This window comes from Simplicispira sp. GW247-4R2A, assembly GCF_059424465.1.
In genome coordinates this window covers 1-57,323 of record NZ_JBWKZM010000015.1, presented here as the reverse complement: position 1 = coordinate 57,323, position 57,323 = coordinate 1, and the positions used below count along the sequence as shown (strand labels likewise).

Below are 57,323 nucleotides of genomic sequence, written 5' to 3'. Positions count from 1 at the left end.
GTTTTCACGCTCAACCCGAACGACGAGACCGGTTGGGACCAGTCCAAGCTGAGCGAAAAGCTGTTCAAGCAGAACGGGTTCGATGTGGTGGGCCAGGAGGTTTACGAGCGCACGCTCAAGGACTTCCAGCCGATGTTCACCAAGATCATTGCCATCAAGCCCGAGCTGATCGACCTGGGCAGCACCTCGCCGGCGACGGCGGGCCTGATGATCCGCCAGGCCCGTGAGCTGGGCTACAAGGGCTTATTCATCAAGACCGGGGGCGCCGGTCCGAAGGACATCGTGGCCGGCGCGGGCAAGGAAGCGGCCGAGAACATGGTCAGCGTCCTGTACGCCGATCCGAAAAATGAAGGCTACCAGCGCATCGCAGCCGCCTACAAGAAGTCCGTCGGCCAGGACCCGAACGAGATCGTGGTCTCGTTCTACGACGCCACCCACGTGCTGCTGCAGGCCATTCAGAAGTCTGGCGACGCCAACGACACCACCAAGGTGGCAGCCTCCTTTGCCAAAGCCTTGCCGATGAAGTCTGCCCAGGGCGACATGATGCATCTGGGCGGCAAGGCCAGCATGGGTGTCGACCAGCAGATTATGAGCACCATGTATATCGGCGTCATGAAGAACGGCGAGCCAGTGGTCGTCGGCAAGGCGAAGTAGCCGCAACAGCGATGGCGCTGTGGCAGAGGTACGCTGCACGACCCGCTGCGCATGCCTCATCCGGACGGAATTGATCGGGCGACCGATCGCAAGAAACCAGTGCGCGACGAGGTTGTGCCGCGACGCAACCTCAGGGCAACTCTGCCTTCCATGATTGGCGCACGTGGTCAATTCCCGACCCCAGAAAATATACAGGAGCACCGTGATGTTCAGTACAAAGTCGTTCGAGCGCGCATCTGGCGCTCCGGTGACACACCAAGTCAATCGCCGATTCGCCCTCGGTGCCGCCGCCGCTTCGGCAGCTGCTGCCTTGATGCCCGCCGGCGTGAGTGCACAGGCTGCGTGGCCAAGCCGCCCCATCAAGATCGTCGATGTGTTCGCGCCCGGCGGCAGTACGGACACGATGGCGCGTGCGCTCGCCAACAAGATGTCGCCGAGGCTCGGACAGCCCGTCATGGTCGAGAACCGCAACGGCGCTGGCGGCGCCGTGGGGATCGACTTCGTCGCCAAGGCGCCGCCCGACGGCTACACCCTGCTTCAGACTGTGACGTCCAACGCGGTCCTCCAGGCAACTGCAACGGTCGGTCGCAAGCTGCCGTTCGACTTTCTCAAGGACTTGGCTCCGATTGGGGAGATCGCGGCCGCGCCTCTCGTCGTCGTGGTGCCGGCCGACTCTCCCATCAAGACGCTGCGCGACCTGGTCGACATCGCGCGCTCGAAGCCCGACGGTAACATTCGCTATGGGAGCAGCGGCGTCGGCAGCATCAGCCATATCGGCATGGAGCTGCTCGCATCGGTAGCCGACGTGCGTCTCATGCATATCCCCTACCGGGGCAACTCCTTGGCGGTAACCGACCTCCTGGGCGGACAACTGCAGGCCATGCTCAGCTCCGTCGCGACGAATGTCGGGTTGCTGGAAAGCGGAAAGCGGAAAGCTGCGCGCGATCGTGGTCACCAGTCCGAAGCGGTCACCGATCCTGCCGAACGTGCCCACGTCCGCCGAGGCTGGCCTGCCCGATTTTCAGATCGAGGTCTCTTGGGGCCTGATGGGCCCGGCTGGTCTGTCCCCGAACGTGGTGAAGCGGCTCAACAGCGAGATCGCCCTGTGCCTGACCCAACCCGAGCTGCGGGATTTGCTCTCGCAAGTAGCCGCCACGCCGCGCCCCGGCACGCCGGAGGACATGGGCAGGGTGAACGCATTCGAGGTCGCCCGTTGGTCGAAGCTGCTAAAGGACCGCCATATCAAGATCGATTGATCTGTCAACGCATCGCTCACGCCCTCGCGAGCGTGAACGCATGACTCGGGGCCACGTCGCTGGCCAAGCCTTCGACGCATGACTCTTTCATTCACAACATCGCGCCGGCTTTGACCGGCGCACCGGAGACAGACATGACACCTGCAACACTGGCCAAGGCCTTCATCGTCGCGCTCGGCCTGCAGCTCGGATGCCAGGCCGGCGCACGTGCCCAGACGCTGAAGATCGGCGTCATCGCGCCGCTGACCGGCGGCGGCGCACCCTGGGGCCTCGCGGCGGCCCATGCCGCCAAGATCGTCGCAGCGGAGACGAATGCCCGGGGCGGTCTCGAAGTTGCGGGAACGAAGTACCGGGTCGAGGTCGTCGCCTATGACGACCAGTACAAGGCTGCGGACTCGGTGGCCGCATACAACCGTCTCGTCAACCAGGACGGCGTGAAGTTCACGATCGTCTACACGTCCCCGGCCGCGCTGGCCCTGAAGCAGCGGGTGGAGAGCGACGACGTGGTGGCGCTGACGGCCGCCTATTCGGAGAAGGCGCTCGATGCAAACACGAAGCACATGTTCCGCATCTACAGCACCCCGGCCGACTACCTGCCCTCGCTCATCGCGTGGCTGAAGGACCACTACAAGGAGCGGCGCGTCGCCATCGTCAACGCGAACGACGAGACCGGCTGGAACCAGGACAAGCTAAGCGACGGGGCTTTCCGCAAGGGCGGCTACGAGGTTCTAGGGCGCGAGCTGTACGAACGCACGCAGAAGGACTTCCAGCCGTTGTTCACCAAGATCATCGCGCAGAAGCCCGAGATGATCGATCTCGGCTCGACGGCACCCGCGACGGCCGGATTGATGGTCCGGCAGTTGCGCGAGCTAGGCTACAAGGGGCTGATCGTCAAGACGGGCGGCGGTGCGGCGACGGAAGTCGTCGCCGCCGCCGGTAAGGAGGCGGCCGAAGGCATGGTCGGCATCCTGTATATCGACCCTGCGAACGACGGCTACAAGCGGATCTCCGCCGCGTACAAGGAGGCCGTCGGGCAGGAGCCCAACGAGATATTGCTGCCAACCTACGACAGCATCACGGTCCTGCTGCGCGCGATCCAGAAGGCGGGCAGCGTGCAGGACGCGGGCAAGGTCGCGGCGTCGTTCGCCAAGGCGCTGCCGATGAAGTCGGCGCTCGGCGACACGCTGACGCTCAGCGGCAAGGAGAGTTTCGGCGCCGACCAGCAGCTCATGACGACGTACTACGTCACGGTGGTCAAGAACGGTCGCGCCGTCGCGGTCGGCAAGGTGAAGTGACATGGTCGAGCAGATCGTCGTCAACGGGCTTCTCGCCAGCCTCATCTACGTGATCATGGCGCTGGGCTTTACGCTGATCTTCGGCATCATGCGCATTGTCAACTTTGCCCACGGTGAGTTCTACATGGTTGGCGCGATCGTGGTGCTGTTCCTCTTCGGCGCTCTGGGCTGGCCCTTCTATCTGGCCGTGTTGGCCGGAGGTGCCGTCAGCGCGGTGCTGGGCGTGGTGATCGAGCGCGTCCTGTTCCGGCCTCTGGTGGGGGACGAACTCTCGGGCATGATCATGTCGCTCGCGGTGGGGATCATCTTGCAGTCGGTTGCGCTGATTGCTTTCGGGCCGTCCGAGCAGGCGATGGAGCGCCCGTTCTCCGGCACCTGGAGCCTGTTCAGTGCCGTTGTACCCTGGGATCGCACTGTCGTTGCGATCTGTTCACTCGCCATCCTCGCGATCTTCTATGTGTTCCTGAAGTACTCCCGTCTGGGGCTGGCCATGCAGGCCGTGGCGCAGGATCCCCAGACATCGAGCCTGATGGGGATCGAGTCGGGTGCCGTCTATGCCGCGGCTTTCGGCATCGCCTGCCTGCTCGCCGGATTGGCGGGGGGACTGATGGCGCCCATCTACACCGTCGGGCCGTACATGGGCGAGCTGCCCATGCTCAAGGCCTTTGTGGTGGTGATCCTTGGCGGCCTGGGCAGCTTGCCCGGCGCCGTCATGGGCGGTCTGCTAATCGGTTTGAGCGAATCCGTGCTCACCACCGCCTTCAACTCAACGGTCGCACTGATCGCCTCGTTTGTCATCGTCTTGCTGGTGGTGATCACGCGCCCGACGGGCCTCATGGGGAGGAGCGCGCGATGAAACCTCTGCACATCTTTCTGGTGATCGCTGTCCTGGCGCTGGTGCCGTGGATGGTGGACAGCCAGTACGTCTTCCACATCGCCACCATGATCGCCATCATGATCCCGATGGCCCTCGGCATGAACATGATGCTGAAGATCGGCCAGCTGACCATGGCGATGCCCGCCTTCATGGGCATCGGTGCCTACGGCAGCGCGCTCCTGACGATCCATCTGGGGGTGCCACCCCTGCTGGCCATGTCGCTGGGCGCCTTGATGGCGGCCACCATTGCTGCTGCGGTCGGCCCTGTCTTCCTGCGCATCAAGGGTGTCTATTTCGTGCTGCTGACCTATGCCTTCGGACAGATCATCAACCTGGTCTTCCAGGAGTGGACCTCTCTCTTCGGTGGCAACAACGGTCTTTATGGCATCCCCAAGTTCTCGATCTTCGGCCTGCGCCTGACGTCCACGCCGCAGTACTACGTCATGGGGCTGATCCTGGCAGCCCTGGTCTACGTGGCGGTTCGTGCGATCGAGCGCTCCGACATCGGTGCGATCTTCCAGTCGCTGAACGAGAACGAGATGCTGAGCCGGTCGATCGGGTCTAACGCCATCGCCTGGCGCATCGCAGCGTTCACCTTCAGTGCGCTGGCCGCGGGATTCAGCGGCGGGGTCTATGCGTTCTACATCGGGTTCCTCTCGCCCGATGCCTTCGGCTTCCGCCTGTCGGTGGACCTGATCGTGATCAATGCCGTGGGTGGGGTGCACTCGGTTCTCGGCCCCTTGCTCGGTGCCATTCTCGTTGTTCCGCTGCCGGAATTGCTGCGCGACGCGCGCCAGTACCAGTTGCTGATCTATGGCGTTTGCCTGATGGTCTTTCTCATCTTCATCCGACAGGGCCTGGTGTCCCTGATCCAACGTCGACGGAGTGCTGCCTGATGGGACCCCTGCTGGATGTTCAGAACCTGACCCGCCGTTTCGGTGGCTTGACGGCCGTGTCCGATGTGTCCTTCTCGGTTGCAAAAGGCGAGATCTTCGGCATCATCGGGCCCAACGGCGCCGGCAAGACGACGCTGTTCAACGTGATCGCTGGCCACTTCCGGCCGAGTTCCGGCAAGGCAATCTTCGATGGTCACGATATTTCCGGTCACTCCAGCGACGAGATCGCGCGGCGCGGCATGGCCCGCACCTTTCAGGCCGTTCATGTGTTCGGTGAGCACACGGCCGGGGAAAACCTGCGGCGCGCCGACGTGATCGGCCATTGCCACAACCCCTTCGCCTATTTCTCCAGCCTGACCCGTGTCCGGGACGGTGGTGCCGACCTGCAGCAGGTTGCCCGCTTTGTCGGTCTGACAGAGCACCTGGTCAACCCGGCCGGCAGCTTGGCCTACGGGCTGCAGAAGATCCTCGGCATCGGGATGGCCATGATGGTGTCGCCCAAGCTGCTCCTGATGGACGAGCCCGCTGCGGGTCTCAACCCGTCGGAGAAGAAAGCGGCGGGTGTGCTGATCCGTCGCCTGCGAGATGAACTGGGCATCACGATCTTGCTGGTCGAGCACGACATGCCGTTGGTCATGGGCATCTGTGATCGCATCCTCGTGATCAACCGCGGCAAACCCATTGCACTCGGCACACCGTCCGATGTGAAGTCCGATAAATCTGTGATCGAGGCCTACCTCGGGGAGGATTACGAGTTTGCTTGAAACCACACACCTCTGTGTCGACTATGGCGGCGTTCATGCCCTGCGTGATGTCTCCGTCAGAGTGCCCGACAAAAGCGTTGTCTCGATCATCGGCGCCAACGGGGCCGGCAAGTCCACATTGCTCAAAACCATCGTGGGTCTCAACCGGCAGAGCAGTGGCTCGGTCTGGCTGGACGGGCAGGATATCTCCAGTCTGAAGCCCCACGAGCGGCTCGACCGCGGCATCGCGCTCTGTCCCGAAGGCAGGCGCTTGTTCCCGGACCTCACGGTCTACGAAAACATCCGCGTAGGTGCCTACCGGATGCGTGACAACAAGCTGTTCCGCCAGCGCCTGGAGTTCCTGCACGCGATCTTCCCGCGGGTGGCGGAGCGGGGCAAACAGATCGCCTCCAGTCTGTCTGGCGGCGAGCAACAGATGGTGGCCATCGCGCGCGCGCTCATCAGCCAGCCGCGCATTCTCATGCTCGATGAGCCGACCCTCGGTCTCGCGCCCAAGCTGATCCTGGAGGTGGCCCGGCTGGTCCAGACGCTGCATCGCGAGGGCATCACGGTCGTCATGGTGGAGCAAAACGCGAAGCTGGCGCTGAAGATCTCAGACCACGCCTTCGTGCTGGAAACGGGCACGGTCACCCTGGAAGGGCGAAGTGCCGATCTGCTCCAGAGCGACGAGGTGCAGAACGCCTACCTGGGCGGTGCCACCGTCTGAAACGCCCAGTCAAGGCGGCGGTCCGGGAAGAGCCAGAGCGCCCTGACTGACCAGGACACGAGGACAGCAGATGCCGTCCGCTTTGTTAACCAACGGAGGCCAGAATGTCCCTCAACCGCAGAAACCTTATGGTTGCATCATCTGCCTTGCTGGGTCTTGGCGGCCCTGCTTGGGCGCAGGAGACTTTTTCCAGCCGAACCATCCGGATCATCACGCCGTTTGCACAGGGCAGCTCGGACGTGATCGCCCGTCGTCTGGGCGAACACGTGAGCAAGACGTTGGGGCAGCCGGTGATCGTCGAGACCCGACCGGGTGCGCGGGGCACCATCGCATCCCGCGCCATGACCCGCGTCAAGAACGATGGCTATGTGCTGCTGCTGGGCACGAATTCGACCCACGCTGCCAGTCCCTACCTGTTCGAGGACCTGAGCTACGACCCGGTCAGGGACTTCACGCCGATCACCTGTTTCACCGTCAACCCCTTGCTGCTGGTGGTGTGCGCGGACATGCCGGTGAACACGGCGCAGGCTTTTATCCAGTACACCAAGGAACGCGCCGGCAAGCTGAACTACGGCGTCGGCAACACAGGCAGCCTGGTGGCCGCCCAGATGCTGAAGGCGCAGGCCGGCTTCGACGCCGTGGCCATCACTTACCCCGGCATTGCCCAGGCGGTCACCGAGTTCGTGGCGGGGAGGCTGGACTTCATGGTGACCGATCCGATGATCGTCAAGTCTTTCGTCGAGGCGGGCAAGCTGCGCATTCTGGGACTGATGTCGAAGCAGCGGCTGTCCAGTTTTCCGGGGGTGGCGCCGCTGGCCGAGCAAGGTCTGCCACAGTTCGATTACGTCTCGTGGATAGGCCTGTTCGCTCCAGCAGGTCTCGCACCCGACATCCCCGCCGCCTTCAAGAGGCCTATGCCAAGGCGCTGGTCGAGCCCGACATGGAGGCGTTCTTCGCCGGCATCGGCATGGTGGCGGCCGGCACGACACCGGCCGAATTCACGGCCTTTATGCGGGATCAGATCCGCCTCTGGGGCCGCCTGGCCAAAGACGCCGGCCTGACACCGCTCTGATCCAGCTGCACCGATCAAAGGGAGACGTTCCATGACAGAGAAACATCCATCCGACATGGCCTGGCTGGGTCTGGCGGGCTGCGTCTGCGTCGTGACCGGCGGGGGTAGTGGCATCGGAGCCGAGACGGCTCGCCGGCTGGCGCAGGCCGGTGCCGCCGTCGCCGTGCTGGACCGCCACGAGGCCGGCGCCTGCGGAGTGGCCAGCGAGATCATCAATGCCGGCGGACGGGCCATCGGTCTGGCCGCCGAGGTGACCCAGCCGGCGTCGGTGGCCGAAGCCGCCGCCCGCGTGCGGCAGACCCTCGGGGCCTGCCAGGTGCTGGTCAACAACGCCGGTGTGCTCAGCGGCGGTGCCCTTATGGACCTCGGCCTGGAGCCCTGGAACCAACTGCTCTCGGTCAATCTGACCGGTGCGCTGATTTGTGCCCAGGCCTTCGGCCGGCAGATGATCGAAGCCGGGCAGGGCGGAAGCATGGTCCATGTGTCGTCCATCGCCGGCCACTGCCCGATGCCCGATGGTGGCGCCTACAGCGTGAGCAAGGCGGGCGTGAAGATGCTGTCGCGCCAGTTGAGCGTCGAGCTGGCAGCGCATGGCATCCGCAGCAACGTGGTGTCGCCCGCGCTGGTGCGCACGCCCTTGAGCGAGTTCGCCTACCAGGACCCGGCGATCGCGCGCCAGCGCGCCCGCCTGGTGCCGGTCGGGCGGGTGTGTGAACCCGAAGAGCTGGCCGCCACCATCCTGTTCCTCGCCAGCGACCGGGCCAGCTACATCAGCGGCCAGGACCTCCTGGTCGACGGGGCCTTGAGCCAGACCTTGATGACCTTCATTCCCCGCCCCGGCTACGAAAGCCGGGATGCGGTCACGCTAGCCTAATTACCTGGACAGGCCCTTCTTCAACCACCCCTATTGCATGCCCAAATGACCCAGAAAAACACCTCCCCGAAGACCGGAGCCGTCCACACCGGACTGCTCATCAACAACCTCGACCGCACCGGCGAGGGCGACCTGCTTAGGGTGGTGAGCCCTGTCACCGAAGAACTGGTCGCCGAATTTCCGGGGGCATCCGTGGCGCAGGTGGACGAGGCCGTGACCTGCGCCCAAGCCGCCTTCGAGAGCGGTGTCTGGAAAGACGCGGCGTTCCGCAAGACCGTGCTACTGCGGTTCGCGGATCTGATCGAAGCGCACCGCGACCAGCTGATGGACGTGCTAATGGACGAGATTGGCTCGCCCGTGAACCTGAAGGCCAACCACACTGATACACCGGCCGCCTTCGTGCGCTGGTTCGCCGAAGCCGGCACCCGGGACCGCACCCGCCACCTGGGTTTCAACGCGACCAACACCGCCGTCAGCATGGTGACCTACCGACCCGTGGGCGTGGTGGCCGCGATCTCGGCTTTCAACTACCCCTTGCTGATCGGTGTGACCAAGATCGGCGCCGCCCTGGCCGCCGGCTGCACGACCGTGCTGCTGTCGTCGCCGCTGGCGCCGCTGGCCGTGCTGCTGCTGGGCGACCTCGTGCGCCGTGCGGGCTTTCCGCCCGGGGTCGTCAACATCCTGGCCGGAGGGGCTGATGTCGGCCGTGCGCTGACGGAACACCCGGGGGTGAACAAGGTGAGCTTCACGGGCTCGGTCAACGTCGGACGGCAGGTCATGCAGCAGGCGGCGGTGGGCTTGCGCAGCGTCGTGCTCGAACTCGGCGGCAAGTCGGCGGCGATCATGCTGCCGGGTGTGGACTTCAACAAGTACGCCCTTTGGCTGCATGCGCGCTACGCGCGCAATGCCGGCCAGGGCTGCGGATCGCCGACACGCATCCTGGTGGAAGCGTCCCGCTACGAAGAGTTCGCTGAGGCCAGCCGAAAAGCCTACCAACAGATCAAGGTCGGTGATCCGCGCGACCCCACCACCATCGTCGGGCCGGTGGTCAGTTCCGCCAACCGGGATCGCATCGAGGCCGGCGTGGCGCGGGCGGTCGAGGCGGGTGCGACCATCCTCGCGGGCGGCGGCCGACCGGACATTCACAAGGGCTGGTTTCTGAATCCGGTGCTCGTCGGCGGGCTGGACAACAAGTCCCGGCTGGCCCGCGAAGAGATCTTCGGTCCGGTTTCGGTGGTGTTGACCTACCGCACGGTGGAAGAGGCGATCCAGATCGCCAACGATTCGGACCTGGGGTTGAAAGCCTATCTGTTCGGTACGAAGGAGCAGTGCCTCAAGCTGGTGCCCGAACTGCGGGTCGGCACGGTGCAGATCAACGGAGGCAGCCCACTGCGGCCGGACGCACCGATGACCGGCTACAAGCACAGCGGGGTCGGTGCCGAGTGGGGCGAGGATGGCCTGAGGGAGTTCATGCTGCCCCAGCACATCGACTGCGCCCTGAACTGAAACCCGCGACAGCGCGCTGTCGCCGTCGAACCCCGCCGCCAGACCGGCCCGCCATCGGACGCCCCCGTCCTGATGGTGGGGTGCGTTTGCACGGCGGTTCGACCATCACCATGACCCCGCCAAACGGCGCTGCCGCGTCGTCATCACCGCCCGCCTCGGGGGTGTTGGAAGGTTGTGAACGCCCGTTTCAGGACGGTCTGACAGTCTTCAGAAAACCGGAACACCGGGTCCTGAAAACAGCCATGGACGTGCCAGCTGGGTGAATCCTAAACTGCATCGCAAGCCCCCAGCAATGAGCTGTTGGCCAAGACAAATGCCCCGCCGAACACAACAGCCTGAAGGCGAACGACGAGGCCTTCCGATGGGTTCCAGGAGACAACATGACCATGGCCACCGCCGAAGATTTTGCAGCTGTTCTCGCCCGATTTGCCTGCCGGGTTTCTGCCGACCAGCTGCCCGCATCCGTGATGCAGGCGGCAAAGACCAATGTTTTCGACACCCTGGCCTGCGCAGCGGCCGGGTCCAGCGCAGCGGCGGTGTCCGAGCTGCGGGATCTCGTGGTGGAGTGGGGCGGTGCGCCGCAGGCCTCGGTGCTGGTGTTTGGTGACCGCTTGCCGGCCCACCATGCGGCCTGGGTCAACGGCACCATGGCACACGCCCGCGATTACGACGACACCCACGATGCGGCTGCATTGCACGCCGGGGTGTCCGTGGTACCTGCCGCGCTGGCGGCGGCCGAGCTGGCCGTGGTCACCAGCGGCGCGGACTTTATCGCCGGCGTCGTGGCAGGTCTGGAGACGATCAGCCGCCTGGGCATCGCGACGCAGGTCTCCATCGTCGAGAGCGGCTACATGTACACGCCGCTGTTCGGGTATTTCGCGGCCACCATCGCGGCGGCACGGGTGCTCAGGCTCGACGAAGCGCAGACCATCAACGCCCTCGGCATCGCATATTCCCAGGTGTCCGGCAACCACCAGGTCACGCGCGATGCGGCGCTGACCAAACGCATGCAGCCAGGGTTTGCCGCCATGTCGGCCGTGCTCTCGGTCCAGCTGGCGCAGCGGGGCATCCGGGGAGTGCAGGCCACGTTTGAAGGCGCTGACGGATTCCTGCGCGTCTATCTGCACGACCGCTGCGATCGTGACGTGCTGCGCGACGGTCTGGGGGAACGCTTCGAGTTTGCGCGCCTGAGCTACAAGCCCTATCCCTGCTGCCGTTTCAACCACGCGGCCATCGACGCCGCGCTGGCCCTGCGGCAGAGCGCGGGCATCCGCCATGAAGATGTGGTGCGCATCCGGGTCGGCCTCAACCACCAGGCCTATTCGGCGGTCTGCACGCCGGTGGACATGCGGAAGGCGCCACGAACGGTGGTCCAGGCCCAGTTCAGCATCCCCTACAACGTGGCGACCGCCATCGTGGACGGTGCGGTGCAACTGCGGCATTTCACTGAAGCCTCGCTGGCCCGGCCGGACATCCTGGCCCTGGCGCAGAAGGTCGAGGCCTACGTGGACGAAGACATCGAACGGCGTTGCGGGCGCAACGTGTCACCGGTAGCCCTGCAGGTGGACCTGCGCGACGGCAGCACACACAGCCTGTCGGTCGAGCTGCTCCTGGGTCACCCGGACCGGCCGATGTCCACCGCCGACTTTGACAACAAGGCCCGGGACTGTTTCAGCGTGGCTGAGCGCCCCTTGCCCGACGGCGCGTCCCGTGAACTGAGGGACCTGGTGGACCGCATCGAGTCGCTCGACGATGTGCGGCAGCTCGTGCGCCAACTGCTGCCGGCCACCTGAGCCGGGAGCCAGCGCGCCAGAACGCCGGTCGAGACTTTTCCCCCGCACAAGCAGGAGACAACATGATCAACGGACACTCATTCACCCGACGAGTTGCTATCGCCGCCTGGGCCAGTGCCCTGTTGCCGATGCAGGTGGGCGCACAGGCACCCTGGCCCAGCAAGCCCGTCAAGCTGGTCGTGCCCTTCGCGGTAGGCTGCAGCAACGACATCGTGGCCCGCCTCATTGCGGCCAAGCTCAGCACACGCCTGGGTCAGCCCGTGGTGGTGGAGAACAAGGGTGGCGGCGGTGGAACGATTGGCACCGAGATGGTGGCCCGGGCGCCGGCCGACGGTCACACCCGGCTGTTTGCTTCCGCGTCCATAACGACCAATGTCGCCAGCGGCAAAAAGCTCGGGTACGACCTGTTGACCGATCTGGTGCCGATCGGCGCCATCGCGGCAACGCCTCTGGCCATCGTGGTGTCCAACGAAGTCAAGGCCAAGACGTTGGGTGAATTCATCGCGTTCGCACGGGCGAATCCCAAAACCATCAACTACGGTTCGGCCGGTACCGGAGGCATGAACCACCTGGGCACAGAGCTGTTCGCCACGGCAGCGAAGCTGGAGCTGGTCCACATCCCGTACAAGGGCATTGCCCCCGTCTTCACCGACCTGATGGGTGGCAGCCTGCAGTTGCTGCTGCCGAGCCTGGCATCGGTCCTTCCCCACATCCGTTCGGGAAAGATGCGCGCCCTGGCCGTGACAGCCAAGCAGCGATCGCTGCTGGCTCCGGACATCCCGACGGCCGCGGAGGCCGGTCTGCCGGGCTTCCCGCTGGAAGTCTGGTTCGGCCTGATGGGACCTTCGGGTCTGCCGCCACAGGTCCTGAAGCGCCTGAATGAAGAACTGAATGCGGTGCTGGCGATGCCCGAGGTGAAAGATGTGCTTGCACGCGAAGCGGCGTGGCCTTATCCCACCACGCCGAACGAATACGGGCGCCTGATCAGCTCGGAAGTGTCTCGCTGGAGCCGGCTGATCAAAGAAAACAACATCGAGACCGAGTGAGCGCGACCATGCAACACGTTCCACTCGCCGAACTGCGGTTCTCGGCGCATCTGAAATCCAACGAGATCATCGGCTGGCCGCAAGGCCCCGGTGAGCCACTCGCCCTGACCGAAGCGCTGGTGGCCCAGCGTGCGGAACTGGCGTCGCCGTCGCTGCTTTTCGGCCTGACACAGTCGGACACCCTGCGTCCCGAGATCAGCGACCACTTCCGGTTCCGGGCGCTCAATGGTGCCGGATCCAGTCGGCGTGTGACGGCGCTGTCCGAGATTTTCCCGGGTCACGTCAGCGCCATTCCTGTGCTGATCCGCGGCGGTCAGCTGCCGCTGGATGTGCTGCTGATCCAGGTCCGGACCCTGCCGCACGGGGGCTACACGCTGGGTGTGATCGCCGATTTCACGCAGGCCATGATCCAGCGTGCCCGGCTCGTGATCGCGCTGCTTAACCCCGCGCTGCCGGCGGTGGTGGGCGATGCCTATGTGGACGCGGCCGACATCGACATCCTGGTGGATGGTGATGACCGCCTGATCGACATGCCGGACCCGCTGCCCTCCGAGGTGGAGCGCGCGGTGGCGCGCCAGGTGGCGGCGCTGGTCCCCGACCAGGCCACGGTGCAGCTGGGGGTCGGCACGCTGCCTGCCGCGGTGGCGGAAGCCCTGGGTGGACACCGCGGACTGGGCGTGCACAGCGGTGTGGTGTCCGATGTGCTGGTCGATCTGGTCGAGCGCGGTGTCGTTACCAATGCGCACAAAGGGCGCGATGCGGGTCGCACGGTGACCGGCGGGTTGTTCGGCACGCAGCGGCTGCGCGCGTTCGCCGCCAGCAGCGGCCTGATCGACCTGCGCTGTGCGGACTACACGCACCAGCTGGCCGTGACCGCCAGCCTCTCCAGGTTCCACACCATCAATTCGGCGATCGAGATCGACCTCACCGGTCAGGTGAACTCGGAAGTGGCCGGTGGGCGCTACCTCGGTGCGGTGGGGGGCCAAGTCGACTTTGTTCGTGCCGGGGTTGCTTCCGCAGGCGGCCGCTCGATCATCGCTTTTCCGTCGGCCACGCCGGACGGCAAACACTCCCGCATCGTTGTATCGCTCGGTGACCGGCCGATCACCACGGCCCGCAGCGACGTTGATGTGATCGTGACCGAACACGGCGCGGCCCATCTGCGAGGCGCTTCGCTGCGCGAGCGCGCCACGCGCCTCGTCGCCATCGCCCACCCGGACCACCGCGAATCGCTGGAACGTGCGCTGCACGCACAGCGCGCCCGTGCCTGACCCATCGCACGACATGAGCTTGAAAGGAATCACTGTGAACCAGGACGTCGTTCTAGAACTGCTGGGTGAGGGCATTTTTGAAATCCGGCTGGAGCGGCCCGAGCGCATGAACGCGCTGGGTGTGGCCACGGTCGCTGCCCTGCAGCAGGCGGTGGCCGATGCCGCGGCACAGCACGCACGGGTCGTGCTGCTGCGCGGCACCGGCCGGGCCTTCTGTGCCGGCGCCGACCTGAAAGAGCGCAAGGCCATGGACCTGCCGGCCCGCATGGCCCACAACGCGGCCATCAACGACGCGGTCAATGCCATCGGCGCGGCACGCTTTGTCACTATCGCCGTGCTCAATGGCCTCGCGCTCGGTGGTGGACTCGAGATGGCCATGGCCTGCGACCTGCGCCTGGCCGCCGCCGGCATCAGCATCGGCCTGACAGAGAGCCGTGTCGGTGCCTTTCCCGGCGCCGGTGGCACGCAACGGCTGCCGCGGCTCGTTGGCACGAGCCTGGCCTTGCACATGATGCTCAGCGGCGAGCCGGTGACCAGCGAATACGCCCGCGAGATCGGCCTGGTGAACGAACTGCTGCCCGCCGAGGAACTGCAGGGTCGCGCGATCGCGCTGGCCAGGCTGCTGGCGGGCCGCTCGGCCCCGGCGATGGCCGAAATCAAGCGCCTGGTCTACCAGGGTGTCGAGGTGCCACTCGCCGATGGCCTGCGCCTGGAGCGCGCGGCCTTGCCCGCCATCCTGGGATCGGCCGACTACGCCGAAGGCCTCGCCGCCTTCGCAGAGCGCCGCTCCCCTCAATTCACCGGCGTGGTCGATTGACCCGACCAGAACCACTGCCAACCGATCTTTCAGGTTGACCTTTGCAACACCGCGCAGACCGCGCCAGCCCCTCATCCAAGGAAACCCCATGAGCCCCCAGCAACTCAAATTGACCGAAGAGCAACGTGCGCTGATCGGCACCGTTCGTGAACTGGCCCGCGACAAGAACTGGCGCACCGACTCGCACAAATACCTCGACGGTACCTACCCCTGGGACAACCTGCACGATCTGGCCAAGATCGGTGTGCTGGGCATGTCCATCCCAGAAGAATACGGCGGCACCGACCTGCCGGTATTCGAGACCGCCCTGGTGATTGAAGAAGTGGCAAAGAACTGCTACGCCACGGCCATGGCGCTGATGGGCATGCTGGGCGTGCAGGTGCGCGTCATCAGCAACTTCGCGCCCGAGAGCATCAAGCGCGACATCCTGCCCAAAGTGGCAGCGGGTGAGTCCCACCTAGCGGTCTGCATGACGGAGCCACATGCCGGCACCGACGTGCCCAACTACAAAACCAACACCGTCATCCAGGGCGACAAGGCGATCGTCAATGGCGTCAAGACGCTCATCAGCCGCGCCAACGAAGCTGAATGGTTCGTGGTGTTCACCCGTATCAACGGCACGCCCGGCCGCGACGGCATCGGCTGCGTGTTGGTGAACCGCAATGCACCCGGCTTCGAGGTGACGGCGCGTTACCACACCATGGGTGGCGAATACCTGGCCGAGATCCAGTTCAACAACGTCGAGGTGCCGCTGGAGAGCGTGATCCTGCGCGAAGGCGGCTTCAAGAAGCTGCTCTCGGCCTTCAACACCCAGCGCTGCCTGAACCCCAGTGTGTCGCTGGGCATGGCCGAAGCAGCTTTTGAAGAGGCCATCAACTACGTGCGTCAACGCACTATCCGCGGCAACCCGGTCAGCGACTTTCAGGGGATCCAGTGGAAGCTGGCCGAGATGTACCGCGACATCGAAGCCGGCCGCGCCCTGCTGTACCAGGCCGCGCTGTCGGCCAACCCCTTCCCCGATCCCCACCAGGCCGCCATCGCCAAGATGTTCGTCAACGAAATGGCGATCCGTGTCACCAGCGAGGCGCTGCAGGTGCACGGGGGCTATGGCTTCACCGACGACTACCCGATCTCGCGCATTTACCGCGGCGTGCGCTACGGCACGCTGGGCGGCGGTGCGACCGAGGCCCTGAAGGACCTGGTGGGCAAGAAGCTGGTCGCCGACTTCGATCCGGTGGACGGTTTCCTCTCGGTGGGGAACTTCTGAGCGGCGCTGACCGCTGAACAGTAGAGGACTCGATCCTCACCCCTCCGCCTCATCACATCAGGCGCAGAAGGCCCCCCATTTCAAGCACGAAAGACAGCATGAGCACCGAAAAACTGAAACTGACCGAAGAACAACGCGCCCTCATCGGCACCGTTCGTCAACTGGCCCGCGACAACAACTGGCGCACCAACTCGATCAAGTACCTCGACGGCACGTTCCCCCATGAGAACCTGCGCGAGTTGGCCAAGCTCGGCGTGATGGGCATGTCGGTGCCGGAAGAGTACGGCGGCTCCAGCTTGCCGGTGTTCGACACGGCCCTGGTGCTCGAAGAGATTGCCAAGCACTGCTATTCCACTGCGATGGGCGTGATGAGCTCGGTGGGTGTGCAGACCCGTGTCATCAGCAAGTACGCGCCTGAGCATCTGAAGCGCGAGATCCTGCCCAAGGTGTGCACCGGTGAGGTGAACATGGCCGTGGGCATGACCGAGCCGCACGCCGGCACCGACGTGCCCAACTACAAAACCAACACCGCCATCAAAGGCGATCGCGCCATCGTCAACGGCGTCAAGACCCTGATCAGCAAGGTGGACGAAGCTGAATGGTTCGTGGTGTTCACCCGCATCAACGGCACACCCGGCCGCGACGGCATCGGCTGCGTGCTGGTGAACCGCAACACCCCGGGCTTCGAGGTGACGGCGCGCTACCACACCATGGGTGGTGAGTTCCTCGGTGAGATCCAGTTCAACAACGTCGAAGTACCGATCGAAAACGTGATCCTGCGCGAGGGCGGCTTCAAGAAGCTGCTCAGTGCCTTCAACACCCAGCGCTGCCTGAACCCCAGCGTGTCCCTGGGCATGGCCGAAGCCGCTTTTGAAGAGGCCATCAGTTACGTGCGTCAGCGCACGATCCGTGGTCACGCGGTAAGCGACTTCCAGGGCATCCAGTGGAAGCTGGCTGAGATGTACCGCGACATCGAAGCCGGCCGTGCCTTGCTGTACCAGGCGGCTCTGTTGGCCAACCCCTTCCCCGATCCCCACCAGGCGGCCATCGCCAAGATGTTCAACAACGAGATGGCGATCCGTGTCAGCAGCGAAGCGCTGCAGGTGCACGGTGGTTATGGCTTCACCGACGACTACCCGATCTCCCGAATCTACCGCGCGGTGCGCTACGGCACGCTGGGTGGCGGCACGGTGGAGACGCTCAAGGACCTGGTGGGCAAGAAGCTGGTCGCCGATTTCGATCCGGTGGACGGCTTCCTTTCGATGGGGAACTTCTGAGATGCGCTCGCTGCTCTTCGTTCCCGCGCACGATGCGCGCAAGCTGCTCAAGGGGCTCGACAGCGGCGCAGACGCGCTGATCATCGATCTCGAAGATGCGGTGCCCCTGGCGGAAAAGGCGCGTGCTCGTGGCACGTGCGCTGAATTCGTCGCCGAGCATCACGCTCGCATGCCTCTGTACGTCCGGGTCAATGCGGCCTCGACGGGCCTGCTGCTCGAAGACCTCGCCGCCGTGGTGCGTGCGAGGCCGTTAGGGATCATGCTGCCCAAGTGCCAGAGTGGCCGGGATGTCGCTCAACTGGACACCTTTCTTGCCGCACTGGAAGTGCGGGATGGGGTGGATCCCGGATCGACCCGCATCCTGCCGATCGTGACGGAGACGGCCGCATCGTTGTTCGATTTCGCCAGCTACGCCACGGCCGGGGCGCGCCTCAGCGCCATGTTGTGGGGTGGTGAGGACCTGGCCGCGGACATCGGTGCCGTGGCCAACCGCGGTGCCGACGGGCGCTACACGGCGCCGTATCAACTGGCCCGCACGCTCACGCTACTTGGGGCCTCGGCCGTCCAGGTTGCAGCGGTCGATGCGGTCTACACCAACTTCCGGGATCCGGCCGGTCTGCAGCAGGAAGCGGCTGAAGCGCTGCGTGACGGTTTCACGGCCAAGGCCGCGATCCATCCCGACCAGGTGTCGGTCATCAACGCCGCGTTCACGCCAGGTGCGGAGGCTGTGGCCTGGGCCCGGCGTGTGATCGCCGCTTTTGACGCCGCCCCCCAGTCCGGCGCTGTCTCCATCGACGGAAAGATGCTCGACCGTCCACACCTTCACTCGGCCCAGCGCGTGCTGGCCAGGGCCGACCAGTCTCAACAGTGAACAGCTTGGAGTCCCCATGTCCACCTCTCAATACCCGCTCTCGGGCATTACGGTCATCGACCTTTCCCACGTCTACAACGGCCCGTACGCGACGTTCCTGATGGCGCTCGCTGGCGCCAACGTCATCAAGGTTGAACCGTTCCAGGGCGAACACCTCCGCAGCCGGGGTGACATGGGCGGCGCGGCCTTGCCGTTCGCGATGCTCAACTCGAACAAACAACCCGTCACGCTCAATCTCAAGACCGAGCAGGGACGCGAGTTGCTCAAGGAACTGGTTCAGCGCGCCGACATCCTGGTCGAAAATTTCGCGCCCGGTGTCATGGACCGCCTGGGCATCGGTGCCGCTGATCTGCACGAGATCAACCCGCGGCTGGTCTACGGATCGAGTTCCGGTTACGGCAAGGACGGCCCATACCGCGACTACCCCGCCATGGATCTGGTGATGCAGGCCATGTGTGGCGTGATCGACTCGACCGGCTTTCCCGACCAGCCACCGGTGAAGTCCGGCGCAGCGCTCTGCGACTTCATGGCGGGCATCCACCTCTATGCGGCCATCATGACCGCGCTGTACGAACGCGAGCGCACCGGCAAGGGCAGGGTGGTTGAGGTCTCGATGCAGGACGCCACCTACGCGTCGCTGGCGTCGAATTTGGGCATGCTGCACGCACGCGGCGACGCCGCACCGGCACGCACCGGCAACCGCCATGGGGGCCTGGGCATCTCGCCCTACAACGTCTACAAGACCGACGACGGCTATGTGGTCCTGAACTGCCCGGGTGACCACCATTTCCGTTCGGTTCTGGATGTGATGGGGCGACCGGACCTCAAGGAAGACCCGCGTTTCCTGACGCGTTCGGCCCGTGTTGAAAACACGGCTGCCGTTGACGAGCTGCTGGAGAGCTGGACCCGAACCCTCAGCAAGTACGAGGTGGCCGACAAGATGCTGGCAGCCAAGGTGCCGTGTGCGCCGGTGCGCTCGCTCTCGGAAGTGATGGTGGATGAGAACATGCACGCCCGCGGCAGCCTGCAGTGGATCGATCACCCGGACCTCGGTCGTGTGGTGTTGCCCCACTCGCCGCTGGTCTTTGAGGGCGCCGAGCGGCTGCCGATCCAGCCGAGTCAGCACCTGGGCGCCAGCAACAACGCGGTCTTTGGCGAATGGCTCGGTCATTCCAAAGAAGAGATCAAGGCCTTCAAGGCCGCTGGCGTCATTTCGTAGGGGCGGGGAGCTGATATGCCGCTGCCCCCATCGGGACCCCGCGATCCGCTGCACCTGCGCCACATCGAGTTGCGCGGCTACCGGCGCAATGATGGCCTCTACGACGTGGAGGCGCATCTGGTCGATACCAAGGCGAATCCGTTTGTCGCCGGAGGGGGCCGCGTGGTGCCGCCCGGCACACCCATTCACGACATGTCGGTGCGGCTCGTGGTGAACGCTGATCTAGAGGTGCTCGATGTGCTGGCGTCGACCGATGCGTCGCCCTACGGAATCTGCCGCGAGGCCACGGAAACGCTGCAAAGCGTCAAGGGCTTGCGCCTAGGCTTGGGCTGGTCGCGCGCGGTGCGGGAACGGCTCGCTGGTCGCCAGGGCTGCACGCACCTCACCGAGTTGCTCAAGCCGCTGGCCACGGTGGCAATCCAGACGCTGTGGGATGTGCGCAAAGACCAGCCGGCCCAGCGGGACCCGGGCGGCAAGCCGGTCAAGATCGACAGCTGCTATGCCTACGCCAGCAACCGAGCGATCGTGCAGGAACGCTGGCCGGAGCACTTCGACGGTCGCACCGCGGAGTTGGACGCTACAGCGTCCAGCGCCGGACCGGTTGCCTGACGGAAGCGCGACGTGGCATCCCTGTATTCCCCCCTGCTGATGTGGAGCGAATTGTGCCGATACGTGGTGCGGGCTGTGGGCGCCAACACCCCTCTGAACGATGAGAACATGAGTGAAATCCGTTTTTCCCTCTCCAATGGCGTCCTGCACCTGGTCATGCACCGGCCGGAACGCAAGAACGCGCTCACGACGGCGATGTACATCGCCCTGTGCGATTTGCTGGCGCAGGCTGCGACGGACCCGGGCGTGAAAGCCGTGATGATGTCGGGTGCTTCGGGCGTGTTCACAGCGGGCAACGACCTTGGCGATTTCACGGCGCATCCTCCGAAAGATGTCGATGCGCCCGTCTTCCGTTTCATGACCCAGCTGGCCATCTTTCCCAAGCCGCTGGTGGCTGCGGTGGAGGGGCTGGCGATCGGCATCGGGACCACCCTGCTGCTGCACTGTGACCTGGTCTATGTGGCCAAAGGCGCCCGGTTCTCACTGCCGTTCGTGAACCTCGGACTGGTACCAGAAGCCGCGTCGAGCCTGTTGTTGTCGCGTGTGGCGGGGCACCAACGCGCCTTCGAAAGACTCGTGCTGGGTGAGACCTTCAGCGCGGCCGAGGCGTTCGAACTGGGTTTTGTCAACAAGGTACTTCCCGAGGACGAAGTACTCTACTTCGCTGCCCGACAGGCCGAGTTGCTGGCGCAGCTGCCGGTGGGTTCCGTGCGTGGAACCAAGGCGCTGATGAAGGCCCGCTCACTATTGCCTGGGGCCCCCGAGGCCGATAGGCTGGTGCAGCGAATCCGCGAGGAGGCCGCGCTGTTTGTGCAGCGCGTGACAAGCCCCGCGGCCCAGGAAGCGATCCTTGCGTTCAAGGAGAAGCGCAAACCCGATTTCTCGGGTTTGGACTGACGCTTGGACCAGAACACCGACCATCAAGGTACTGGCTGCAGACCAGTGGGTAGAAATCAATGTCCAAAGGTAGGCACATGCTGAGTTAGCCGCAGAGTCCGGCCGATCGACGCACCACCCGTTCCAAAGGTGATTCAAAACGCACAAGCGTGAAGGCAACCACGCGTCTCACAGTTGTGTTCCTATGTCCAGCACCGACGATGACCTTTCTCCCATCGCGCCGCTGCGCCTGCCGGTGTTCCGCATGCTGTGGACCACCTGGCTCATGGCCAACGTGTGCATGTGGATGAGCGACGTGGCGGCCGCCTGGATGATGACCTCGCTCACCACCACGCCGCTCTGGGTCGCGCTGGTGCAGACGGCCTCCACCCTGCCGGTGTTCCTGCTGGGCTTGCCCAGCGGCGCGCTGGCCGACAGCCTGGACCGCAAGCGCTACTTCCTCGTCACGCAGTTGTGGATCGCCGTGGTGGCCGCGATCCTGAGCGTCTTCGTCTTCCTGGACGTGATGTCGCCGTCCCTGCTGCTGGCGCTGACCTTCGCCAACGGCATCGGCCTGGCCATGCGCTGGCCGGTGTTCTCGGCCATCGTGCCCGAGCTCGTGCCCCGCACCCAGCTGCCGGTGGCGCTGGCGCTCAACGGGGTGTCGATGAACGCCTCGCGCATCATCGGCCCGCTGGTGGCCGGCGCGCTGATCGCCAGCGCCGGCAGCGCCTGGGTGTTCCTGCTCAACGCGGTGCTCTCGCTGTTGGCCGCGGTCATCATCAGCCGCTGGAAGCGCGAGCACATACCGCACCCGCTGGGGCGCGAGCGCCTGGGCTCCGCGATGCGCGTGGGCCTGCAGTACGTGGCCCAGTCGTACCACCTCAAGGGTGTGCTGCTGCGTATCTCGATCTTCTTCTTCCACTCGACCGCGCTGATGGCGCTGCTGGCCCTGCTGGCGCGCGGCATGCAGGGTGGCGGCGCCGGCACCTTCACCCTGCTGCTGGCCGCCATGGGCGCGGGCGCCATTGCGTCCACGGCGTTCCTGCCCGGCTTGCGCCGACGCTACGCGCGTGACGGGCTCATCCTGCGCGGCGCGGCCCTGCAGGCCGCCGCCATGGCGACCATGGCCTGGACCGACCTAGTCTGGGTGGCGGTGCCCGCGATGTTCCTGGGCGGCGCGGCCTGGATCACCACCGCCAACACGCTCAGCGTCTCGATCCAGATGGGCCTGCCCGACTGGGTGCGCGCGCGCGGCATGTCGATCTACCAGATGGCGATCATGGGTGCCAGCGCCGCGGGAGCCGCGATCTGGGGCCAGGTGGCCACCTGGACCAGCGTGCCGGTCAGCCTGGGCATGGCGGCCGCGACGGGGCTGCTCGCCATGTTCCTCGCCAACCGCCTACTGCCCGACGTGGGGATGGAGGACGACCTTACGCCTAAGCGCATCTTCCCCGCGCCCCAGATCCAGGAGCCGCCGCCCCAGGGCCATGTGATGGTGACGATCGAATACCGCGTCGACCCGGTCCGTGCGGCCGATTTCCGGGAGCTGATGCTAGGCGAGGGGCGCCGCGGCCGCCTGCGCCATGGGGCTTTGTCGTGGGAGCTGCTGCACGACATCCACGACCTCAGCCGTTTTGTCGAGGTCATCATTGACGAGTCCTGGACCGATCACCTGCGGCGCTTTGACCGCGTCACTGCCGCCGACGTGGCTCTGCGCGACCGCAAGCTGGCCTTTCACCTCGGTGAGGAGCCGCCGCGCGTCACCCGGAGCCTGATGGAAACCACGACGGGTTACTCCTGAACGTTGAATCGCATTCAAGAGGTATAGAGCTGGCCCCGTAAAACTGAACGACCCGATAAGTGTTGAAACTGCTCCTGCTGGCGAGGACCTCGCCTGTGAAGATTGGAGCAAGTCTGAGCAGAAGACCGCGCCCACGCACTCAGCGGCATTCAAGGCCCAGATGGCGCTGGCCGCCATTCGAGGCGACAAGACATTGGCCAAGTTGGTGCAGCAGCATGACGTGCACCCCAACCAGATCACCGACTCGAAGGACCAGTTGCTCGCCAAGGCTGCCGACGTATTGGGCGGTGCACCGCGAGCGGATGAGCCGACGGTCGACCTGAAGGTGCTGCACGCCAAGATCGGCCAGTTGGCGCTGGAGAATGATTTTTTGGAAGGAGCGCTAATCAAAGCGGGCATGCTGAGTGCAAAGTGATGATCGACCACACTCACTCTTTGCCGATCACCCGCCAGGCCCAGATCGTCAAGATCAGCCGAGGCTGGCCTACTACGCGTCGCAGCCGGTCAGCGACGCAGACCTCAAGCTGATGCGCCGCATAGACAAGTTGCATCTGGAGCTGCCCTTCGTCGGGGCACGCATGCTGCGCGACCTGCTGCGAGCCGAAGGCTTCGCAGTCGGCCACAAGCACATGACCACGCTGATGCGACGCATGGGCATCACGGCGCCACTGATTTGCTGCTCGAACGCGGCGTTCGCATGTCGATGGACGGCAAGGGCTGCTGGCGCGACAACATGTTCATCGAGCGCGTGTGGCGCTCAATCAAGTACGAGGAGGTTTACCTATATGCCTACGACACGGTGAGCGCAGCCCGCGAAGGCATCGGGCGATACATCAACTTTTATAACACCCGTCGGCCGCACTCGAGCCATCAAGCTCGAACGCCGGGCGCGGTGTGCTTCGCATCGCTGCAGCAGCTTTCAGCCGACGCAGCCTGACCCCGCAGGATCCACTTATAAATCTTTGGAATCTGTTCAAACGAATGGGGCCACCTCTCACCACTTCTTCAGGCCCACGCCACAGCAAGGAATATTCGTTCTGAACGGCGGTGACACTTTGTTCGGTATAGGCGCAGCGCAGCGTGTTGGGCCCCATTCGCACAGGCCCCAATGCAGTACCTTGCCCTCGGCCATCAAGTCTTTGAGTGCCCCGGCGACATCTTCAATGGGAATCTGCGGATCGACCCGGTGCTGATAGAGCAGATTGATGCGGTCGGTGTGAAGGCGCTTGAGCATTCCTTCAACGGCCAGCTTGATGTGTTCTGGACGGCTATTCAAGTCTGGGCGACGCTCGCCGGTTTCGAGGTCGATGTTCCACCCGAACTTGGAGGCGATAACGACCTGGTTCCGAAACGGCTCTACGTCTTCGCCGAGGATGCGTTCCACTTCATGGGGACCGTAGGCTTCGGCGGCATCGAAAAACGTGACGCCGTTGTCAAACGCGGTCCGAATGATCTTGATCATCTCGGGCCAACTCCGAATCGTGGTTTGGTAGCTGCGGCGCATGTTCTGAACGCCGAGACCCAGACTGGAAACTTCCAACGACCCGAGTCGCCGCCGCCCGAGTGCTGAAGCTGGGTGCGTCACACCACGCGTTTGCGCTGCGACAAGCACTGCGGCCGTGCCCCGCAACGGCGTGGCGGCCCAACCCAGCCATCAAACCCAACAAGCTGCGGCGTGCCAGTGGGGTCTTTCTCAGGGTGTTCATGGCTGGCTCCTTCTATCTCTGTGCTATTTCGTACGCTTCAGACATCAAGCCGGCGCCCGCTCATCCACTTGACCATCGCAGGATCGCGGTGCGAGAAGAAGCTGCTCGCGGCTGTCTCCAGCTTGGCAATACGCGCCATATCGGTTTCGTCCAGGGTGAAATCGAAGATATTCAGGTTCTCTTGCATCCGCTCCTTGCGCACAGACTTGGCGAGTGAAACGACATTGCGCTGCACCAGCCAGCGCAGCACAACCTGGCCAACCGACTTGCCATGCTTTTCGCCGATGGCCGCAAGATCCGTGTTCTGAAACAGGTTGTTGCGGCCTTCTGCAAACGGTGCCCAAGCCTCTGCCTGCACGCCGTTGTCGCGCATGAAGGTCACGCTTTCCTCCTGCTGATGGAAGGGGTTGATTTCGATCTGGTTGACCGCCGGCTTCACTTCATTGAAAGCCATGATGTCCATCAGACGGTCGGGCTGGAAATTGCTGAGGCCAATGCCTCGCAGCTTGCCCGCCTTGTGGGCCTCTTCCATGGCGCGCCAGGAGCCATGCACGTCGCTATAGGGTTGATGGATCAGGAAGAGATCGAGGTAATCAAGCTGCAGGCGCCGCAGCGACTTGTCAATGGCCTTGAGCGTGCGCTCGTAGCCGGTGTCCTGAATCCAGAGTTTGGAGGTCACGAACAACTGGTCGCGCGGAACACCGCTGTTTTTCAAACCTTTGCCAACTGCCTCTTCGTTCAGATAGGAGGCCGCAGTGTCGATGAGCCGGTAGCCGACTTCGATGGCATCGACCACGCAGCGTGCACATTCCGCAGGGTCCGGGATCTGGAAAACGCCGAAGCCGACGATTGGCATTTGAAGACCATTGTTCAAGGTGACGTGTTGCATGTTGGTTCCTTTCAGCTTGTTATCTCGGAGTAGCTGGTTTTGCCACCAGCCAGCAGCTCGCGCCGCGTGGGGTCTTGAAACTGCGTCATCGCATCAAACTCCTTTGACTGGGTTGGGTCAGCGCGTTATCCGGCGTCTAGCCGTTGTGCGTATCACACGCGCGGCGCGCAGCGTGGTGGTCCAGTCTGCTCATTTCGGAGCGAGTTCGCCGTACCAATACGATGCCGTCACACCGCCATCCATCAGGAAGTCGCTGCCGGTGATGAAGCCGCCGCCTTCGCCCATGAGCAATGCGCCGACCGTGCCGACCTCGTCTGGGGTGCCCCCACGTTTCGCGGGCGACAGATCGATCATGCGGCGGTAACCGTCACCGCGGGGGCCGCTCAGTTCGTCCCTGGCGAGGGGGGGGAAGATGATGCCGGGGCTGATGGTGTTGACGCGCGCACCGCGTTTTCCCCAGCGCACCGCTTCAGCCATGACCCGCAGCGAGTTGCCGCGTTTGGAGAGCTGGTAGGCATGCAACGAATCTTTCACCTGGTCCGGCTGCAGCATCGGCAGGGCCAGCAAGGCTTCAACCGGCGTGGTTGCCAAGGCGGTGTTCTGCTCGGTGCTCAGGCCGGGCAGGCGGTACCCCGATTGCGACGCGATGACAACACCAGCGCCGCCTTGTGCCATGACATGGCCGAATTCTTCGAGGACCAGAGCGGTGCCATACAGGTCGACCTTGAGGATCGTGGCCGGAGACGCCTGGGACGGCGAGACCCCAGCGGCGTGAATCAGCCCGGTCACGCTTCCGATCGCTGTGGCGGTTTCGACCAGCGCATGCACCGATGCGCGGGACGATACATCCACGACGGCCGTCGTGACCTCGAAGCCGGCGTCAGCAAGTACTTTGGCGGCGGCGTCGGCGTTCTCTTGCTTCAAGTCTGCCAGCAGCACATGCTTGCCTGCACCGACGCGGCGTGCGATGGCCTGGCCGATGGATCCGGCGCCGATAACAACAATGACTTGGGTCATGGGTAACTCCTTTTTAGAACGAAGCGATCAGCTGCCCGTCATCCGCAGCGTCACTAGCGGGCCGCCGAGCAGCGGCCGCATGGGCATTTCCACGAATGTGCGGGAGTGCCTGCGTGCAATGCCTGCGGCAGCGATCTGCGTGCCGGTGCCTTGCCTTGTGGCCAAGGGTGCGGCTGCTGTGATTCATGGCACTCATGGCGTGGCAAAAACTTCCTTGGCGACCATCGCGGCTGTCACCGCGCTGGGCCAGCCTGCGTAGAAGGCCAGGTGCGTGATGGCTTCAACCAACTCTTCCTGCGTCACGCCGTTCTGCCTGGCCAGCGCCAGATGCGAGCGCAGTTGGTCCGGGCGGTTCATGGCGATCAGGGCGCTGACGGTGGCCAAGCTGCGGTCCCGTGGTGACAGGCCCGGGCGCTTCCAGACGTCTCCGAAAAGCACGTCGTCAGTCAACTGCGCCAGGCCGGGTGCGATATCGCCCATCAGCTGCTGCGCCCGCGAGGATTCCGCCGCGGTTGCCACTGCCGCAACCGTTGCGCCCGCTTCGTACTGGGTGGCACTGAGTTTTTCCATCCAGGTGACGCTCTGGCCGTCCAGCGCTTCGGCGATGGCGATGTGGGTCATCGAGGTCTTGGGTGCGGCGCCGTGCCAGTGCTTCACGCCGGGCGGAATCCACACCACGTCACCGGGGTGCATCTCCCGCACGGCACCGTCCCAGAACTGCACGCGACCCACACCTGCGGTGACGATCAGCGTCTGGCCCAACGGGTGGGTATGCCAGGCCGTGTGTGCACCCGGCTGGAACGTGACAGCCCCGCCCGACGCTCGGGTAGGCGCTTGTGCCTCCAGCAGCATTTCCACCCGCACGTTGCCGGTGAAGTTATCGGGCGAGCCGTTAAAGGCGGCACGCTCTTCGCGATGGGTCAGATTGACCTCGGTTGGGGAGTTCGTCATGGCTTTGAGGGGTGGTGTCTGTGCATGGGCCGCTGCGCTCACGATCAGCGCCGCAATCAGCGTCGCAATCGGCGTATTGGCGGTGGATTTCATGGTCAGCTTTATTCGGTGGCAGAGGACAGCGCGCCTGCAGGTGCTGCAGTCCCGGGCAGGGCCGTGCAATTGGCGAGCTTGGGGAAGAAAGGGGCGTGCACGCGATGCATGGCGGTGCGCTGCTGAATAGGGCCAGCTCAACGGCCCACCAGCTTTTGCCGCTCTGCCGAATACCGCTCGCCCTGCACCGGAACGCTGGCGACAGCCGCTTCAATCTCGCGCAGGTCTTCTGGTGATAGAGCGACCGCAGCGGCGCCCGCGTTTTCTTCGAGCCGGTGCAACTTGGTGGTGCCAGGGATCGGCACGATCCACGGCCTTTGCGCCAGCAACCAGGCGAGCGCAAGTTGAGCGGGGGTCACCTGCTTGCGCGTCGCAATGCTGGCGAGCACGTCGACCAGAGCGCGGTTTGCTTCACGTGCCTCAGGCGCAAAGCGTGGCACCGTGTTGCGAAAGTCGCTCGCGCCGAAGGAGGTCTGCGCGTCGATGGCACCCGTCAGGAAACCCTTGCCCAGCGGGCTGAATGGCACGAAGCCGATGCCCAGTTCCTCAAGCAGCGCAAGGATCTCTTTTTCGGGCTCACGCCACCACAACGAATACTCACTTTGTAGAGCCGCAACTGGCTGCACCGCGTGCGCGCGGCGAATGCTGTCCACGCCTGCTTCGGACAGGCCGAAGTGCTTCACCTTGCCTTCGCGTATCAGCTCCTTGACGGTACCGGCCACCTCTTCGATCGGCACAGCCGGGTCGACGCGGTGCTGATAGAACAGATCGATGCGGTCCGTACGCAGGCGCTTGAGCGCTTCTTCGGCTACTTGCCGGATGCGTTCGGGCCGGCTGTCCAGGCCCTTGCCGATGTCGCCCTCGCGAAAACCGAATTTGGTGGCGATCACGACCTGATCGCGCACCGGTTCCAGCGCTTCGCCAACGACGCTTTCGTTGATGAAGGGACCATAGGCTTCGGCCGTGTCAAAAAATGTGATCCCGCGATCAAATCCAGCGCGGATCAGTTTGACGGCGTCGGCAGTGTTGGTGGCAGGCCCATAGCCATAGCTCAGGCCCATGCAGCCCAGACCGAGGGCCGAGACTTCCAAACCACTTTTTCCGAGTTGTCGTTTTTGCATTTCTTTGCTCCTTGTATGAGGCGTTGAGATTGCGTTTACTCGCTCACACCGATGCTGCTTCGGACGTGCAACGTGGGATCTAAAGCGAGCTTCACGATCAGATCGGACAGGCTGTTCAACGACACGTCATGTCCGTGAAACGGCTCGCCTTTCTGCGTGATTCGGTAGTCGACCTTGGCGCCCTGCGTGAACCAGCCAGGACGCAGCACCGTGTAGTCGAGGGCTGAGGCCTCGATCACGGCGGCCGAGTCCCGGTAGGGGTCAAGCACACTGCGGTACTTCTCGCCCGGTACTTCGCCGTAGATGCCCATGGAGCTGATGAAAATCAGCCGCTTCAATCCAGCGGCGTGCATGGCGTCCACAATGGATCGGGCCTGCGTTGCCATGTCGCCCGCCAAGTTTGCGTACACCGCGTCTTGCCCCTGCATGGCGGCGATAAGCGCGTCGCGGTCGGTTACATCGCCTTCGACGAGTGTGGCCCGCGCCGGGTCCGGGTTTTTGAGGCGACCGGCTCTGCGCAGGAACAGCGTGAGGTGTGCATCGGTGTGCTGCAAAAAGAACGCTGTCGTGTGGCGCGCGAGCTGTCCGTTGGCGCCGAGGATGAGGATGCGGGTCATTGTGCTTTCCGTCACCTGCATTTATCGGTCTTCCATTGATGTCAGCCCTTCCGACAGCGGGGCACCCTGAACATCGATGGCCGCAAACGCTGTATCAATTTCGCGTATCTCGTCTGCGGTGAAGTCGAGATCAGCGGAGGCCAGGTTGTCGTCCAGATGCTCCAGCTTGGTGGCACCGGGAATCGGCACAATCCACGGCCGCTGGGCCAGTAGCCAGGCCAGTGCGATCTGGGCCGGCGTGCTGCCTTTGCGTGCTGCAAGGCCGCGTAGGAAATCAACTACCGCAAAGTTCGCCTTGAGCGCCTCTGGGGTGAAACGAGGGAAGCTGCTGCGCAGGTCGCTCGGGTCGTCGAATTTGGTGTCGGGTGTGATCTGGCCGGTCAGAAAACCTTGTCCAAGTGGCCCCCACGACACGAAACCAATACCGAGCTCTTCACACAGCGCCAGCAATTGCGCTTCGGGCTCACGCATCCACAGCGAATAGTGGTTCTGAATCGCCGCCACAGGTTGCACTGCATGGGCAAGGCGCACCGTGCGCGCGCTGGCTTCCGAAAGGCCGAAGTGCTTGACTTTGCCTTCGGCAATCAGTTGCTTGACCGCACCGGCTACATCCTCAATGGGCACGGCCGGGTCCACGCGGTGCTGGTACAGCAAATCAATGCGGTCGGTGCGCAGGCGCTTGAGTGAGGCTTCCACCACGTCGCGGATGTGCTCGGGACGACTGTCGAGCCCGACCATGGCGCCGCTGTCTTCGAGCTTGAAGCCGAATTTTGTGGCGATGATGACCTGGTCCCGGATAGGTTCAAGCGCCTCACCCACGAGCTGCTCGTTGGTGAAAGGACCATAGCCCTCGGCCGTATCGAAAAAAGTGACGCCGCGCTCGAAAGCGCCGCGAATCATGGCGATGCCGTCGGCCTTGTCGGCGGCGGGGCCCAGGCCAAAGCTCAGGCCCATGCAGCCCAGACCGAGGGCTGAAACCGTGAGGCCACTGCGGCCCAATGGACGTGTTTTCATGCCATATTTCCTTGTCGTTCAACGTTGAGATCAACTTTATGCGGTAGGCATCTAAGCGACTAGACTGCTATATCGGGATGCACCTAGAAGTGGAGCTAATCAATGACACGTTTCGATGACCTCGCTGGCTTTGCTGCTGTCGTGCGGGCCGGCAGCTTCACCCGCGCCGCCGCCCAGCTGGGGGTGACGCAATCTGCGATCAGCCAGACCGTGCGCACCTTGGAGCGGCGGCTAGACCTGAAGCTGCTCAACCGCACGACGCGCAGCGTCTCTCCTACGGAAGCGGGCGAGCGCTTGTACCAAACCGTCAGGCAGCGCTTTGAGGACATCGAAGCAGAGCTTGCCGTGCTGGGTGAGATGCGTGGCAAACCGGCAGGCACGGTGCGCATCACTGCGACCGAACACGCAACACGCACCGTGGTCTGGCCCAGACTTGAGCCGTGGTTGCCGATGTATCCCGATATCAAGGTGGAAATCAGCGGCGACAACCGCTTTACCGACATCGTTGCCGAGCGCTTTGACATCGGGGTGCGTCTGGGTGGCGACGTGGCCAAAGACATGATCGCCGTGCGCATCGCGCCCGACATGCACATGGTGGTGGTGGGCAGTCCGGGCTACTTCGCGTGCCACCTCAGACCGCAGAGTCCACAGGACCTCACGGAGCATGACTGCATTGGGCTGCGATTGGCATCACACGGCGGGCTTTTGAAATGGGAGTTCATGCGCCGCAAAAAAAGCGTCAACGCCCATGTCACCGGGAGGCTGGTTTTCAACAGTAGCGAACTCATCCTCTCGGCAGCGCTTTCCGGGCTTGGTCTGGCATGGCTGCCATCCGATGCTGTCAAGGAACATGTTGCTGCGGGTCGGCTGGTCTCCGTGCTCGACGAATGGGCAACCACGTTTGATGGGTACCACGCTTATTACGCCACTCGACACGCATCGCCGGCTTTGATGCTGGTGGTGTATGCGTTGCAACTTTCAGGACACCAGTGAATGGTGGCCGGTCAGTATCACCTTCTGAGAAGCTGGCCTGGGTTAAATCCGCAGTAAAGCGGTTGGCCCGCTGCGTGAGTAGAAGATTCTTTAAGTGGACGTTGTGTGTATCCGCTGCCGTGCTCCACAAACACCGCTGCGAAGTCAGCAACGGACGTCAGGTTTAGGTCGCAAACGGCCTAAAAACGATCGATGCGCATCCATCTCCGGGATAACTTGATGACCGCAGTTGAGCCGAAGCGTCGCGAGCCGCCAATTGGCGGGAGTGGATACCGCTCCGATCAAGGCATGAACCTGATCGCCCAGCGAGGAGCGATATCGAAAATAGCTGTGCAATGCGGCCACCACCGAGCCGGCGCCGCCCGGCTTGCAGTGAAGCTTGACCTGCTGAACGTAGACGCTTCGCACATGCGCTGGCTTGATCGAAGCAATGTCGACGCCGCCGTCCCCGTGATGTTGCCCCTGTATTCCCGGCCCCGTCCTATTCGCAATAAAGCGCCTGGTCCGTCGATGGTTCCTGGCGCACCTGTGCGGCTTGGTGCCGCCTGAACTCCCGAGGCGAACGCATTTTCAGCGATGAGTGCGGATGTACCTCGTTGAAGTGCTCGAAAGCGGCCGGCAATTGCGCCAGCACCGTCCGTTCGTCGCGTAGATTCACCGCATGCAGGGCAGCCGTCTCCCAGACCTTTTGCCGGCGATGCCCCGCCAGGCTCTGCAGCGCACCGGCAGCGGCCAGCAGCTTCATCTCGTGCAGTTCCAGGTGGCACCGCCGGGCCAGGTCTTGCGCGCTGTCGAACGGCGCTCTGCTTCGCTCCTGCACGATGCGCTCAGCGCTCTGGCTCTGCAGCCCTCTGACCATGCGCAGGCCGAGCCGCATGGCAGGAAATTCGGGCAGCTCTTCCAAGCTGGCGTCCACGTCGCTGTGCATCACGTCTACAGGCCACACCTGGACGCCGTAGCGCTGCGCGTCCTTCGTGGCGCCGGCCATAGAGCAAGTCAACGGACTCCCTGCCGGATGCAAATCACATGACTTGAAAAAATGTAATGTGAATATTAAACTTAGGGACCCATGAACCAATCCGACCACATACTCGAACTGGCTCGGCACCGGCGCGTGCTGCGGGCGGTGGATGTGCGCGAACACGGCTGGTCGCCGCAGTTCCTGATCAGGCTGCACCAGGCGGGCAAGCTGCACCGGCTGGGGCGCGGTTTGTACGCGCTGCCCGACGCCGAAGTGACCGAGCACCAGACATTGATAGAGGTGTGTCAGCGCGTGCCCAAGGCCGTGCTGTGCCTGCTGAGCGCGCTGCAATGGCACGAAATCGGCACGCAACTGCCCCACGAGGTATGGGTCGCGCTGCCTGAAGGCACGCAGGCCCCAGCACTGACTTACCCAACGCTGCGCATCACGCGCCTGCGGGGCGCTGCGTACAGCGACGGCATCCAGACGGTGACCGAGCATGGTGCCCCCATCCGCGTGTACAGCGCCGCCAAAACGGTGACGGACTGCTTCAAGTTCCGCAACAAGATCGGCCTGGACGTGGCGCTGGAGGCGCTGAAAGATGCCTGGCGCAGCCGCAAGGTCACCATGGACGATCTGAGACACTTCGCCAAGATCAATCGCGTCGAACGTGTCATGCAGCCCTACCTGGAGGCGATCACTCAATGAACGCGAATCTCTCTGCGTCCATCCTTGCCCGGTTGCTGACGCTTGCCAAGCAACGGGGTGACGATTACAGCCTGCTGCTTAACCGCTTCGCGATGGAGCGCCTTCTGGCCCGTGTTAGCACCTCGCTGTATGTCGACCGTTTCTTGCTCAAGGGAGCGCTGCTCTTTGCACTGTGGTACGACACCCCGCACCGCCCGACACGGGATGCCGATTTGCAGGGCTTTGGCCCCGACGATGAGGGGAACCTGATCGCCACCTTCCGCGAAGTCGCCGCCATGGACTTGGGCGACGGCATCGTGTTCGACCCTGAATCTGTGCAGGCGCAGGCCATTCGCGAAGATAACACCTATGGCGGCACCCGCATCACGCTGGTGGCGCGCATAGGTTCCGCGCGCTGTGCGCTGCAAATCGACGTGGGCTTTGGCGACGCCGTGACGCCGGGGCCGCAGACCGTGGCTTATCCCACTTTGCTGAACGACTTCCAAGCCCCGACGCTGCGGGTGTATCCGGTCTATACCGTGATTGCTGAGAAGTACCAGGCCATGGTGATGCTGGGGCAGGCGAACAGCCGCATGAAGGACTTGTTCGATCTCGCGGTGATTGCACGGCGCACGGAACTCGACGGCGCCACGCTGGCCATGGCAATTGCCGCCACCTTTGCCCGGCGCCAGACAGCACTGCCCACGGAGCGCCCATTGGCCCTGACCAAGCAGTTCAGCGCAGACGCCGCCAAGCTGCGCCAGTGGCAGGCCTTCTTGAACAAAAACCGTATCGACGCAGCCAGCCTGGGTGACACTGTCGCACTGCTGGGCGACCTGCTGTGGCCTCCCACAAAGGTGGCAGCCGCCAACAGTCAGGCGACGGCCACTTGGCGCCCGGATTCCTTGCGCTGGGTTTGACCACATCCCGATCGATCCCCCGCTGACTGAGACGTCATGCTCCCATCCCTGCTTGCCCACGACATCCAGACGGCCCTGAATCATTTTCTGGTTTCCGCCTTCGAGCCCGCCGACGCTTTCAACCACGGTTTGATGGGCCGTTTTGTCGATCATGAGGAGACGTGGCTCAAAGGCCCCCTGTGTGTAGGTTGGCCTCACCTTTGTGGCGGGCAAACGTGGCCACCGGCACGGGGAGCGGCAAGACGGAGTGTCTTCTGTACCCAGTGCTTGACCACTGCGCTCGCGCGCGCGGCGGGCGAGCCAAGCGCTATAAGTCATGCAGCTAACTGCGCCCGTGCCCACAACGACGGGTAGTCGCCTCGGGGCTCGCGCACCATGCGAACAGTAAGCTCGCGAACCTAGGGTGAGAACTTGTTCAGCTTCTGGGATCAGTTCAAAGCCGCAACGGGGCACTTTTGCCTGTCACGATAGGAGGCAGTGGTTGAACTCCAGAGACTTTCCGCCAGAAACCGAGAAATAGACTAGCAAGCAGATCATTGCGCAAGAACGCGAGCGGCAGGCACTTCTGGCTAATCTCAGTTGGGGAAAAACAGCGAAAAATTTGTAACCCCGTCACTTGATGCAGCCGAGACTTCACCCCCATGTGCACGCACAATCGCCTGTGTAATGGAAAGTCCTAGGCCTGTGCCTTCGCCTGCATCGCGCTGCCGCGCGGGATCGGCGCGGTAGAATCGCTCAAAAAACCGTGCCAGATGGGCAGCTGCAATCGGCTCTCCCGTGTTCCGCACCTGAATCCGCAATTGCGCCCCGTCTTGGCTAATTTCTACGCAGATGGTTCCTCCCAACGGCGTGTGACGCAACGCGTTCGAGATGAGGTTGCCCAAGGCGCGGCGCAGCATCAATCTGTCGCCGTGCAGTGTCCCTTCGCCGCGCACCTGCAAGCAGATGTGCTTCTCGTCGGCCGATAACTCGTAGAAGTCGAACAGCTGGCGTACTTCGTGTGCCAAATCAACGAGCTCTTCATGCACCAGCACAAGTCCGTTTTCAGCCTTTGCCAGAAGTAGCATGTCGGAAATCATGCGGGCAAGACGTTCGTATTCCTCCGAGTTGGATTCGAGAATGGCTCGATAGCTATCTGCATCTCGCGGAAGGCTTAATGCGACTTGCGTCTGCATCATCAGGTTGCTCACGGGTGTACGCAGTTCATGGGCAAGGTCGGCAGAAAAATCTGAAAGGCGCTTGAACGCATCTTCCAGTCTTTCTAGCATCTCATTGAGAGTAAGAGCAAGCTCGGCCAATTCCGGCGGCACGGCCTGCACCGAAAGCCTGCGGTCCAAACTGTAGGCTGTCACCGTGGCAGCGCGCTCGCGCATGGCCCGCAGGGGCGCCAGACCTCGCCGCGCCGAAACCCAGCCGAGCAAACCCATGAGAATCACGGCGCAGGCAATGAACAGCCAGAGCGTGATGCGAAAGTGATGCAGAAATCGTTCGTGGTGTGCCGTATCCAAGGCCAACACCAGTGTGAGCGCGCCTCCAGCCGGCGTCCCGCCCCGCAAAGTCATTTCCAACCCGTGAAACGTTCGTCCCCCCGCGTGCCAACGATAAAGTCCAGAGGGGGTAGCCCAAGTAGCCGGAAACTCCACGTTGGGTGAAGCAAACCAAATTGTCCCGTGCGGGCCGCGAATTTGCATCACAACCTCATGGTGCCCGGCAAAAGTGGAGGCAAGCGCCTTTGCCACAAGCTCCTTGTTGAGCGGCCGGTCCATGGTGGCGACAAGCTGCGCAGCATAGTCAAGCTTGCCCGAGAGTTCGTCGCGATCAAGCTCGTCGAAGTGCGATGCGATGGCTGCCATTACCAGCCAGCCTAAGGTGAGCAGAACCACTGCTGAACCAATAGTGAACAGCAGCGTCAGCCGCGCCGTCAGCGTCAGGCGCGAGCCCATCAGTCCGATGCCTCCAGCACATACCCCATGCCGCGAATGGTGCGCAACAGCTTGGGCTCAAAGTCGTCGTCCATCTTGGCACGCAGGCGGCGCATGGCCACTTCGATCACGTTGGTATCGCTGTCAAAGTTCATATCCCATACCTGCGATGCAATCAGCGAGCGCGTCAGCACTTCTCCCTGGCGCCGCAGCAAGAGTTCGAGCAACGCGAATTCCTTGGCAGTCAGGTCAATACGATGTCCCCCGCGCTGCGCCCGGCGTCGCATCAGATCCAGTTCCAGGTCGGCGATCCGTAGCACTGTCGGTTCAATGGTTCCTTTGCCGCGCCGCAGCAAGGTGCGCACCCGAGCGAGAAACTCAGAAAACGCGAACGGCTTGACCAGGTAGTCATCCGCTCCGAGTTCCAGCCCTTTGACACGGTCCTCGACCTGGTCGCGCGCGGTGAGAAACAGCACCGGCAGCGCATTGCCGCTGCGCCGCAGGGTTTGCAAAAGCTGCCAACCGTTGAGTCCTGGGAGCATGACATCGAGGACCAGCAGGTCGTAGTCCCCCGTCAGTGCGAGGTGCAATCCGTCCGTGCCCGTGCGCGCCAAGTCGGCCGCAAAACCTGCTTCAGCCAGCCCCTGGCGCAGGTAGTCACCTGTCTTGAGTTCGTCTTCGACGATCAGAACTTTCATGCGGCAATTGTGCAGGGAAGGTTCAGCGAAATCGCCACATTACGAATTTGTAATGTAGCGGAAAGCTGCGCGTAGGCGGGGCACAGGCACCATCGCGCTCACTTCTGAATGCAGCTCTTTCGCTGGTGTATGGCACCGTTGATCGTGCAGAGAACAACAAGTTGGGAACCCTTTGATGAAAACCTTGAGTGCCCTGGTGCTAGGCCTATTTGCGGTTATGCCAGCAGGCGCACAAACCTTGGCAGATGCTTTGGAGAGAGCGTGGGCGCACCATCCCGTTGCCATGTCTGCGGTGCCGCGTGCGCAAGCTGCCGACGCTCTGGTTGAGGCGGCAGCAAGCCTGACGCCTCGGCCCTTGTCGGCTTCCTTGACGACGCTCAATGACAAATTGGGCGCTGACGGTGGCAGGCAGGAGTGGGAGCTTGAGATTGCCGCCCCGCTGTGGCTGCCTCGCCAACAGAACGCACAAAAGGCTCTTAGCGCAAGCACCCGCGAAGACGTGCGTGCCAGTCAGCGCGCCCTGCGTCTGCAACTGGCAGGAGAACTCCGGGAAGCCTGGTGGGCCGTCGCCACTGCACGCAATGCCGAAGAGCTTGCACAGCGCCGTGCGCGTACCGCCGCGAGCCTCGAAGGCGACGTGATTCGCCGCACCAAGGCGGGCGAGTTGGCGCGCGTGGACGCCAATCTGGCAAGCAGTGAACGACTGGACGCCCAGGCAGCACTTGCGACGGCGCATTCTGAACGCCTGCAGGCAGAGGCGGCGTTTCGCGCACTCAGCGCAATGGATGCCCCTGAAACGCTCATACCCGAACGCGCGGTCCTGCCGGGCCACGCAGCGCCCGCAGTCCATCCGCAGATTGCTGCTGATCTGGCCGCCGCCCAGCTTGCACGCGACCGGGTAGCCCTCGCTGACGCATCGCAGCGTGAAGCACCCGAACTGGCACTGCGTGTGGTGAGAGATCGCGGTACCCGTGGGGAGCCTTATTCCAACGCCCTGGGCCTCAAGCTCACACTGCCGTTCTCGTTGGGACCGCGTGCGCGCCAAGAAAGCGCGGCAGCACGAGCAGAACTGGCACAGGCCGAAGGACAGGTTGATCTACAGGAACGCAGGCTGCTGCAAGAAACTGGCAAAGCGAGGCGCGAGCTTGCGGCAGGCCAGCAGCAACTTCAGCTTGCCCGTGAGCGCTTGAAGCTTGCCACCGACACCCTTGGTCTGGCCGAGAAAAGTTTTTCGCTTGGCGAGTCCGACCTTCCCGCCCTGCTGCGGGCGCGAGCGGCTGCGCAAGACGCAGAGGTCGCTCTCAAGCGTGACGAAATCTCGCTTTACGCCTGGCAGTCCCGTTTGAATCAATCCCTGGGAGTTCTTCCTTGAAATTTCTGCGCATTCTCTATTTCGCTATGGCTCTGGTAGCAATGCCCATCGCGAGTTTTGCCCACGGTGGCGAAGATCACGGCGATGCACCCGTGCCTGTGCCGACAGTCGCGTCAGCACCGCGCGCAGAGGCCCAGACAGGTGATTTCGAGCTGGTGATCGAGCAGCAAGGGCCGTCTTTGCTGCTCTTCCTGGACAGCTTTGCGAGCAACGAGCCAGTGATCGGCGCTCAGGTGGAGGTGCAAAGCGGCGACCTGCAAGCCACTGCTGCCGAGGTAGTCCCTGGAGCCTACCGTGTGACAGGCGGTGTATGGGCGCTACCGGGCACGCATGCGCTGACCATTTCGGTGCAGGCCGCCGATACGGCGGATCTGCTTAGTGCGACGCTGGATATTCCTGCGGATGTGGTAGCGACCTCCGCTGCAAAGGCTGGCACGACCTTGCCTGCCGGCCGCTCCAGCTGGATTGTGGGTGCTGTGCTGGTCTTCGCCTTCCTCGTTTTTGCTTGGCTGCGTCGACGCAGAACCGCTCCCTCCTGAACAAGGCGCTCTTTGATGAAACCCCTAAAAATAGTCCTCGCGGCTAGCAGCGCGCTGCTCGTCCTCACCAACCAAGCGCTCGCACACGGCGACGAAGAACACAGTTCGAGTCCACCCGCTATAGCGGCTCCCGCAGCAAACCTGGCGCGCGGCAATGAGGCCCTGGTACCACCAAGTAGCGCCACACCACAGCGGCTGGCCGATGGCAGCCTGTTTGTGCCCAAAGCTGTGCAGCGTCAGCTGGGTCTGCGCACGCAGCTCGCTGAGTTGCGGGACGTGCCGGCTTCGCTTGAACTTGCAGGCAAAGTCGTTGCCAACGCAAATGCCGGTGGGTTGGTGCAAGCGGGGCAAGCTGGGCGCGTGGAAGCTGCGGGGCCGACTTTGCCGGTTCTTGGGCAGGTCGTGCGCAAGGAAGAAGTGCTTGCACGGTTGCAGCCGGTGATTAACAGTCTGGAGCGCGGTGCTAGCCAGTCACAGATTGCTGAAATCGACGCCCAACTCGCCATTTCCGAACGTAAAGTGGTGCGCTACGCGGAACTCGAAGGAGCTGTACCTCAGTCGGTGATCGATGCAGCTGGCCTGGAGCGTGACGCGCTGCGCAGGCGTCGCAGCGCACTGCACAGCGGTTTGAGTGGCGCGGAAGCCCTTCGTGCCCCGATCTCGGGTGTCATTAGCGCCTCAAACGTGGTCGCAGGGCAGGTGGTCGACGCGAAAGAAGTTCTGTTCGAGGTAGTTGACCCGTCGCGTCTGGCTGTGGAAGCATTGGCGTACGATCCGGCCCTCACCGCTGGTATCGCCGCCAAAGCAAGCGCCGCCGTACCCGGGGGCGTCCTGGATCTCAACTATGTAGGCACCGGGCGACAACTGCGCGAGCAGGCGTTGGTGCTTTTGTTTAGCGTGCGTCCGGGCAGCGCGGCCGTCGCAGTGGGGCAGCCTGTAACGGTGCATGCCAGCACGACCCGCAGTGTTCATGGCGCGGCGCTTGCGCGCACTGCGGTCATCAAAATTACCTCGGGCGAGACCGCTGTCTGGGTGCATACCGAGGCGGAGCGGTTCGTACAACGCAAAGTGACAGTGCAGCCCCTGAGCGCCACCGAACTGGTAGTGACGCAAGGGGTGAACCAAGGCGACCGGGTGGTAACGGACGGAGCAGGGCTGCTGGCCCAGGTGCGCTGAGATGTTCGCCTATTTGATTCGCACCAGCCTCAGGCAGCGCCTGATCGTCCTGGGTATCTCGCTGCTGCTGGTCGTCTATGGCGTGCTCACGGTGCGCCAGATGCCGGTGGATGTTTTCCCCGACCTTAACAAGCCGACGGTGACGCTGATGACCGAAGCCGGGGGCATGGCCCCTGAAGAGGTCGAGCAACTCGTCACCGTCCCCATTGAATCGGGCATGAACGGCATGCCTGGAGTTACACGCGTGCGCTCGGTCTCCGGCATCGGCTTGTCCATCGTCTATGTAGAGTTCGAATGGGGGTCGGACATCTACCGCAACCGCCAGCAAATCAGCGAACGCCTGAACTTGGTGCGAGAGCAATTGCCCCAGGGCGTCGTGCCCCAAATGGGGCCAATTTCTTCCATCATGGGGGAAATCCTGTTGATCGCTTTGCCGGCCGACCCCGCTAAGGTCAGCGCCATGCAGGTGCGCGAGTACGCCGATTGGGTCATGCGCCCCCGACTGCTGACGATCCCCGGCATTGCCCAAGTCACGCCCATCGGTGGCGAGGTACGCCAGTACCGCGTCGAGATCCGTCCTGCACAACTGCAGGCTCTAGGCGTCGAGCGTGAAAAACTCGAAGGCGCGCTGCGCGATTTTGGTGCCAACACCAGTGGGGGGTTTCTCGAATCCCAGGGACGTGAATACCTGATTCGCCAGATTGGACGAACCAGCCGCTTGCAGGATCTCCAAAACGTCGTGGTGAGCGTGAAGAACGGGCAACCCATTCTGCTCAGTCAGGTGGCCGACGTGAAGATCGCTCCAGCGCTCAAACGCGGCGACGGCGGGTACAACGGCAAGCCCGCCGTTATTTTGTCGGTGCAAAAACAACCCAGCGCCGACAGCGTGACGCTGACCCGCGAGGTTGAACGTGCTATGGAGGAGCTGAAAAAAGGCTTGCCCGCCGGCATCGAAGCGCCCCAGTTCCTCTTCAAGCAGGCGGACTTTATTGAGCACTCGGTGCGCAACGTGCAAGAGGCCCTGCGTGACGGTGCCATTCTTGTGGCGGTGGTGTTGTTCTTGTTCTTGCTGAACGTACGCACCACGCTGATTTCGCTCACCGCCATCCCGGTCTCGCTGTTGGTCACGGCCCTGGTGTTTCACTACTTCGGTCTGTCCATCAACACCATGACACTGGGGGGCCTGGCGATTGCGATTGGCGAGCTGGTGGACGACGCTGTCGTGGGGGTGGAAAACGTCTTGCGGCGGCTCAAACTCAACAGTGCCCTGGCGGTCCCGCGCCCAGTGGCCGAGGTTATCGCCAGCGCAACGCTGGAAGTGCGCTCCGCCATCGTGTACGCCACTGTCATCATCGTGCTGGTGTTTGTGCCGCTTTTTGTGTTGCCGGGCATTGAGGGGCGGCTCTTCTCCCCATTGGGGGTGGCCTACATCGTGTCCATTCTGGCCAGCATGGTCGTGTCCGTCACGCTGACACCGGTGATGGCGTATTACCTGCTGCCGCGTATGAAGCAGATGGGCCATGGCGACAGTTGGCTGGTGGCGCATCTCAAGCGTTGGGACGCAAAATTGCTGCACTGGTCCTTCGGCCATGCCGGTGCCATGTTGCTGGCGGCGGTTCTGGCGGTGGTGATGGCCGCGGCCACCATTCCATTTTTCCCACGCTCCTTTTTGCCCGATTTCAACGAGGGTACGCTGACCGTGAACGTTGTGCTCAACCCTGGCACATCGCTGGCCGAATCCAATCGCATTGGCGTGCTTGCGGAGCAGATTGTGGCCGGCGTGCCAGAAGTGACGCAGGTCGGGAGGCGCACCGGGCGCGCCGAGCTCGATGAGCACGCCGAGGGGGTGCACTACACCGAGATGGATGTGGACCTGAAGGCCTCCGAGCGCAGCCGCACCGCGATCATCCAGGACATACGCACCCGACTGGGCGTGTTGCCCGCTGCGAGCAACGTGGGTCAGCCGATATCGCACCGGCTTGACCACCTGCTTTCGGGTGTGCGAGCGCAGATTGCGCTCAAGGTGTATGGCGACGACCTGGACACCTTGCGCGCGCTGGCCGCCGATCTGCGCACCCGCCTGGCCCGGGTCCCCGGGTTGACCGATCTTCAGATCGAAAAACAGGTGCTGATTCCACAGATCAAGATACACGTGGACTACGACAAGCTGGGACGCTATGGCGTCGCCCCGGGCACGCTGCTCCGATCCCTGGAGCAGATGGTCGAAGGCGAGCGCGTCACGCAGATTGTGGAGGGGAATCGGCGCTTTGATCTCGTGGTGCGCCTGCCCGAGAAAGACCGCGGTCTGCATGCGCTGCAGAGCCTGATGATTGAAACCCCCACCGGCGCCGTGCCGCTATCCAACATGGCGACGATTGAGGACGGCGACGGGCCCAACCAAGTCAGCCGCGAAAACTCACGCCGTCGCATCGTGCTATCGGCCAACACCGATGGCAGCGACATGGCCAAGGTGGTGGCGGATATCCGCTCGGAACTTGCCGCCAAAGCGCTTCCAGAAGGCTATTCGATCTCGCTGGAAGGGCAGTTCCAGGCGCAGGAACAGGCCTCTCGCCTTATCGCGATGCTGGCAATGCTGTCGCTCACCATGATCTTCCTGGTGCTCTACAGCCGCTACCGCTCGACCGCGCTGACCCTCATCATCATGGGGAACATTCCCCTCGCGCTGGTGGGAAGTGTCATCGCGCTGTGGATATCAGGCCAGCCCCTGTCGGTGGCGGCTTTGGTCGGCTTCATCACCCTAACCGGCATCGCCACCCGTAACGGAATTCTGAAAATCAGCCACTACATCAACCTGTGCGCATTTGAGGGCGAGAGCTTTGGTCGAAAACTCATCGTGCGGGGCTCGTTGGAGCGGCTCACGCCGGTGTTGATGACCGCCTTGGTCGCCGCTTTTGCGCTCGTGCCTTTGCTGGTGTCGGCCGACGCGCCGGGCAAAGAAATTCTGCACCCCGTCGCCGTGGTCATTTTTGGTGGCCTGGTCAGTTCGACCTTGCTCGATACCTTTCTTACCCCGCTGATGTTCTGGCGTTGGGGCAAAAAGCCTTTGATGCGGCTGCTGGCTGCCAAGGTCGGTGAAGAACAGCCAGAAACCTTCTGATTTAACCCACCGCCCGGTGCCAACGGGCCCCGGGAATCTGAACGAAAGAACGAAATCATGAAAAAAGTCTTTTCCATCTCGGCCTTGGTGCTTGGCGGCTTGTTGGCTGCTGGCAGCGCGCTGGCGCACGACGATGCCTACCTCGATACGCAAAAGGCGCCGCATGGGGGCCAGCTGCGCATGGCGGGTGTGTACCACTTTGAGTTGGTCGTGGACCGCACGAGTCCAGGAGCGAAAGAGAAACCCGTGTCTGTGTATTTGACGGACCATGCAGGACAGAAGATTCCCGCAGCCGGCGCTACCGGCAGCGCAACCTTGCTGTCTGGAAAAACGCGCACCACCGTCACTCTCACGCCCGATGGTGACAACCTCCTCAAGGGCCTGGGTAAGTACGCGTCTACGCCGGATCTCAAAGCCATCGTGTCAATCACGCCTGCTGGCAAGACCGCTGCACAGGCTCGCTTCACACCGCTGAGCGGGGCTGGCGAGATGCACAGCGGCGGCGCTAAGTGAGTTGCGGTGGGTCGGCACAAAGCGGGAAAGCGCCCGCAGTGCGCCGATCCATCCAGCGCGGTTTCTTCCGCCGCATGTCGCAACGAAGTCGCGGACCCAGATTACAGAGATGTAATGTTTTGGTCATGCCCGCATAGGGGCGGCAAGAAGATCATGGTCACTTGTTCTGCTACTTCAGACGGAGACCTGATCTTTTATGCTTTTTCCTCCTCTTCCCGCTTCAAAGTCGGCTCTTTCTTCTCGTCGCCGCTTCGTGCAGGGGCTCGCCGCAGGCGGCGTTCTCGCCAGTGCTTCCCCATGGTTGCAAGCGGCCCAGTTGCTCGGTCAAAGGCGTGCCTCGCCCGGCACCCCCGAGTTGAGAGGCACGGAGTTTTCTTTGGAGATCGCTGAACTGCCCGTGAATTTCACGGGCAAGGCGAGAGTGGCAACCGCAATCAATGGCTCCATTCCAGCACCCACGTTGCGCTGGCGTGAAGGCGATACGGTCACGATACGCGTCACCAATCGTTTGCGAGAAGCCACCTCCATCCACTGGCACGGCATGATCTTGCCATTCCAAATGGACGGCGTGCCAGGTATCAGTTTTGCTGGCATCTTGCCCGGCGAGACCTTCACCTACCGCTTCAAGGTCGAACAAAGCGGGACCTTTTGGTACCACTCGCACTCGGGCATGCAGGAGCAGACCGGACTGTACGGTGCCATCGTGATCGAACCACAGGACGGCGAATCCATCCGTGCCGACCGCGATCACGTGGTGCAACTGTCGGATTGGACAGACGAGGATCCGATGAGCGTTTTCGCCAAGCTCAAGACGCAGGGCGATTACTACAACTTCAACCAGCCGACTGCGCCTGACTTTTTACGCGATGTGTCGCGTGATGGCGCCAAGGCCGCATTGGCCAAGCGCAAGATGTGGAACGAGATGCGCATGAGCCCGACCGACCTGTCGGACTTGTCTGCCGTCACGCTCACCTATCTGATGAATGGCACAACGCCCGCAGGGAACTGGAATGGTGCGTTCCTTCCTGGTGAAAGAGTAAGGCTGCGTTTCATTAACGGTGCGGCCAATACGTTTTACGACGTGCGCATTCCGGGCTTGAAGTTGACAGTTGTGCAGTCAGACGGAGTGAATGTGGATCCTGTGACGGTCGACGAGTTTCGCTTTGGTCCCGGCGAGACGTACGACGTCATCGTGCAACCCAAGGACGATGCATACACCGTGTTTGCGCAATCCATGGAACGCACAGGCTATGCACGTGGCACGCTGTCAGTGCGAACCGGGCTGGAGGCCCCCGTGCCACACGTAGATCCCGTGGTCGCTCTCTCAATGACCGACATGATGGGCTCCATGGGTGGAATGCCCGGAATGGACCACGGTGCGACCAGCGGGATGGCGGGCATGGGCCATGCTGGTATGGATGGTATGGATGGTATGGATGGTATGGCTGGTATGGCTGGTATGGCTGGTATGGCTGGTATGGCGGGAATGTCCGGCATGGATCACGGCAGCATGAAAGGCATGGACCACAGCGCTATGTCGGGCATGGGCATGAGCAAAGGGTCTGTGCCGCCCAGTCAAACGGTTCGGCATGCCCGCACTGAATATGGTGCCAGCACCGACATGCGCGTGGATATGCCGCGTACCAACCTCGACGATCCAGGGGTCGGGTTGCGCAACAACGGTCGCCGCGTGCTCACGTTGGCAGATCTGCACACCGTAGGGGGCCAGCTTGACCCCCGTGGTGCCGAGCGCGAAATCGAGCTGCACTTGACAGGCAACATGGAACGCTACACCTGGTCGCTCGACGGGCTGGAATTCGGCCAGTCAACGCCCGTCCATATGGGCTACGGCGAGCGCGTGCGGGTCATCTTGCACAACGACACGATGATGACTCACCCCATGCACTTGCACGGCATGTGGAGTGAGTTGGAGCAGCCCGATGGCCGCTTCCAGGTCCGTCGCCACACGATCCCCGTGCAACCGGCGCAGCGCATCAGTTTCCTGGTCACGGCCGACGCGGTCGGCCGCTGGGCGTGGCATTGCCATCTGGCCTTCCACATGGACGCGGGTATGTTCCGCGAGGTGGTGGTGTCGTGAGAAAGATAGCTATTCTAGAGATTCAATCAATGAAAACACTGCGAAACCGCTCGCTTGTGACAACGGCATTTCTGTTTGCCAGTTCCTTGTCCATGGCGGCATCCGACCCACCGCCAGTGCCGGCGCCGCTGGTCCATTCCATGAGCCCAACGAGCGCGGAAAGGGCAGAGAGCCCCGTGATGGATCACAGCGGGATGCAGATGCAAGGAGGTTCCGCACCGTCCGACGCGCGTGACCCGCACGCCTATTCGGGTGGGTTCACCCTGCAGTCCGGCCCCTATGCGCTCCAAGGTGTTCCAAGGCTTCGTTTGGCAGACGAAACACCATTTGGCTCGATCCTGTTTGACAACTTTGAAGCGGTACGCAGCGGTGGAAGCAACTCGGGCGCGTACGACGTCCTTGCGCGCTTCGGTCGGGACTACGACAAATTGGTCCTCAAGGCTGAAGGTGAGGTTGCCAGCGGGAAACTGCAGGACGCCCGTACCGAGGCGCTGTGGAGCCATGCCGTCTCAACGTTCTGGGACACCCAATTGGGGGTGCGCCATGACAGCGGCACCGGCCCAAATCGAACCTGGTTGGCTTTCGGTGTGCAAGGGCTCGCCCCCTATTGGTTTGACGTCGATGCCGCAGCCTATGTTGGCTCGGGTGGTCGGACGGCGCTGCGTCTCGGCGCCGAATACGAGCTTCTTGTCACGCAGCGGTTAGTTGTGCAACCACGTATCGAGGCCAACCTCTACGGAAAGAGTGATGCCGATCGCGGGATTGGCAAAGGCCTCTCCAACCTCAGCACTGGCGTTCGCGTTCGTTATGAATTCTCCCGCCAGTTTGCACCCTACGTCGGTATCGAATGGACCAATCACTTTGGTCAGACTGCAGATCTGATGCGCGCGGCAGGCGAGCCGACTCGAAACACTCGCTACGTTGCTGGCGTTCGATTCTGGTTCTGATATCCGCTGTGCAAATCACATGGCGCCTCCACCAACAACCTACGTTTCTATCCTTTTGTCACCTTTTAAAAGTAATTCCCATGAACAAGCTGAACACGATGCTCTCATTTCTGGCCTTCGCCGCGTTGCCGGCGTTGGCAATGGCAACTGGCGACCACGCCACTCATAGCACTGAAGGCAATCACAGCGCACCGAACGCGGTTTTAGCATCTGCGTCGGGGCACGACATGGCTGGAATGCACGGCATGCACAACGAAGTGCACGAATCGCTGGCTGGTATGGCGGGGGACCCTGCCAACGTCAGCCGCACTATTGCTGTCGAAATGAATGACTCGATGCGTTTCACGCCAGGCGACGTCAGTGTCAAGGCTGGTGAGACCGTGCGCTTCTTCATTGTCAACAAGGGCAAGGTGCCGCACGAAATGGTGATTGGCACGGCCGAAGAGATTGATGAGCACGCCGAAATGATGCAGAAGATGCCAGGCAGGGCGCACAAGGAGGCGAATCAGATCACTCTGTCCCCTGGCCAACGCGGCGGCATCGTCTGGCAATTTGCAAAGGCAGGAACGGTGACCTACGCATGCTTGGTGCCGGGCCATAGGGAAGCCGGCATGGTGGGGACGATCGAGGTGAATTGAGGGTCTCTTTGAAGGCTTCCTCAGGTTGCACCACCCAATAGCGCTTCGATGATCGGACACGGATGAACCTCACCAGTCGCCATGCAATTGGCCAGCAAGTCGTCCAACGCGCGCTGCATGCGCGAAAGGTCGACCAGCTTGGCGCGAATCTGTTCCAGCCGCGCCGACGTCACAGCGCGTACGCCTCCGCGATTGCGTCCGTCAGCGAGGTTCAGCAGCGTCGCAATCTCGTCCAGCGAAAACCCCAATCCCTGCGCCCGCTTGATGAATCCGATGCGGGCGACCAAGTCGGGTGCGTAGTACCGGATTCCACCAGTCGACGGAGGGACTGGCAGCAGCCCCCTGCCTTGGTAATACCGGATGGTCTCGACTCCGACGCCAGCAGCCCGAGCCAGACGGCCAATGGTCATCGTCAGCGTGGCTCCGTCGGTTGTTTGTCGATTTCTCATGCTCAAAATGCATTGCCTTGGCCCGTACCCCACCCCAGCGGGAGTTGGATCAGGAAGATCCAGATAAGAATGCATTTTCTCTCGAACTTCGGCATCACTGCTGTGTACGCAGAGAGTGCCGACCCAGGGCGGACGCGCCCGACTGAAGCTGCGTGCGACCACAGCCAGCTTGCCCGCAAATGGGTGTCCGACGCCAATCTGAACGTTGCCTTCCCAGGGCATCGTGCGACAGTCATCGCCGGTAGCGGGGCTGGCCGTACCCCCGCGGAACACCGGTTGGCCGGCATTGCTGGCACCCAGTCCGGGTGTGCCACTGCGCACCCGCTTCGCACGACTGGCGCTATAGCCACTTGGGGCGCCCGGCGCGGGGCCTTTTGCCCTGCAATCCGCGGCGCCCTCCAAATCCGACTTGACTCTGTACCCAGGTACAGAGCTCAAACTCGGACGCCAACGCTCCAAACGGTGCTGGGCACCGCACACAGAGCGATCCCCGCTAGCAGTCACTGTCTTTTTTTCACCAGGAGTTCACCATGACTTTCACCCGTACTTTGGTTTCTATCGTTGTCCTCAGCAGCGCCGCCCTCGCCGCATCGACCTGGGCCGCTGCCGACGACCAGCACGACAGCCATCACCTCGCACCGGCCACTGCCACCCAGGTCGCTCAGGCACAAATGGGCAGTCCTAGCATGGGAATGAGTGCCGGCGCCACCGGTTCTGGCTATGCCGAACAGATGACGGCCATGCAGCAGATGCACGACAAGATGGTGGCCGCCAAGACGCCCGAAGAGCGCAATGCCTTGATGGTCGAGCAAATGGCGCTTATGCAGAACGGCATGAACATGATGGGCGGCATGGGCGGCATGGGCGGCATGGGCGGCATGGGCGGCATGGGCGGCATGGGCGGCATGGGCGGCATGGGTCGCGGCATGGGTCCAGGCACCGCGCCGGGCAAACAGGGCAGCATGGCCGCGCGCCAGGGCATGCTGGAGCAGCGCATGAACATGATGCAGTCCATGATGCAGATGATGATGGACCGCTTGCCGTCGGCCCCGGCTGCGAAGTGAGGGGCCAGCCATGCAACCCTCACACAACACTCCGGCGCTGCCGGCGCCAGTCGCTTACGGCTTTCATTGCGCAATCGGCGACAAGGACTTTGCGGCAGCCGTCGCCCGCGTCACGCAAGCGCTGAAGGCCGAGGGTTTTGGCGTCCTGACCGAGATCGATGTGCAAGCAACGATGAAAGCCAAGCTTGGCGTCGAGGGCCGGCCGTACCGCATCCTCGGCGCCTGCAACCCGCCGCTGGCGCATCGTGCGCTGGAGGCCGAACCTGACATCGGCCTGCTGCTGCCGTGCAATGTCGTCGTTCGCGAAGAGGCCGACGGCACCCTGAGCGTCGGCTTCATGGACCCGGTGGCGGTGCTGCAAATGACCAGCAACCCCGAGGTAGCCAAAGTCGCCCATGAGGTGCACGAGCGACTGCAACGCGTCAAGGCCCGATTGACTGTCCCTGTACCAACCGGTAACTGAGGCTCAAGGAGATGCATATGTACTACGACGGGGGCTACTTCATGGGTGGCATGCATTGGATCTGGTGGCTTTTCTGGCTCGCGCTGATCGGAGTCATCGTGTTCTACGGGTGGGGGCGGCCAGACGACCGGCGCCGCGGCCCGCGCGACTCGCCACACGAGTTGCTGAAGCGGCGGCTGGCCAACGGCGACATCTCGGCGCAAGAGTATGAGCAACGCAAGGCGCTGCTCGATCGCGACACCGACCCAAAGGCCTGAGCACAGCGCCGAATAGACCTTGACATTAACATGATGTCAAGGCTTACCTTCAACTCCAGGATCAGCACCAACAGCGCCGACCCACGATGAAAGGACCAAGACCATGAACACCGCTCACCACGATCACCCAACTACCGCACAGGGTTCGTCCGACATGAACCCATCCGATCGCTCTCAGAGCGGGTATCGAGAGGCGCAGCGTGAAGGTATCGCACTGGGCGGGCCTTTGAAGACTGCGCTGCTGATGGTCGCTCTGGTCGGTGGCTTCTATCTGCTGCGCGAGCACTGGAACCATGTAGCCGGGAACTGGATTTACCTGCTGCTGCTGGCTTGCCCGTTGATGCATCTGTTTCATGGGCACGGCGGTCACGGTGGTCACGCCTCGCCGCCCAGCGATCTCACGAATAAGAAGGAATAACGCCATGAACACGCTCGCAAGCCACGCACACGAGGGGCACACGCACCATAGCCTGCCGTCGCCATTAGACCCAGCAAGTCTGAAGGACCCAGTGTGCGGCATGCCGGTGACAGAGCAGTCCGAGCATCGCTTCGAGCATGAAGGGCGTCCGTATTACTTCTGCAGTGCGAAGTGCCAAGGCAAGTTTTCGGCCGACCCGTCGCAGTATCTCGCCACGGCTGCGCCGTTGGACACCGCCCCAGTACTCGCCGGCACGATCTACACCTGCCCGATGCACCCGGAGATCCGCCAGGACCATCCCGGCAACTGTCCCATATGCGGGATGACACTTGAGCCGGTGCTACCGCTACTGGACGATGACGAGAACCCGGAACTGGTCGACTTCACGCGCCGCCTCTGGTGGACGCTGCCGTTTTCTGTGGTGGTGATGATTCTGGCCATGGCAGGCCACACCCTGCACTGGTTCGAGCCGCGAACCCAGACCTGGATTGAATTTGCGCTGGCACTGCCGGTTGCGCTGTGGGCTGGCTGGCCGTTCTATGTGCGCGGCGTGCGGTCGGTGATCAATCGCAGCCCCAACATGTGGACGCTGATCGGGCTGGGCACCAGTGTGGCCTTCGTCTACAGCGTGGTGGCAACCCTGGCGCCGCAGATATTTCCACCCGCATTCGTCGTCGATGGCAGCGTTGCCGTGTACTTCGAGGCCACTGCCGTCATCATTTCGCTGACCTTGTTCGGCCAGATCCTGGAGCTGAAGGCACGTTCGCAGACCTCGGCAGCCATCAAGTCGCTGCTGGGCCTGGCGCCCAAGACGGCACGGCGCATCGCCGCCGACGGAACGGAGGAAGACGTGCCGCTCGCCAATGTCCATGTTGGCGACCAATTGCGCGTGCGCCCGGGCGAGAAAGTGCCGGTGGACGGCATCGTGGTGGAAGGCACAAGCGCGCTGGACGAGTCGATGTTGACCGGGGAGCCGCTGCCGGTGACCAAGCGCGTGGGCGACAAATTGATAGGCGCCACCATGAACACCAGCGGCGCCCTGGTGATGCGCTCTGAACATGTGGGCTCGGCCACGGTGCTGTCGCAGATTGTGCAGATGGTGGCGCAGGCGCAGCGCTCGCGCGCACCGATGCAGCGCATGGCCGACGTCGTGGCGGGCTACTTCGTCGTCACCGTCGTCACCATCGCGCTATTGACCTTTTTTGCCTGGGGTCTGTTCGGGCCTGCGCAGGGTTGGGTCTTTGGTCTCATCAATGCGGTGGCGGTGCTGATCATCGCCTGCCCCTGCGCGCTGGGCCTGGCCACGCCGATGTCGATCATGGTCGCCACCGGCAAGGGGGCGACCAATGGCGTGCTGTTCCGCGACGCTGCGGCGATCGAGAACCTGCGCAAGGTCGACACCCTGATCGTCGACAAGACCGGCACGCTCACCGAAGGCCGGCCCGCCTTCGAAAAGGCGGTGGCCGCTGAAGGTTTCAAGAATGCGGACGTGCTGCGCCTGGCCGCCAGTCTGGACCAAGGCAGCGAACACCCACTGGCTGCGGCCATTGTGGCGGCGGCGCGTGCGCAGGGGCTGACCCTGGCCAAGCCCGAACAGTTCGACTCCGAGTCGGGCATTGGCGTGCGCGGCCGTGTCGAAGGCAAAACGCTGGCGTTGGGAAATACCGCGCTGATGGAACAGCTTGGCGTGAAGGTGGACGCACTCAAGACCCAGGCGGAAGCGCTGCGCGCCCAGGGTGCGAGCGTGATGCATCTGGCGGTCGATGGACAGTTGGCCGGGCTGCTGGCCGTCTCCGACCCGATCAAGGCGACAACGCCCGATGCCCTGGCCGCCCTGCGCAAGTCGGGCCTGCGCATCGTGATGGCCACCGGCGATGGGTTGACCACCGCGCAGGCCGTTGGCAAGCGGCTTGGCATTGACGAGGTGCACGGCGAGGTCAAGCCTGCCGACAAGCTGGCCCTGGTCGAGAAACTGCAAAGGGAAGGGCGGGTCGTCGCCATGGCTGGCGACGGTATCAACGACGCTCCCGCACTGGCCCGCGCCGACGTCGGCATTGCCATGGGCACCGGCACCGACGTGGCGATGAACAGTGCCCAGCTCACGCTGGTCAAGGGCGACCTGCGCGGCATCGCGGTGGCGCGGGCCCTGTCGGATGCAACGGTGGCCAACATGAAGCAGAACCTGACGTTTGCCTTTGTCTACAACGCCCTGGGCGTGCCCCTGGCGGCGGGGGTATTGTTCCCATTGACGGGCTGGCTGCTCTCACCGCTGATCGCTGCGCTGGCCATGAGCCTGAGTTCTGCCTCGGTCATCAGCAATGCACTGCGACTGCGCGGGGCAAAGCTCGACAAGGGCTAGGCAGACAACTTGTTTCCAACCGAAACCCGCCCAGGAGCCCCTCATGCCCACCAATACGCCCTGATTAACCGTTCGACTCCTATTGCGTTTCTGGCGCACGGTAAGTACTGGGTCAACAACCGGGAGCCTCTAAAAACCCCCATCTCCCGCCCGGGAACACTCCAACCAACGCGACAATCTCCCGATGAGCAAACCGCAAGCGCGCAGCGCCATTAAGTTCGACCTCTTCGCCGATGCTGCGCGCAAGCACAAGATCGAAACTTTGGGCGACCCACTGCAGGTCATTGCCCGGCACATTGACTTTGCTCACCTGACACAGGTTGTCGATCAACTGCTGCCCAGAGGTGACACCATCCGGGGCGGGCGCCCGGCGGACCCCACAACGGTCATGGTGCGCATTCTGATCCTGAAGTGCCAAAACCAGGGCACGGGTGGAGCCTCCCTTTGTCCAGATACGCCACATGGGCGGCAAGTTCATACGCACCATCGGTCAGGCCCGCGCCACGGTATCCATGACGATAATGGCTGCGTGCTACAACCTCAAGCGCTTAGCCAAGTACCTCGACGACGGGGTGGATACGTTCTACAAGAACAAGCCATCAAAGACCGAGGCGCGCCTAAAGGGGGGCAATGCGTGAGAAGTAGGGCGGAAGACACGCCCAAAGGGCATGCTTAAAAAACGAGCAGAAATTGAAATTAAACCGTGCCTGAGCAAAAGCTGGGCTGAAAGCAGCGGTTTTTAGAGGTCCCCAGTTGTGTAGCTGGGACGGGCCCGCAGGAATATGTTGGGTCTCGTCTCGATTTTCTTTGCGAAAAGCAGTAAAACGTGCTTAGAATGAAGCCCGTTTGTCGGGAAGGGGTGTATGGAGATTGGGAACCGACCAATCTCCAATACCATCAGTTTAAATTTTGAATTCTAAAAAGTAGAGCGCAAGCCTGCGCAAAACGCAGGCCTTGAGGCCTTCAAATTCAAAAGATGCTCAAAATCGAGCAACATTCGAAACGGCGCGCCACACATCCCGTGGTATAGGCGCCCAAACACCACAGCCCAAGCACACAGAAGCGGCCAGGACATAAGTCACCCCGTCAGCGCTCTTCGGCGCGCCGCCTCTGGACCGGAACATATGAGCGATGTCCGGTCAGTGCCCAAGCACCGCAAATCCTGCCCGTGGTGTCAGGAAAATCAAACTCCAAACCAGAACTTGCCGATCAGGGTCGCGCGCCGCGCGCGGCCCTTGCCAACAGGCTGAGCCTCCTCAGCACTCCAGAGCGTCGGTGACGACGCGAGACGACGCATATGCCCGTGCCCTTTCGGCGCGCGGCATTTCTTAGACATGTCAGGCCCTCAAAAGCCCCAGAGCTCTATATCTACCGGTGTCCGCTCAATAGACACCTCTGCGTCAACGACTGTTGGAACGAGGTCCACTATGACCCAATCCGCTCGCTCTGAACGTCCTTTCATGACTCTTCGCGAGGCATGGGAGTTTCTCAACATGTCGCGCTCCACGTTCTACCGCAGGCAAGAGGGTGAGCCCCTGCTGCAGCCGACACACGACTTCGGTCCGCGCAGCCCGCGCCTGGAGCGATCTCGCGTGCTGCAATACGTGGAAAAGTGCAAACGCCAAGGCCTGTAATCTGGTCCTGGCACCTTCAATCCCTGACCTCACGGGGTCAGGGATCTTTTTTGAGATGGCAAAAAAGAATGACGCACATCGGGGAATGAGAAAAATATCTTTATCGACAATCACTTGAGAAACTATTTCCCGGAAATTAAAATATGACAGCGTTCAATATTGGAGTATTGGGATTGTGTGAGACAAGATCCCCGCAGCCTTGCTGAGGTAAATGTTTTGATATTCAAGTGGGCTTATACTGGCCGCGAGACACGAATGGAAGGTTTGTCATTGACGATCTTCCATTCGGGTTTCAACTCCCCAATTGGGGAAGCCTGTAGAGCCTTTATGGCAAAGTCTGACGCCCTGCGTCAGGTTGGATCTGTAGCCCCAACTGGTGGGGAGCAGTGGTTATCTCCCCTGGCCCGCTCGCAATAGCGTGCAGGCCAGGGTTCATTGAGTGCAGCATCGCGCTGCAAACAGCGTGCGGCAATTGCTTGCTGCACACGTGACAGTAGTTCTTTTGGCCTGGCCAAGCCGGTTGCGGCTGCGCTAGCGCATCTCTCCACCCCCGCCAGGGGGCGCGTCAATCACCTGTGGTCTTCGGCCGTCCTATGCCTGAAGCCCCAGCGTGTCCTTGTTCCTCTCCATATTGTTTTAGATATCTGTTGATCGATTCGTGAGCGACTCCCACCACCCCGTCCCGGGGTGCGTCAAGAAAACCTACTGGCCCCCATGCGATGGGGGTATCTCAAATCCGGCGCAGGCCGGGCTCCCGTTTGACGGAATGCCCGATCAGCCCCCACCCATGGGGTGCTGCGCCGATGGCTCTGGCGCCATGAACTCCCAGTCCCTGCAGGGATGGGCCTATGTGTCGCAAGAGCAATGCAAGGAAGAGCAGGAGGCGGTGACCGGCGGGTCATGTCGTTCCTGCTCCTGAAACAGCATCTTCCTGCCCAACCGCTGCGTGCCGCGCGCGGCCCCACACCTAAACCATTGAAGTGGGCAGGAAGGTCTCATTTGAAGTTTTGACAACTAGCGCGCCCCCGGTCGCTGGCGGATTTTTTACTACCCAACCGGGGGGCTATCTGCATTCGATCTGGCGCGGGCCAGAGGGATGGTCGCGTCTGTCAACTATGCAAGGAGTTCCAAATGTCCAAAACCCCAACATCGGCGCAAGTGATTGCCAGGGCCGCCCAGAAGCAGCGGGGATCGCGCTCAACCAGGGCGAACCTGAACCGCGAGGGCCAAGCCTTAAACCAGTGGCTGAGTGCCCAGGGCCACCCTGACGTGCGGCCGCGCCATCTGACGCTGCTCCAGGTAAAGGCGTATCTCCTGTGGCGAGCAACTCCGGTGGCGGCATCGGAGGGGCAACGCGAACGCCCTGGCTGCTCGGTGGCCGCACAGGCCAATCTGTTGTCCAAGATCCGATCCTTGATTCGCAATGATCATGGCGATCCCGATGCCGCTGGAATCACCCGCAAGCAGTTGGGAATTGCACCGCGCAGCCGTATCGGCAAGAAGCTGCCAATCGAACAAAATCATTTCGAGCAGGTGGTGGCCGAGGCCCGCAGCAAGGGCCAGGAGGGATTGGCGCTGACCCTGGAGCTCGAACGCTACCTGGGGTTTCGGGGGCTGGAGGCGCTCAGCAGCACCAGTGCCTTGCTGGAGTTTGCCTGCGATGCTGTGCGATTGCTGGGGCAATCGAACTCCACTGCAGCCGGGGGACCGGGGCTGCGCGACCTGTGCATGGCGGTGGTCGATGGCACCAAGGGCGGACGCATCCGCGATACTTTTGTGCTCCAGCGCCATGCGCTAACGACTTTGCATGTGATCCAGCAGGCGCTGGACTATGCCGCCACCCATGACGGGTTCCTGGTTGTGGGCAAGAAAAATGATTTGGCGTCCGCGCGTCGCCACTATCACAGCCAGTGCCGCAAGCTGGGTCTGGTGGGACAGTTTTCGCCCCATTCGCTGCGCTACCGCTATGCAGTCGATTTGCTGCAGGAGCTCATGGAGCGAGGGTGGAGCCGGCAAGACTCTCTGGCGCGTGTGTCCCTGGCCCTGGGGCATGGGTCTTCGCGTCAGCGGTATGTCCGTTCGGTGTACTGCAACAGCGTGGTTGATCAGTTGCCGCCGCCGGAGAAGCGGACCAGGACGATGCAGCGCCAGGCTGCGGAACTCAGGGAGCTGATGGCTCTGTGGCGTACGAAGAGGGAGGCCACGGCAGACGCATTGGAACCCCTTGATGATCTGCCAGATGCCGCTGCCGAATTGGTGGCTTGAATTGCGACGCCAATCCAGGTATCAAAGCGCAGTCGCTTGCAGTGCCTGCGCATACACCCCTGCAAGTGCATTGCGGGTGCTTGGTCGGGTCTTTTGCTTGCCTCTATCCCCCCGAGCAGTGCCGCCCCCAATCGGCCATCAGCACCCGCCTGCGCTCGAGCAAGGTCCCCCGCGCATACGCAGCCTCGGCTTTGTCCTGGAGCTGGTGCGCCATGGCGTGCTCGATCACCTCACGCGGGTGGCTGGTCGATTCACCCGCCCAGTCGCGAAAGCTGCTGCGAAACCCGTGGACCGTCAGATCCGCATACCCCATGCGCTTGAGCAAGGCCATGCACGCTGCATTGGACAGTGGCTGCTCCAGCAGACTGTTCTTGTTGGGTGGTTTTGGAAACACATAGCCCACCGGCTCCACCACCGCGCGCACCTTGTGCAGCACCGACAGAGCATGCTGGGACAGTGGAATCAGGTGCTCCTTCTTGGCCTTCATCCGATTGGCTGGTACGGTCCACACCGCACGCTCCAGGTCAATCTCTTCCCAGCGCGCCTTGAGGCCTTCCTCGGTGCGGCAATTGGTCAGAATGATCCATTCGGTGAGCAGTGCTGCCATTCCCGGCTTTTGGCGCAGTTCCGCCATGAACGCAGCAATCTCTCGCCACGGCAGGGCCGCATGGTGCTTGACCACCATGGTCTTCTTGGGTGCGCTGAGCAGGTTCTCCAGATGCCCTCGCCAAGCTGCCGGGTTGTCTCCCGTGCGGTAGCCCTGCACCTTGCACCAGTCGAGCACCCGCTCCAGGCGCCCACGCAAGCGGCTGGCCGTTTCGGTTCTGTCGACCCAGATGGGTTCAAGCACCCGCATGACATGGTGCGTCTGGATCTCGGATACCGCCAGCGCACCGAGCACCGGGGAGGCATAGGTGGCGAGCGTGTTGGTCCATTGTTCGGCATGCTTGGCGTTCTTCCAGCCCGCACGGTGGCTGGCGATGTAGCGCGCAGCCGCCGCGTCGAACGCCAGCACGTCGGCCCGGCTCTGGCGCTGCTGCGCTTGGGCGGCGTGTTTGATGTCCAGGGGGTCCTTGCCATCGGCCAACAGGCGCCTTTGCGCCAGGGCGCGTTCGCGCGCGTCGGCCAGACCGAAGGTGACCAGACTGCCAAGACCCATCTCGCGTTCGCGCCCGGCAAAGCGGTAGCGAAAGATCCAGCTCTTGGCACCGCTGGGCTTGACGCAGAGGTACAGACCTGCCCCGTCGGCGTGGTAACCGGGCTGTTTGAGGCGCTGCACTTTTAGTGCGGTGAGTCGATTGATGCCTAGACCCATGGTGGAGCAACGTCAATAGATAGTTGCCTTAGCTTTCATCTGCGGGGGACTGGCAATATTGTCCCACGATCCGTCCCCCGCAGGCAGTCGAAATTGACTGGAATTTTTTGAAATGACGTGGGACGGATGGAATCCTAAATATCTGTTTTTAAACAACTATTTAGAAACGAACTGGGATGTTGTGGGACGTTGAGTTAGGCGGACTCCGTTTCCGCCAAGATAGGGTTTCTTATAACCCAACAAGGCCCCTCAGAAGCCCCGCAAATCTAGTGTTTACGGGGCTTTTTTGTTTTTTAGCGTCCCCAAGGGAAGGCATTGCCAGCTTGCACCGGCTGGGGGTATCTTTGGGGGCATGGGGG

50 protein-coding genes and 4 pseudogenes (1 of these 54 running past the window's edge) are annotated in these 57,323 nt (G+C 62.7%); 41 read left to right on the top strand and 13 right to left on the bottom strand.

What is annotated here, in order from left to right:
- From AC07ZH_RS11540 to AC07ZH_RS11435, 22 genes and pseudogenes are all read left to right on the top strand, one after another.
- Nucleotides 1-654 carry the 3' portion of an ABC transporter substrate-binding protein gene (locus tag AC07ZH_RS11540; RefSeq protein ID WP_495199853.1) on the top strand. Its footprint begins 507 nt before the window's first position, so only the last 654 of its 1,161 coding nucleotides appear in the window; its start codon lies beyond the left edge, outside the window; the stop codon is at nt 652-654.
- A gap of 205 nt (nt 655-859) precedes the next feature.
- On the top strand, nt 860-1,954 hold the full coding sequence (locus tag AC07ZH_RS11535) for a Bug family tripartite tricarboxylate transporter substrate binding protein (RefSeq protein ID WP_495199852.1): 1,095 nt from the start codon (nt 860-862) through the stop codon (nt 1,952-1,954).
- A gap of 90 nt (nt 1,955-2,044) precedes the next feature.
- Nucleotides 2,045-3,205: an ABC transporter substrate-binding protein gene (locus AC07ZH_RS11530; RefSeq protein WP_495199851.1), complete on the top strand. Its 1,161-nt coding sequence runs from the start codon at nt 2,045-2,047 to the stop codon at nt 3,203-3,205.
- 1 nt (nt 3,206) lies between these two features.
- Complete coding sequence (locus tag AC07ZH_RS11525; RefSeq protein WP_495199850.1) at nt 3,207-4,061, top strand: branched-chain amino acid ABC transporter permease; 855 nt, start codon at nt 3,207-3,209, stop codon at nt 4,059-4,061.
- A complete protein-coding gene (locus tag AC07ZH_RS11520; RefSeq protein WP_495199849.1) occupies nt 4,058-4,978 on the top strand; it encodes a branched-chain amino acid ABC transporter permease in 921 nt (306 codons plus the stop codon). Before AC07ZH_RS11525 ends, AC07ZH_RS11520 begins: the two co-directional genes overlap by 4 nt.
- The gene (locus tag AC07ZH_RS11515) at nt 4,978-5,742 is read left to right on the top strand and encodes an ABC transporter ATP-binding protein (protein ID WP_495199848.1); all 765 of its coding nucleotides are present in this window, start codon (nt 4,978-4,980) and stop codon (nt 5,740-5,742) included. The genes AC07ZH_RS11520 and AC07ZH_RS11515 overlap by 1 nt, the downstream gene beginning before the upstream one ends.
- Complete coding sequence (locus AC07ZH_RS11510) at nt 5,735-6,448, top strand: ABC transporter ATP-binding protein (RefSeq protein ID WP_495199847.1); 714 nt, start codon at nt 5,735-5,737, stop codon at nt 6,446-6,448. Before AC07ZH_RS11515 ends, AC07ZH_RS11510 begins: the two co-directional genes overlap by 8 nt.
- A 104-nt stretch (nt 6,449-6,552) precedes the next feature.
- Nucleotides 6,553-7,509, top strand: coding sequence for a Bug family tripartite tricarboxylate transporter substrate binding protein (locus tag AC07ZH_RS11505; RefSeq protein ID WP_495199846.1), 957 nt, complete (start codon nt 6,553-6,555; stop codon nt 7,507-7,509).
- 42 nt (nt 7,510-7,551) lie between these two features.
- On the top strand, nt 7,552-8,394 hold the full coding sequence (locus tag AC07ZH_RS11500; protein WP_495199845.1) for an SDR family NAD(P)-dependent oxidoreductase: 843 nt from the start codon (nt 7,552-7,554) through the stop codon (nt 8,392-8,394).
- A 45-nt stretch (nt 8,395-8,439) separates the two neighbouring features.
- Complete coding sequence (locus AC07ZH_RS11495) at nt 8,440-9,900, top strand: aldehyde dehydrogenase family protein (protein WP_495199844.1); 1,461 nt, start codon at nt 8,440-8,442, stop codon at nt 9,898-9,900.
- Nucleotides 9,901-10,280: 380 nt separating this feature from the next.
- A complete protein-coding gene (locus AC07ZH_RS11490) occupies nt 10,281-11,693 on the top strand; it encodes an MmgE/PrpD family protein (RefSeq protein ID WP_495199843.1) in 1,413 nt (470 codons plus the stop codon).
- Between the two features lie 62 nt (nt 11,694-11,755).
- A complete protein-coding gene (locus tag AC07ZH_RS11485) occupies nt 11,756-12,739 on the top strand; it encodes a Bug family tripartite tricarboxylate transporter substrate binding protein (protein WP_495199842.1) in 984 nt (327 codons plus the stop codon).
- A gap of 8 nt (nt 12,740-12,747) precedes the next feature.
- On the top strand, nt 12,748-14,010 hold the full coding sequence (locus AC07ZH_RS11480; protein WP_495199841.1) for an acetyl-CoA hydrolase/transferase family protein: 1,263 nt from the start codon (nt 12,748-12,750) through the stop codon (nt 14,008-14,010).
- Nucleotides 14,011-14,023: 13 nt separating this feature from the next.
- On the top strand, nt 14,024-14,827 hold the full coding sequence (locus tag AC07ZH_RS11475; protein WP_495199840.1) for an enoyl-CoA hydratase/isomerase family protein: 804 nt from the start codon (nt 14,024-14,026) through the stop codon (nt 14,825-14,827).
- A gap of 88 nt (nt 14,828-14,915) precedes the next feature.
- A complete protein-coding gene (locus AC07ZH_RS11470; RefSeq protein WP_495199839.1) occupies nt 14,916-16,094 on the top strand; it encodes an acyl-CoA dehydrogenase family protein in 1,179 nt (392 codons plus the stop codon).
- A gap of 98 nt (nt 16,095-16,192) precedes the next feature.
- Nucleotides 16,193-17,371, top strand: a complete 1,179-nt coding sequence (locus AC07ZH_RS11465; RefSeq protein WP_495199838.1) for an acyl-CoA dehydrogenase family protein — start codon at nt 16,193-16,195, stop codon at nt 17,369-17,371.
- A 1-nt stretch (nt 17,372) separates the two neighbouring features.
- On the top strand, nt 17,373-18,242 hold the full coding sequence (locus AC07ZH_RS11460; RefSeq protein ID WP_495199837.1) for an HpcH/HpaI aldolase/citrate lyase family protein: 870 nt from the start codon (nt 17,373-17,375) through the stop codon (nt 18,240-18,242).
- Between the two features lie 16 nt (nt 18,243-18,258).
- On the top strand, nt 18,259-19,461 hold the full coding sequence (locus AC07ZH_RS11455; RefSeq protein WP_495199836.1) for a CaiB/BaiF CoA transferase family protein: 1,203 nt from the start codon (nt 18,259-18,261) through the stop codon (nt 19,459-19,461).
- A gap of 15 nt (nt 19,462-19,476) precedes the next feature.
- Complete coding sequence (locus AC07ZH_RS11450; RefSeq protein WP_495199835.1) at nt 19,477-20,070, top strand: DUF2889 domain-containing protein; 594 nt, start codon at nt 19,477-19,479, stop codon at nt 20,068-20,070.
- A 108-nt stretch (nt 20,071-20,178) separates the two neighbouring features.
- On the top strand, nt 20,179-20,967 hold the full coding sequence (locus tag AC07ZH_RS11445; RefSeq protein WP_495199897.1) for an enoyl-CoA hydratase: 789 nt from the start codon (nt 20,179-20,181) through the stop codon (nt 20,965-20,967).
- Between the two features lie 184 nt (nt 20,968-21,151).
- Nucleotides 21,152-22,750: an MFS transporter gene (locus tag AC07ZH_RS11440; protein ID WP_495199834.1), complete on the top strand. Its 1,599-nt coding sequence runs from the start codon at nt 21,152-21,154 to the stop codon at nt 22,748-22,750.
- Between the two features lie 160 nt (nt 22,751-22,910).
- Nucleotides 22,911-23,687 (top strand): annotated as a pseudogene (locus tag AC07ZH_RS11435) (integrase core domain-containing protein).
- Nucleotides 23,688-23,744: 57 nt separating this feature from the next.
- On the opposite strand, the gene AC07ZH_RS11430 reads toward AC07ZH_RS11435, so the two are convergent.
- The 7 genes from AC07ZH_RS11430 to AC07ZH_RS11400 all read right to left on the bottom strand — a co-directional run bounded on the left by AC07ZH_RS11430 (nt 23,745) and on the right by AC07ZH_RS11400 (nt 30,158).
- On the bottom strand, nt 23,745-24,212 hold the full coding sequence (locus AC07ZH_RS11430) for an aldo/keto reductase (protein ID WP_495199833.1): 468 nt from the start codon (nt 24,210-24,212) through the stop codon (nt 23,745-23,747).
- 281 nt (nt 24,213-24,493) lie between these two features.
- Nucleotides 24,494-25,345: an aldo/keto reductase gene (locus AC07ZH_RS11425; protein ID WP_495199832.1), complete on the bottom strand. Its 852-nt coding sequence runs from the start codon at nt 25,343-25,345 to the stop codon at nt 24,494-24,496.
- 189 nt (nt 25,346-25,534) lie between these two features.
- Nucleotides 25,535-26,362, bottom strand: a complete 828-nt coding sequence (locus AC07ZH_RS11420; protein WP_495199831.1) for an SDR family oxidoreductase — start codon at nt 26,360-26,362, stop codon at nt 25,535-25,537.
- Between the two features lie 192 nt (nt 26,363-26,554).
- Complete coding sequence (locus tag AC07ZH_RS11415; protein WP_495199830.1) at nt 26,555-27,406, bottom strand: (R)-mandelonitrile lyase; 852 nt, start codon at nt 27,404-27,406, stop codon at nt 26,555-26,557.
- 137 nt (nt 27,407-27,543) lie between these two features.
- Nucleotides 27,544-28,527: an aldo/keto reductase gene (locus AC07ZH_RS11410; protein WP_495199829.1), complete on the bottom strand. Its 984-nt coding sequence runs from the start codon at nt 28,525-28,527 to the stop codon at nt 27,544-27,546.
- A gap of 35 nt (nt 28,528-28,562) precedes the next feature.
- Complete coding sequence (locus AC07ZH_RS11405) at nt 28,563-29,144, bottom strand: NAD(P)H-binding protein (RefSeq protein ID WP_495199828.1); 582 nt, start codon at nt 29,142-29,144, stop codon at nt 28,563-28,565.
- A gap of 21 nt (nt 29,145-29,165) precedes the next feature.
- Complete coding sequence (locus AC07ZH_RS11400; protein ID WP_495199827.1) at nt 29,166-30,158, bottom strand: aldo/keto reductase; 993 nt, start codon at nt 30,156-30,158, stop codon at nt 29,166-29,168.
- Nucleotides 30,159-30,260: 102 nt separating this feature from the next.
- Between AC07ZH_RS11400 and AC07ZH_RS11395 the strand changes: the two genes are divergently transcribed.
- On the top strand, nt 30,261-31,151 hold the full coding sequence (locus AC07ZH_RS11395; protein WP_495199826.1) for a LysR family transcriptional regulator: 891 nt from the start codon (nt 30,261-30,263) through the stop codon (nt 31,149-31,151).
- A gap of 481 nt (nt 31,152-31,632) precedes the next feature.
- Here the strand turns inward: AC07ZH_RS11395 and AC07ZH_RS11390 are convergent.
- Together AC07ZH_RS11390 and AC07ZH_RS11385 are read right to left on the bottom strand one after the other, a co-directional pair.
- Nucleotides 31,633-31,773 (bottom strand): annotated as a pseudogene (locus AC07ZH_RS11390) (IS3 family transposase); the annotation flags it as partial.
- Nucleotides 31,774-31,851: 78 nt separating this feature from the next.
- A pseudogene (locus tag AC07ZH_RS11385) lies at nt 31,852-32,139 on the bottom strand (helix-hairpin-helix domain-containing protein); the annotation flags it as partial.
- Nucleotides 32,140-32,220: 81 nt separating this feature from the next.
- Here AC07ZH_RS11385 and AC07ZH_RS11380 point away from each other — a divergent pair.
- Both AC07ZH_RS11380 and AC07ZH_RS11375 read left to right on the top strand, forming a co-directional pair.
- Entirely contained in the window at nt 32,221-32,820 is a 600-nt protein-coding gene (locus AC07ZH_RS11380; protein WP_495199825.1) for a type IV toxin-antitoxin system AbiEi family antitoxin domain-containing protein, read from the top strand.
- Nucleotides 32,817-33,719, top strand: a complete 903-nt coding sequence (locus tag AC07ZH_RS11375; protein ID WP_495199824.1) for a nucleotidyl transferase AbiEii/AbiGii toxin family protein — start codon at nt 32,817-32,819, stop codon at nt 33,717-33,719. The genes AC07ZH_RS11380 and AC07ZH_RS11375 overlap by 4 nt, the downstream gene beginning before the upstream one ends.
- A 575-nt stretch (nt 33,720-34,294) precedes the next feature.
- Here the strand turns inward: AC07ZH_RS11375 and AC07ZH_RS11370 are convergent.
- Together AC07ZH_RS11370 and AC07ZH_RS11365 are read right to left on the bottom strand one after the other, a co-directional pair.
- On the bottom strand, nt 34,295-35,662 hold the full coding sequence (locus tag AC07ZH_RS11370) for a heavy metal sensor histidine kinase (RefSeq protein ID WP_495199823.1): 1,368 nt from the start codon (nt 35,660-35,662) through the stop codon (nt 34,295-34,297).
- A complete protein-coding gene (locus AC07ZH_RS11365; RefSeq protein WP_495199822.1) occupies nt 35,662-36,339 on the bottom strand; it encodes a heavy metal response regulator transcription factor in 678 nt (225 codons plus the stop codon). The genes AC07ZH_RS11370 and AC07ZH_RS11365 overlap by 1 nt, the downstream gene beginning before the upstream one ends.
- 283 nt (nt 36,340-36,622) lie before the next feature.
- Between AC07ZH_RS11365 and AC07ZH_RS11360 the strand changes: the two genes are divergently transcribed.
- The 8 genes from AC07ZH_RS11360 to AC07ZH_RS11325 all read left to right on the top strand — a co-directional run bounded on the left by AC07ZH_RS11360 (nt 36,623) and on the right by AC07ZH_RS11325 (nt 46,740).
- A complete protein-coding gene (locus tag AC07ZH_RS11360) occupies nt 36,623-37,711 on the top strand; it encodes a TolC family protein (RefSeq protein ID WP_495199821.1) in 1,089 nt (362 codons plus the stop codon).
- The gene (locus AC07ZH_RS11355) at nt 37,708-38,250 is read left to right on the top strand and encodes a hypothetical protein (RefSeq protein WP_495199820.1); all 543 of its coding nucleotides are present in this window, start codon (nt 37,708-37,710) and stop codon (nt 38,248-38,250) included. The genes AC07ZH_RS11360 and AC07ZH_RS11355 overlap by 4 nt, the downstream gene beginning before the upstream one ends.
- Before the next feature lie 15 nt (nt 38,251-38,265).
- On the top strand, nt 38,266-39,426 hold the full coding sequence (locus AC07ZH_RS11350; RefSeq protein ID WP_495199819.1) for an efflux RND transporter periplasmic adaptor subunit: 1,161 nt from the start codon (nt 38,266-38,268) through the stop codon (nt 39,424-39,426).
- 1 nt (nt 39,427) lies between these two features.
- The gene (locus AC07ZH_RS11345) at nt 39,428-42,544 is read left to right on the top strand and encodes an efflux RND transporter permease subunit (protein ID WP_495199818.1); all 3,117 of its coding nucleotides are present in this window, start codon (nt 39,428-39,430) and stop codon (nt 42,542-42,544) included.
- Nucleotides 42,545-42,601: 57 nt separating this feature from the next.
- Nucleotides 42,602-43,057: a hypothetical protein gene (locus AC07ZH_RS11340; RefSeq protein WP_495199817.1), complete on the top strand. Its 456-nt coding sequence runs from the start codon at nt 42,602-42,604 to the stop codon at nt 43,055-43,057.
- A 196-nt stretch (nt 43,058-43,253) separates the two neighbouring features.
- Nucleotides 43,254-45,155, top strand: a complete 1,902-nt coding sequence (locus AC07ZH_RS11335; protein ID WP_495199816.1) for a copper resistance system multicopper oxidase — start codon at nt 43,254-43,256, stop codon at nt 45,153-45,155.
- Nucleotides 45,156-45,184: 29 nt separating this feature from the next.
- Nucleotides 45,185-46,102: a copper resistance protein B gene (locus tag AC07ZH_RS11330; protein ID WP_495199815.1), complete on the top strand. Its 918-nt coding sequence runs from the start codon at nt 45,185-45,187 to the stop codon at nt 46,100-46,102.
- Between the two features lie 80 nt (nt 46,103-46,182).
- Nucleotides 46,183-46,740 (top strand): cupredoxin family protein, encoded by a 558-nt coding sequence (locus tag AC07ZH_RS11325; RefSeq protein ID WP_495199814.1) that lies wholly within the window; start codon nt 46,183-46,185, stop codon nt 46,738-46,740.
- A 20-nt stretch (nt 46,741-46,760) separates the two neighbouring features.
- Here the strand turns inward: AC07ZH_RS11325 and AC07ZH_RS11320 are convergent, their stop codons facing one another.
- Nucleotides 46,761-47,189, bottom strand: coding sequence for a MerR family transcriptional regulator (locus tag AC07ZH_RS11320; RefSeq protein ID WP_495199813.1), 429 nt, complete (start codon nt 47,187-47,189; stop codon nt 46,761-46,763).
- Between the two features lie 530 nt (nt 47,190-47,719).
- Here AC07ZH_RS11320 and AC07ZH_RS11315 point away from each other — a divergent pair.
- The 8 genes and pseudogenes from AC07ZH_RS11315 (at nt 47,720) to AC07ZH_RS11280 (ending at nt 55,649) form a co-directional block, all read left to right on the top strand.
- On the top strand, nt 47,720-48,253 hold the full coding sequence (locus AC07ZH_RS11315) for a hypothetical protein (protein ID WP_495199812.1): 534 nt from the start codon (nt 47,720-47,722) through the stop codon (nt 48,251-48,253).
- A 10-nt stretch (nt 48,254-48,263) separates the two neighbouring features.
- Entirely contained in the window at nt 48,264-48,716 is a 453-nt protein-coding gene (locus AC07ZH_RS11310; RefSeq protein ID WP_495199811.1) for a DUF302 domain-containing protein, read from the top strand.
- A gap of 17 nt (nt 48,717-48,733) precedes the next feature.
- Nucleotides 48,734-48,973: an SHOCT domain-containing protein gene (locus AC07ZH_RS11305; protein WP_495199810.1), complete on the top strand. Its 240-nt coding sequence runs from the start codon at nt 48,734-48,736 to the stop codon at nt 48,971-48,973.
- A gap of 154 nt (nt 48,974-49,127) precedes the next feature.
- Entirely contained in the window at nt 49,128-49,391 is a 264-nt protein-coding gene (locus tag AC07ZH_RS11300; RefSeq protein WP_495199896.1) for a DUF2933 domain-containing protein, read from the top strand.
- Between the two features lie 4 nt (nt 49,392-49,395).
- Nucleotides 49,396-51,750, top strand: coding sequence for a heavy metal translocating P-type ATPase (locus AC07ZH_RS11295; RefSeq protein ID WP_495199809.1), 2,355 nt, complete (start codon nt 49,396-49,398; stop codon nt 51,748-51,750).
- 184 nt (nt 51,751-51,934) lie between these two features.
- Nucleotides 51,935-52,388 (top strand): annotated as a pseudogene (locus AC07ZH_RS11290) (transposase).
- A gap of 822 nt (nt 52,389-53,210) precedes the next feature.
- Nucleotides 53,211-53,384: a hypothetical protein gene (locus tag AC07ZH_RS11285; RefSeq protein ID WP_377806886.1), complete on the top strand. Its 174-nt coding sequence runs from the start codon at nt 53,211-53,213 to the stop codon at nt 53,382-53,384.
- 1,131 nt (nt 53,385-54,515) lie between these two features.
- Complete coding sequence (locus AC07ZH_RS11280; protein WP_495199808.1) at nt 54,516-55,649, top strand: integrase domain-containing protein; 1,134 nt, start codon at nt 54,516-54,518, stop codon at nt 55,647-55,649.
- A gap of 103 nt (nt 55,650-55,752) precedes the next feature.
- Here AC07ZH_RS11280 and AC07ZH_RS11275 read toward each other — a convergent pair whose 3' ends face one another.
- On the bottom strand, nt 55,753-56,964 hold the full coding sequence (locus AC07ZH_RS11275) for a tyrosine-type recombinase/integrase (RefSeq protein ID WP_495199807.1): 1,212 nt from the start codon (nt 56,962-56,964) through the stop codon (nt 55,753-55,755).
- Nucleotides 56,965-57,323 lie beyond the last annotated feature (359 nt).

Bases quoted from the DNA above. Each gene is read 5' to 3' on its own strand.
- AC07ZH_RS11535 (WP_495199852.1), top strand. From the start codon at position 860: ATGTTCAGTACAAAGTCGTTCGAGCGCGCATCTGGCGCTCCGGTGACA.
- AC07ZH_RS11530 (WP_495199851.1), top strand. From the start codon at position 2,045: ATGACACCTGCAACACTGGCCAAGGCCTTCATCGTCGCGCTCGGCCTG.
- AC07ZH_RS11525 (WP_495199850.1), top strand. From the start codon at position 3,207: ATGGTCGAGCAGATCGTCGTCAACGGGCTTCTCGCCAGCCTCATCTAC.
- AC07ZH_RS11520 (WP_495199849.1), top strand. From the start codon at position 4,058: ATGAAACCTCTGCACATCTTTCTGGTGATCGCTGTCCTGGCGCTGGTG.
- AC07ZH_RS11515 (WP_495199848.1), top strand. From the start codon at position 4,978: ATGGGACCCCTGCTGGATGTTCAGAACCTGACCCGCCGTTTCGGTGGC.
- AC07ZH_RS11505 (WP_495199846.1), top strand. From the start codon at position 6,553: ATGTCCCTCAACCGCAGAAACCTTATGGTTGCATCATCTGCCTTGCTG.
- AC07ZH_RS11500 (WP_495199845.1), top strand. From the start codon at position 7,552: ATGACAGAGAAACATCCATCCGACATGGCCTGGCTGGGTCTGGCGGGC.
- AC07ZH_RS11495 (WP_495199844.1), top strand. From the start codon at position 8,440: ATGACCCAGAAAAACACCTCCCCGAAGACCGGAGCCGTCCACACCGGA.
- AC07ZH_RS11490 (WP_495199843.1), top strand. From the start codon at position 10,281: ATGACCATGGCCACCGCCGAAGATTTTGCAGCTGTTCTCGCCCGATTT.
- AC07ZH_RS11485 (WP_495199842.1), top strand. From the start codon at position 11,756: ATGATCAACGGACACTCATTCACCCGACGAGTTGCTATCGCCGCCTGG.
- AC07ZH_RS11480 (WP_495199841.1), top strand. From the start codon at position 12,748: ATGCAACACGTTCCACTCGCCGAACTGCGGTTCTCGGCGCATCTGAAA.
- AC07ZH_RS11475 (WP_495199840.1), top strand. From the start codon at position 14,024: ATGAGCTTGAAAGGAATCACTGTGAACCAGGACGTCGTTCTAGAACTG.
- AC07ZH_RS11470 (WP_495199839.1), top strand. From the start codon at position 14,916: ATGAGCCCCCAGCAACTCAAATTGACCGAAGAGCAACGTGCGCTGATC.
- AC07ZH_RS11465 (WP_495199838.1), top strand. From the start codon at position 16,193: ATGAGCACCGAAAAACTGAAACTGACCGAAGAACAACGCGCCCTCATC.
- AC07ZH_RS11460 (WP_495199837.1), top strand. From the start codon at position 17,373: ATGCGCTCGCTGCTCTTCGTTCCCGCGCACGATGCGCGCAAGCTGCTC.
- AC07ZH_RS11455 (WP_495199836.1), top strand. From the start codon at position 18,259: ATGTCCACCTCTCAATACCCGCTCTCGGGCATTACGGTCATCGACCTT.
- AC07ZH_RS11450 (WP_495199835.1), top strand. From the start codon at position 19,477: ATGCCGCTGCCCCCATCGGGACCCCGCGATCCGCTGCACCTGCGCCAC.
- AC07ZH_RS11445 (WP_495199897.1), top strand. From the start codon at position 20,179: ATGAGTGAAATCCGTTTTTCCCTCTCCAATGGCGTCCTGCACCTGGTC.
- AC07ZH_RS11440 (WP_495199834.1), top strand. From the start codon at position 21,152: ATGTCCAGCACCGACGATGACCTTTCTCCCATCGCGCCGCTGCGCCTG.
- AC07ZH_RS11430 (WP_495199833.1), bottom strand. From the start codon at position 24,212: ATGATCAAGATCATTCGGACCGCGTTTGACAACGGCGTCACGTTTTTC.
- AC07ZH_RS11425 (WP_495199832.1), bottom strand. From the start codon at position 25,345: ATGCAACACGTCACCTTGAACAATGGTCTTCAAATGCCAATCGTCGGC.
- AC07ZH_RS11420 (WP_495199831.1), bottom strand. From the start codon at position 26,362: ATGACCCAAGTCATTGTTGTTATCGGCGCCGGATCCATCGGCCAGGCC.
- AC07ZH_RS11415 (WP_495199830.1), bottom strand. From the start codon at position 27,406: ATGAAATCCACCGCCAATACGCCGATTGCGACGCTGATTGCGGCGCTG.
- AC07ZH_RS11410 (WP_495199829.1), bottom strand. From the start codon at position 28,527: ATGCAAAAACGACAACTCGGAAAAAGTGGTTTGGAAGTCTCGGCCCTC.
- AC07ZH_RS11405 (WP_495199828.1), bottom strand. From the start codon at position 29,144: ATGACCCGCATCCTCATCCTCGGCGCCAACGGACAGCTCGCGCGCCAC.
- AC07ZH_RS11400 (WP_495199827.1), bottom strand. From the start codon at position 30,158: ATGAAAACACGTCCATTGGGCCGCAGTGGCCTCACGGTTTCAGCCCTC.
- AC07ZH_RS11395 (WP_495199826.1), top strand. From the start codon at position 30,261: ATGACACGTTTCGATGACCTCGCTGGCTTTGCTGCTGTCGTGCGGGCC.
- AC07ZH_RS11380 (WP_495199825.1), top strand. From the start codon at position 32,221: ATGAACCAATCCGACCACATACTCGAACTGGCTCGGCACCGGCGCGTG.
- AC07ZH_RS11375 (WP_495199824.1), top strand. From the start codon at position 32,817: ATGAACGCGAATCTCTCTGCGTCCATCCTTGCCCGGTTGCTGACGCTT.
- AC07ZH_RS11370 (WP_495199823.1), bottom strand. From the start codon at position 35,662: ATGGGCTCGCGCCTGACGCTGACGGCGCGGCTGACGCTGCTGTTCACT.
- AC07ZH_RS11365 (WP_495199822.1), bottom strand. From the start codon at position 36,339: ATGAAAGTTCTGATCGTCGAAGACGAACTCAAGACAGGTGACTACCTG.
- AC07ZH_RS11360 (WP_495199821.1), top strand. From the start codon at position 36,623: ATGTCTGCGGTGCCGCGTGCGCAAGCTGCCGACGCTCTGGTTGAGGCG.
- AC07ZH_RS11350 (WP_495199819.1), top strand. From the start codon at position 38,266: ATGAAACCCCTAAAAATAGTCCTCGCGGCTAGCAGCGCGCTGCTCGTC.
- AC07ZH_RS11345 (WP_495199818.1), top strand. From the start codon at position 39,428: ATGTTCGCCTATTTGATTCGCACCAGCCTCAGGCAGCGCCTGATCGTC.
- AC07ZH_RS11340 (WP_495199817.1), top strand. From the start codon at position 42,602: ATGAAAAAAGTCTTTTCCATCTCGGCCTTGGTGCTTGGCGGCTTGTTG.
- AC07ZH_RS11335 (WP_495199816.1), top strand. From the start codon at position 43,254: ATGCTTTTTCCTCCTCTTCCCGCTTCAAAGTCGGCTCTTTCTTCTCGT.
- AC07ZH_RS11330 (WP_495199815.1), top strand. From the start codon at position 45,185: ATGAAAACACTGCGAAACCGCTCGCTTGTGACAACGGCATTTCTGTTT.
- AC07ZH_RS11325 (WP_495199814.1), top strand. From the start codon at position 46,183: ATGAACAAGCTGAACACGATGCTCTCATTTCTGGCCTTCGCCGCGTTG.
- AC07ZH_RS11320 (WP_495199813.1), bottom strand. From the start codon at position 47,189: ATGAGAAATCGACAAACAACCGACGGAGCCACGCTGACGATGACCATT.
- AC07ZH_RS11315 (WP_495199812.1), top strand. From the start codon at position 47,720: ATGACTTTCACCCGTACTTTGGTTTCTATCGTTGTCCTCAGCAGCGCC.
- AC07ZH_RS11310 (WP_495199811.1), top strand. From the start codon at position 48,264: ATGCAACCCTCACACAACACTCCGGCGCTGCCGGCGCCAGTCGCTTAC.
- AC07ZH_RS11305 (WP_495199810.1), top strand. From the start codon at position 48,734: ATGTACTACGACGGGGGCTACTTCATGGGTGGCATGCATTGGATCTGG.
- AC07ZH_RS11300 (WP_495199896.1), top strand. From the start codon at position 49,128: ATGAACCCATCCGATCGCTCTCAGAGCGGGTATCGAGAGGCGCAGCGT.
- AC07ZH_RS11295 (WP_495199809.1), top strand. From the start codon at position 49,396: ATGAACACGCTCGCAAGCCACGCACACGAGGGGCACACGCACCATAGC.
- AC07ZH_RS11285 (WP_377806886.1), top strand. From the start codon at position 53,211: ATGACTCTTCGCGAGGCATGGGAGTTTCTCAACATGTCGCGCTCCACG.
- AC07ZH_RS11280 (WP_495199808.1), top strand. From the start codon at position 54,516: ATGTCCAAAACCCCAACATCGGCGCAAGTGATTGCCAGGGCCGCCCAG.
- AC07ZH_RS11275 (WP_495199807.1), bottom strand. From the start codon at position 56,964: ATGGGTCTAGGCATCAATCGACTCACCGCACTAAAAGTGCAGCGCCTC.